We start from the raw sequence: 57,671 nt of genomic DNA on the forward strand, positions 1-57,671 counted from the left end.
CGTGCTGCGGGGCAAACTGGCCGGCGGGCTGTTCGGCACCCAGCGTTTCATCGATCGCGGGCAGATCAGCCTGAGCAACCCGGGCGCCTGGTAAGCCCTGGGCTCTGTACGAAAAGTTTTGAGACGAAGGTCAGGCAAGGCGAAAACGGTCGAGGAAGCGGAGTTTACGGGTTGTAAATGAGCATTCCGAGACCGTTTTCAACGCAGCATCACCGAGTATCAGGCTTTTCGTACAAAGCCTAGAACACCGACCAGCCGATGCGCTGGCTAAGCAGCTCCAGGGCCGCCATGCCCACCAGTGAGTTGCCGGCAACATTGAGCTCCGGCGACCACACGCACACCGTGAATTGCCCCGGCACCACCGCGACAATCCCCCCACCGACACCACTTTTGCCCGGTAGCCCGACCCGATAGGCGAAGTTGCCGGCTTCGTCGTACAAGCCGCTGGTGGCCATGATCGAGTTGACTTGCTGCGTCTGCCGGCGACTGAGGATCTGCTCGCCGCTGTGCTTGCAGAAACCGTCGTTGGCCAGAAAGCAAAAGGCCCGGGCCAGATCGACGCAGCTCATGCGCAGCGCGCAATGGCTGAAATAGCTGCGCAGCACTGCCTCGACATCGTTATGGAAATTACCGAAGGACTGCATCAGGTAGGCCATGGCCGCATTGCGCGCCCGGTGCTGGTATTCCGACTCGGCCACCCGCCCATCCACCAGCACCTGAGGATTGCCCGACAGTCGCCGGACAAAGTCGCGCATGGACAAGGCTGGTGCGGCAAAACGCGACTGGTTGATGTCACAGATCACCAAGGCACCGGCATTGATGAAAGGGTTGCGCGGCCGGCCGCGCTCGAACTCCAATTGCACCAGGGAATTGAAGGGCTGCCCGGAAGGCTCGTGACCCAGGCGCTCCCAGATCGACTCGCCGGAATGGCCGATGGCCTGCACCAGACTGAAGACCTTGGAAATACTCTGCACTGAGAACGGCGTATCGGCATCGCCGGCACTGAACACCTGGCCATCGTTGCCGTAGACGGCAATCCCCAATTGATTGGCCGGCACATCCGCCAGGGCCGGGATGTAGTTGGCGACCTGGCCTTGGCCGATCAGGGGGCGGACTTCATCGAGAATCTGGTTCAACAAGGCTTGCATGGTCTGGCTCATTATCACGGGCACCGATACGGCTGCGGGGCTATGGCTGCTAGACGCGCGCCAGCGCCTGCGCAGCACACCCACATTCAAAACCGCCGCCCACCCGTCGCTGCTGGCCGGCGAGAGCACCGCCCAACGGCGGCTACACGGAATCGAAATGCAAGTGATATTCGATCATTTTCGCCAATCGTAAAACACAGAATCGATGATCACCATCAGCTTGAATTAAGGTTAGAGCGCTAGAATAGCCGTCGATTACAGGCACACAAACCTGTCATATCCAGCTTGACCGCAACATCACACCCCTCCATGCATCGCGACCTTTGGCAGCGCCCCAGTTGCAACGGGGCATTGGCGGCAGTCGATGTTTACGCCATGACGGCATTTCCTGAGCGGAGTCATGCACCTTTGAAAACCTGGCACACGATCGTCGGTGTCCTGCTGATCACCACCCTCACCCTCCTGCTGGAGATTCCTTCCACCACCTGGCTGACCTCCGCCACCCTGAGCATGATCCTCGGTAGCACGGCCTTGGCCTATATGGCCCTGTCTTGCCTGCTGGCCAGCCGTTGGGGCTTCGTCGAGCGCCTGTTCGGCGGCCTCGACCGGGTCTATGAGGCCCACAAGTGGCTGGGCATCTGGGCCCTGGCATTCGCCAGCTATCACCTGGTATTCAAGGCCAACCTGGACGCCTGGGGCAGCGTGCCGATCCTCGAACTCTCGAAATACTGGACACGCCTGGTGCGCCAACTGAGCTACGTGGCCCTGGGCCTGATCGTACTGCTGGCCCTGAACCGCAACATTCCCTACAGCCAATGGCGCTGGTGGCACAAGCTCTCCGGCCCGCTGTTTCTGATCGTCATCCTGCACGGCTTGAGCTTCAAGTCGCCGATCACCCTGGACTCGCCTTCAGGCCTCTGGCTCGGCGCGCTGTGCATCCTTGGGGTGCTCGGGGCCCTGTACAAACTGCTGCTCTACCCCTTCCTGGCCAAGGTTGGCGAGTACCAGGTGAGCGCGGTCAAGGTGGAAAAGAACTCCCTGCACCTGGAACTCCTGCCCCTGGGCCGTGGCTTTCCCTTCAAGGCCGGTCAGTTCGCCTTCCTGTCGATGCAGGAAAAGGGCCTGCGCGAGCCGCATCCCTTCACCATCGCCAGCGCCCAGACCCATGACGGGCGCATTGAGTTCGTGATCCGTGCCCTGGGCGACTACACCCAACAGCTGCGTAAGCAGGTCAAGGTCGGCATGCGCGCGAACATCTATGCACCCTATGGCCGCTTCAAGCGACCGCAGGAAGGCAGCCGCGAGGTGTGGATCGGGGGCGGGGTTGGGATTTCGCCGTTTATCGCTTGGCTGCAGGATGCCGACGCCGGGCAGCTAGACAGAGCGACCCTGGTGTACTGCTACAACCCATCCCGGGCGTTCCCCAGCGTCGATACTCTGCAAGGCATGGCCAAGGCCCGCGGGGTCAACTTCGTGGCCAACAGCGGCGGCACCGCGTCGCTGGCGCAAACCCTGAAACGCACAGCCACGGAAACCGATCCGCAGCAGATCCAGGTCAGCTTCTGCGGCCCCAAAGGCCTACTGGCCCAAGTCCGGAAACTGATGAACGAATGCCAGATCCCCGACGCCAACCTGCACTACGAGTTCTTCGAGTTCCGTTGAACCGTTGACTCCCGCCCTCGCCGGTGGCGCGGCTCATGCAGCGCCACCCGCACCACCAGAGCCGCCAGCAGGGTGATGACCGTCAACACCTGCAACAGTTGGCTAAAGGCCTGGGAATAAAGGCGTAACAGCACTTCCCGGGACCACCCCGGCAAGGACCCGACGCTGGCCGCCAGATCGCCGCCGGCCAGTTGCCGGGCCGCCAGTACCAGGCCCTCCCCAGGCGCCCCGTGGCGCCCAAGCCCGTGTTGCAGCAGCCCTGCCAGCAACGCCACCACCAACGCCAGGGCAATGCCCTCGCCCGCCACCCGGGTGGTACTGAAGATGCCGCTGGCCATGCCGGCCCGCTCCTTGGGCACCACACTCACCGACAAACCATCCATCAAGCCCCAGGGCAGCCCGCTGCCCAGGCCAATCACCAGCAACGGCCAGACCTGCTCGACCGCGGCGGATCCCGGCTCGACCCGACTGAGCCACCACAGCCCGGCGGCGGCCACCGCCAGCCCCAGGCTCGCCAGATTGCCGGCGCTGAACCAGCGATTGAGCCAGCCCGCGGCAAACGGCACCACCAGCATCGGCGCGGACAAGGCCAGCATCAGCAACCCGGCGTCAATCTCGCTGTAGCCTTCGACGCCAATAAAGCGGATCGGCAGCAGAATCAGCAGCACCACGTAGCAATAGCAGGTGGCGATGGGCAACACCTGCACCCCGACAAAGCGCGGGTAGCGAAACAGCGACAGGTCGAGCATCGGTCGCGCCGCCCGCCGCTCCACGGCAATGAACAGCCCCAGGGCCAGCAGCGCCCCCGCCAGCAACAACAGAACCCAGGGACTGCCCCAGCCGCTTTGCGGCGCCTGCAAGATGCCCCAGGTCAGCAGCACCAGGGCCAGGGTGAAACTCAAGGTGCCGGGCCAGTCCACGCCCCGGGCCTCAGGATCCCTGGACTCCTGCATGCGCGGCACGCCAAAGGCCAGGGACAGGCCGCCGATCAGCGCTCCGGAGACGAAGATCGCCCGCCAGCCGCTGTGTTCCACCAAGACCCCGGCGAGGATCGGGCCAAAGGCCAGGCCGACGCCAAAGGTGGTGCCCAGCAAGCTGAAGGCCCGAGTGCGTCCGGGGCCGTCGAAGGCCTGGGCCAGGGCCGCCGAACCACCGGCCAGGGCGGCGGCGCCGGCCAGCCCCTGGACCCCGCGCAGCAGGTTGAGCCACAGCAGCGACGGCACGCACACCAGGGCCAGCGAGCTTAGGCCGAACAGCGCCACCCCCAGGCTGAACAGGCGCTTGCGACCGTACTCGTCGGCCAGGGTCCCGGCGGCCATCAACACGCTGCCAAAGGTCAGCATGAAGGCGTTGGTGGTCCAGCTCAGCGCCAGGGGGCTGCCCCCCAGTTCGCGGGCGATGGCCGGGGTCGCCACCGCCACCCCGACAAAGGTCAGGGGCAGCATCAGTGCCGCCAGGCACACTGCCGCCAATACACCGTAGGCACCCCGCTCGCGGGTGCGGCCCGGCAGCCCCAGGGACAGGTCGAATTGAGGATTCACGCACACCTCTATACCCCGGTAAACAGGGCTGATTGAAGAAAAACCCAGGATAGACAGGCCGCAATCGATAAAAAACAGGGCATTATTCCGCTCTTTACGGACAAAAATGCCGCAATTGAGGTGCACCATGGACAACTTGAACGGCCTGCAAGTGTTTGTCTGCGTGGTCCAGAGCGGCAGCCTGGTGGCCGCCGGCGAGCGCTTGGGGCTGTCTGCCTCGGCGGTGGGCAAGGCCCTGGCACGCCTGGAACAGCGCCTCGGCGTACGCCTGCTCAATCGCAGTACCCGGCGCCTGAGCCTGACCGATGAAGGCGCACTGTTCTATGAACGCGGCCAGCGCATCGTCGACGAGGTGCACGAGGCAGAAGCCGAGCTGGCACGGCTCAGCGATGCGCCTCGAGGGCGGTTGCGGGTCAGCCTGCCGGCCATCGGCTATCGCATGCTGCTGCCGATCCTTCCGGCGTTCTCCGCGCGCTATCCGGACATCGAACTGGACCTGGATTTCAACGACCGGCTGATCGACGTCATCGCCGAAGGGGTGGACGCGGTGATTCGCAGCGGCGAGTTGCCGGACTCCCAGCTCAGGTCCCGCAGCCTCGGGCCTTTTGGCTTCGTGCTGGTCGGCGCCCCCGGCTACTTCGCTCGCCGCGGCATCCCGCACAGTCCAAGGGAGCTGGAGCGGCACGCCTGCCTGCGCTACAAGTTCCCCGGTGGCCCCCAGCTGCAGCCGTGGCGCCTGCACCTGGCCGACAGCCCAACGCCGCTGGTGCTGGGCAGCGCCCTGACCAGCAACAACCTGGAATCGCTGATCCATGCCGCGACCCAGGGCCTGGGCATCGCCTACGTGCCGGATTTCGTGGTAAGCGGCGCCCTGGCCGACGGCAGCCTGGTGTCGGTGCTGGACGACTTCCAGCAAGAACGCGGCAAGTTCTCCATCCTCTGGCCCAGCAGCCGGCACCTGCTGCCCAAGCTGCGGGTGTTCGTCGACTTTCTCGGCGAGCATCTGCTGCTCGGCAAACCTCACAAGGAGTCATGATGATTGGCGACCAGCCCACCCTGCGCACCGAGCGCCTGTTGCTGCGGCCCCTGGAACTGGCGGATGCCGACGCCATCCAGCAACGGTTTCCACACTGGGAAGTGGTGCGCTACCTCAACGCCCTGGTGCCCTGGCCCTACCCGGCCGACGGCGCCTTGAGCTTCGTGCGTGACCTGGCCCTGCCGGCCATGGCCCGGGGCACCGAGTGGCACTGGACCCTGCGCCGGCACAGCGCCCCGCAGCAGCTGATCGGCAGTATCAGCCTGATGGATGAAACCGAAACCACCGCGGCTTCTGGCTGGCCCCGGCGTGGCAGGGCCAGGGCTACATGAGCGAGGCCTGCAAGGCGGTGGACCACTATTGGTTCGAGGTGCTGCAACGGCCGTTGATGCGCGTGCCCAAGGCGGCGCCGAACCAGGGGTCACGGCGGATTTCCGAGCGTGGCGGCATGCGCCTGATCGAGTCACGGGACGGCGAATTCGTCAGCGGGCGGTTCCCCGTGGAGCTGTGGGAAATCACCCGCGAAGAGTGGCGCCGGCTCAGGTAAAGCGCACCCCGGGGCGAGCGCGCTGGTCCACGGTCAGTTCAAATACATCCGGGCGTGCGTAATGGCCGACCACGTCGTAGTCATAACGCGCCCGCGCCAGATCGGCGGTGTCGATCTCAGCGCTGATCAGCCCGGCTCGGCCCACCAGCGGCCCGGCCAGCACATCGCCCATGGGCCCAACGATCACGCTGCCCCCGGCAATCAAGGGGCGCTGCGCCGGCCAGTTGGCAATTTCCAGTCCCAGTTCCTCGGGCGAGGCCTGCACCTGACAGGCGCTGACCACGAAGCAGCGGCCCTCGTGGGCGATATGGCGCATGCTCACCTGCCACATTTCCCGCTCGTCCACCGTCGGCGCGCACCAGACTTCGATGCCCTGGGCATACATCGCGGTGCGCAGCAGCGGCATCATGTTTTCCCAGCAGATCACCGCGCCGAGCCGGCCCACCTGGGTGTCCAGTACCGGCAGGGTCGAACCATCACCCTTACCCCAGATCAGCCGCTCGGTGCCGGTGGGCATCAATTTGCGGTGCTTGCCCAACAGCCCCGCCTGCGGGTCGAAATACAGCGCCGTGCAATACAAGGTACTGCCGCTGCGCTCGATCACCCCCAGGACCAGGTTGGCCCCGGTCCGGGCCGACAGCCCGGCCAGGGCCTCGGTCTCGACCCCGGGGACATCGATGGCATTGGTAAAGTAGCGGGCGAAAGCCTCACGCCCCTCCGGCAGGCGATAGCCCAGTTGGGTGCCGAAGCCTTCACCCTTGGGGTAGCCCCCCAACAGCGCTTCGGGCATCACCACCAGTTGCGCGCCGGCCTCGATGATGGCGGCTTCGTAGGACAGGATCTGCTCCAGGGTGGCCGCCTTGCCTTCAGGCAAGGAACCAATTTGCAAAGCGGCGACGATGGACTTGGGCATGGCATGACTCCTCGAATGATCAGGTGTTGCGCATTGTCCTGCGGCCGCTGATTATCGATAACCCCCAACTCAGTGCTTAATGATATGAGCCATATGAATATCGCCAGCGTCGATCTCAACCTGCTCAAGGCCTTCGAAGCCTTGCATGACGAGTCCAGCGCCAGCCGCGCGGCCCTGCGCCTGGGGGTCACCCAATCGGCCATGAGCGCGGCCTTGCGCCGGCTGCGGGAGCTGTATGGCGATCCGCTGTTCGTGCGCACCGGGCGCGGGTTGGCACCGACCCTCAAGGCCAATCAGTTGAAGCCGGTAGTCAGCGATGCCTTGAACAAATGCCGGCAGAGCCTGGCCATGGTCGCTCCGGACACCGGCGATTATCAGGGGCGCTCGGTGACAGTCGGGCTGTCGGATGATTTCGAGATTGCCTATGGTCGGCAGATGATCGAGGCCGTGGCCCGACGGGCGCCCAAGCTACGGCTGATTTTCCGCCAGACCCACAGCCAGATCGTCGCCGAGGCGCTGTTGCAGCGCAGCGTTGACCTGGCCATCAGTGCCGGCGGTTTTGCCGAACGCCTGCTCAGCCGCCAGGTGCTGGGAGAAGGGGCTTACCTGTGCCTGGCCGACCCGGCCAGCCTGGCTCCCGGACAGCAACGCATCAGTCTTGAAGAGTTCGTCGAACGGGAGCACCTGCTGGTGTCGTCCCAAGGCTTTATCGGCATCACCGATGAAGGGTTGGCAAACCTGGGCCTCAGTCGCCGAGTGTGCGCCTCGACCACGCACTTCGCCGCGCTGCCCTTTCTGCTCAAGGGCAGCCAGGCGGTGGCGACCATTCCCGACCATGCCGCGCGGCGCATCGCCGAGCTCACCGGCCTGCAACCGCTGCCCTGCCCCTTGGCGCTGCCACGTTATCCAATTGAACTGGGCTGGCGCACCAGCGCGCAGGTCGACCCGTTGCTGGTGAAGGTGCGCGAGGCGATCGTCGAGAGTTTTGCGCTTACTTGTTCGCCGCCATCAGACGATTGACTTCACTGCGTACCATGTTGGAGTACTCCGGCGGCGACAGGCCGTCGAGCTCCGCGCGAACCCACTCGGCCCATTTGCCCTTGCGCTTGCCGCGCTCGCCGAACAAGCGGGCAGCCTCGCCTTTGGCCTTGCCCAGGTTGCTTTGCCACAAGTCGAACAGGCGGGACTTTTCGTCCTCGATGGCGGCCCGCTCGGCCATGGACTTGTTAGCCAGATTGAAGCTCATGGGAATTTCCTGCTGCGTAAAATGGGCGACATCTTACACTGTAGGCGCTGCAGGTTTACCCCGCAGCGGCCCGCACACAGCGAAATAGCTGCAACTTTTAGTGCCGCGCCAGACTCCATTGCTTGTCACACCATCAACTCTGTAGCCCTTGCCGCCGGCTGCGATTGGCTCTGACGCAGACCCGCCGTAGCGCCACTGGCCACATTTTCAAGGAACCCGTTCATGGCTCGTAAATCTGCCGCGCAAGCGGAAAACGATCAAATCAAGGATCAGGCATTCAGCGAACTGCAAGCGCTGATCGAGGAGTCGGAGAAACTGCTCAAGGGCAGCGCGACGCTGATGGGCGACGAAGGTGAAAGCCTGCGTCAACAAGTGAGCGTCAAGCTCAAGCAAGCGCTGGACTCGGTGAGCAAGGTGCGCGAGCGCAGCAAGCCGGTGGTGGACGCCACCGAACAGTACATCGGCGGCCATCCGTGGCAGACCGTGGCGATTTCCGCCGGCGTCGGCCTGGTGGTCGGCCTGTTGTTGGGCCGCCGTTCGTAATCGATAGGGTTTTTCAAGGCCAGGCACGCCATGGGCGGCCTGGCCTTTTTATCACTTCAACCTTGCGCCAGGGCTCGCAGTTGCTGCAAGGCCTCAGCGGCAATGGCAATCCCTTGATGCAACGAACGCTCACGCTGCTGATGCCGGCGAGCTCCCGGTAAGCGCTTGAGCCCTGCGGCATGCATCTGCCGCACCAGCTCCTGACTGCGCTCAGCAAAGTTCTGCCCCGCGGCTTTGCTCGGATCGATCACGATCAGCAACTGGCCGGTCCATGGCGTCTTCGCCCCGGGATGGCTGGACCAATCGAACTCGAAGGAGAAATGCCCCCCGGTGAGCGCCGCGGCCAGCAACTCCACCATCATCGACAGCGCCGACCCCTTGTGCCCACCAAACGGCAGCAAAGCGCCGCCTTCGAGAATCGCCTTGGGGTCCTGGGTCGGCTGGCCCAGGCTGTCAACGCCGATGCCCGGGGGCAAGCGTTCACCCTTGCCTGCGGCGATCTGTACATCGCCGTGGGCGATGGCGCTGGTGGCCAAGTCGAAGACGATCGGCTGGCCCTGGGCCTGGGGCGCGGCAAACGCAATCGGGTTGGTGCCGAACAGCGGCCGGTCGGCACCGTGAGGCACCACGCAGGTCATGCTGTTGACCACGCTCAAGGCCACCAGGCCTTCCTCGGCAAAGGGCTCGACATCCGGCCAGAGGGCGGCGAAGTGGTGCGAGTTGCGGATCGCCAGCACTGCAATCCCGGCGGCACGGGCCTTGCTCACTAGCAACTCGCGGGCAGCGGCCAGGGCTGGTTGGGCGAAGCCATTGGCAGCGTCAACCCGAACAAAAGCCGGTGCCACGTCTTCCACCAACGGCACCGCCCGACCGTCAACCCAGCCACTGGCGAGGGTCGAAACATAACCGGGGATGCGGAACACACCATGACTGTGGGCACCGTCGCGTTCGGCGCCAGCGCAGTTCTCGGCCAGGCAGCGGGCCACCTCGGCCCGGCAGCCATGGGCCAGGAAAATCGTTTCCAGCAACTGCACCAAGGCAGGCAGCGTAAGGTATTCGCAGCGAGGTTCAACAACCAGGGACGACTCAGGCATCTGAAGCTCCGATTTCATTATTAGAGGGGGCAACAGCGTGTGACGAGGGAGACGGCCCAGCGATTAAACAACGCCTTGCGACGTCTCTGTCAACCACCTGCGTTCGCGTGCACAGAAGGTGCCAGCCCCCCTCAACCGCGCCCCTTCAGCGATCGAAACAGGCGGGCACCGAGAAAAAACCGATGAAAATCCCCCCACCTTGATAGTTATTCGCCATGACGGTTGTTCTACAAGCCTGGCCGCGAAGGGTAGAATGCGCGAAATCAGGAAGAGTCAATGAGCGAACACACCCTCTCAGAAGCCGAATACGACGCCATTACCGAAGCGGCTGCGCAATGGTGCATGCGCCTGCATGAGCCCGACTGCAGCGATGCCGAACGACTGGCCTTTCAGCAATGGCATGATGCCAACCCAGTGCACGCCTTCGAGTACGAGGCGATGCGCGAGATTTGGCAAGTGGCCGATCAACTGCCCCCTTCCACGCCGCCTCCCACCTCAATCAAAACCGCCCCCAGGTACGCCTGGCGGCGTTACGGCGTGGCTGCGGCCATTGCCCTGTGCGCCCTGCCGCTGGCTGGCTACAGCGGCTGGCAACTGGGTTGGGTGCCCTCCTCCTACGAGCGTTTTGAAGCCAGTGACAGCCTGCGCAGCGTCACGTTGGCCGACGGCAGCCTGGTGCAACTGAACCTGGGCAGCGTCCTGACCTACAGCAACTACAAGGACCAGCGTCGGGTCACCCTGAACAAGGGCGAGGCGTTCTTCAAGGTCAGCCACGACAGCCTCCACCCATTCGTGGTCAAGGCCGCCCAGGGTCAGGTCAAGGTCACCGGCACTCAATTCAACGTGTGGATGTACGAAGACCAGGTACGGGTGACCTTGCTCCAGGGCTCAGTGTTGGTCAGCAGCAACACCGCACTGCCCGGCTCAGGCTTGCGCCTGGAGCCAGGCATGCAGGCGCGCTACAAGGCCGGTGACTTTGAGCCGCAGATCAGCCAGACCTACAGCGATGACGGCACCCTGGCCTGGCGCAACGGCAAGCTGGTGCTGGATAACCTGGCCCTCGGCGAGGCGCTGCCGCTGATCAACCGTTACCTCGATAAACCCGTGCAAGTGGCCGACAACCAGACCGCCAGGATCCGCATCGGCGGCATCTACAACACCCGGGAGGTCAAGCACCTGTTGACCTCGCTGCCCAAGGTCCTGCCGGTCTACCTGACACGCAATCATGACGGCAATCCGGTGATCAATTCACTGCCACAGTCGCCGCCCAAAAGCTGAAGAGTGCCCTCTGTCGGGGCGGTCCGGTGTTGTTCACTCATCACTTGTGTGCCAATGCCGCGGCTCGTGAATCACCAGCCGCTGATACGCCGCATCGGCGCGGATCTGCGCTTCGGTAAAAGGCAACACACTCCACTGCTGGCGGGCAAACGCCTCGGTCTGATCGCGAAAGTGCGCCGACGCCGGGTCACTGGACAAGGAAAACGCCAACAATCCCAAGGCGCGCGGACCTTGCTCATCAAAACTGACCACATTCAGGTAGCTGGTGCCGCTCACCACCTCGCGCTTGCCGGCGACGCCGGGCACGCTCTGGATGGCGTTGTACACCCCGAGGTTTTCCGGGCCGCCGGGCACCGCCGTCGGGCGTCCGCCCTGGCTCACCTGCTGGATCTCGCCCCAGCGCGCATCAGCGGCCAGCCCCGCATCCGCCACTTGCTGTACCGAAGCCAGCATTGCCTTGCGCAGGGCCTGGGCCACCGACGCGCGGCCGATGGCCAAGCCCCGTGGAGTGTGCTGCGGATCCTTGGGGTCAAAGGCCACGCGCCAGATCGCCGTATTATGCAACAGCCTCTGCATGATCCCCTGAAAATGCACAAACCCGAGCCCGGCCTGCAAGCCAGCGCTGCGATCCCAGGACTTGAGGCTGGCACACAGCGGCGCCAGACGCTGTGCATCTGGTCCCAGGTCCTGCTCACAAAATTGCAATAAGTCCGGCATCACCAGGCCCGCCAGGTACACCTGATCATCGGTGACCATGTGTTGCAGATCGCTGACCTGAGCCTTGTGCATCCGGCTCAGTCGATCCAGAGCGAAGCGCGCCCGCATCTTCAACGGTACGTCCTGCTGACTGATCACCGGCGAAAAGCCTTGCAGCGGCGCCGCCGGGTTGGCCATCCAAGCCGAGTCGTTGGCGTGCTGCACGTAGTCGTGACGGGCCAGCTGCGGCAGCGCGCTGGCGGGAAAAATCCCCGGCTGGGCCGCCGTCGGGTCGATATCCCAGGCGCAGGTACTGCGCGAACCGTCGAGGACGATGACCGCGCTGGCGAGCCGTGGATCGCTGCACTGCGCCAGCTTGGCCTGGGTAACGTTGGGCACCACCGACTGGTTCATGTACAGCGCCCGGCCCTGATCATCCACTGCCAGGGTGTTGACCCAGGGAATGCCCTGGATCCGGTGCACGCTGTCCTGCAGCTCGGTGACATTACGGGCCTGATTCATCGCAGACCACTGGGTCAGCACTCGGCTGTTGTCGAGGTTGGCGTCCCGCAGGCTGTAGGCCTGCCGGTGATCCCAGTCCAGTTCGCCGGGCCACTGCACGATCGGTCCAAAGACCGAGCGGTACAGGGTTCGCGTCTGATTCTGCAAGCGGCCGTCCGCGCCCTTGCTCTGCACGGTGATCGTCTGGCGCTGCAAGGGGAGCGAGCGCCCGTCCAGCAGGTAGCGGGTCGGGTCCTTGGGGTCCAGCTGCAGGCGATACAGCGTGAAATGCTTGGAGGTATCTACAGTGTGGCTCCAAGCCAGGTGCTGGTTGAAGCCAATGTTGATCAGCGGCAGACCCGGCAAGGCCGCGCCCATCACATCCAACTGCCCGGGAATGGTCAGGTGCATCTGGTAAAAGCGCATGCCGCCCACCCAGGGAAAGTGCGGATTGGCCAGCAGCAACCCGCGCCCGTTGAACGAGCGCTCACTGCCAATGGCCACCGCGTTGCTGCCTCGATCCAGGGCGAAACGCTCCAGGCGCGTGGCCGCCAAGCGCCAGTCGCGGGCCTTCACCGGGGTCTGCGCCAGCCCCCCCGGCGGCATGGCCCCGGCCAGGGCCTCGACAAACTGACCGGCGCCGCCTTCCACCAGCAGGCGCCGGGTCAGCTTCACCAGGTCGGAGGTGAGCAGCGGCCTTACCCACTCGCCCTGGCACTGCTCGGGCAAGCCTTGGCGGCGGCGCTCGGCCAAGTGCCGGTTGAAGCCCTCAACATAACCCTGCATGCGCTCGCGCATCGCCGGGGTTTGCGCCTGCCAGAAGGCGCTCACCGCCTCCGGCGGGTTCAACCAACTGAAAAACACATCGCTGCTGAGGTTGTCCCGTTGCTCCAGGGTCTGCTCCTGGGCGCCGAAGTACTTCGAGCGCTGGCCGTTCACCGTCAGCACTTCATTGGCCATCAAGCACAGGTTGTCCTGGGCATAGGCGTAGCCAATGCCGTACCCCAGGCCGCGCTCGTCGGCGGCGCGAATATGCGGCACGCCAAAGGCGGTGCGGCGAATCTCGGCTTGGGTTTGCTCGGTCTGGGGCAACGTCGCGGCACCACAACTGAGGCTGAAAAACAGGGCTGCAAGGCCAACATGCGGTAACTGCCTGGACATAATCACGCCGACTCCTGATGTAACAAAACAAACCAGGACTGGTGTGCAGCAACGCAGGGCAATGCCGCCAGTCTGGGGATCGGGCGGCGCGCGGTTCAACCGAGGCCTGCCTGCCCCTACAAACGAAATCCGCGACGAAAAATTAATCCAGGGTGAGAGAAGTGGCGTTATGACAGGTCAGCAACCTGATACCGACAATTTTTCTACATTTAAGCCTTCATGATTCGCGGCGCTCACTCGTCTAGTCACTAGAGCATCTATCATTCTTTCCTGGTCAGGCTCTGCTAAGGAGTTTTTGCATGTACAACCCGCAACTGCCAACGGACGGCACCCCCGCGAACAGCACGCCATCCCTGAATGCCGGCGCCGGTGTTTTCGGCAACAACGCCGAGCGCAACAGCAACGAACGAATCAAGCACCTGCTGAAAAGCTTTGGCCTGCGCACCAGCCTGATTCGCCTGAAAGTCATCGATGCATTGCTCACCGCCGCCCAAAACGAACGCTCCCTGGGCGTACGCGGGATCCACAGTCAACTGCTGGAGCTGGACATTCCCCTGTCGTTTCTCAGTGTGCGGGAAGTCTTGAAGCGCCTGTGCAGTGAGGGAGTGATTACCCTCAATGCCGATAAAAGCTACAGCCTGCATCAGAAGGCGACCGCGGTGCTCGACGGCCAGATCTGACCCAGGGTCGGGTCAGGGCTTGACCTTGCGGCGCATCACGCCATTGATCACCACTACGATCACTGCCACGCCAATGGCGATGTACTGGAAGATTTTTTCGCTGATCACGCCGTTGTTCTGCAGAGAGGACAAGCCGAGCATGATTCCCAGTACCATCAGGGAAATCAGAATCGAGTATTTCAAGCGTTGTTTCTGGGTCATTGCGGGGGTCCTGAAGCTGAAATTGTATCCACTTTGTATCAAGTGCCATGCCAAGCACATACCCGGTTTCGGGGATGGCCGGCACAAATCGGGGTCACATGGTACAGGCGCCAACGAGTTTTTTCCTGCTTGTCGCCTCGCGGTATTCCCTGTGCCTTTGAGGATTGAGAAATGTTCCGTCGAATCACACTGCTGATTCCCCTGCTGGCCCTGTTGACCCTGTCGGGCTGCATTATCATGCCCCACGATGGTGGGCATCATCGTCACTACGATGGCGGCCCGGGTGACTACCGCCGCTGAGCCAGCCTGCCCATCGTCGCTGCTGCACGGTCTGCAGCATCCAACCCGACGCCCGCCCTGCCGCGGGCGTTTTGCCCTCTGGCGACGCGCCCCTCAGGGCCGCGAGGTGTGATGGCCCGGACGGGCGAACAATTGCACCAGCCAATCGACGAACACCCGCACCCGGGTGGACAGATGCCGTTGCGGCGGATAAAGCGCGGTCAGGGGCATCGCCGGCGGGGGGAAATCCTCCAGGACCTCCTGCAAGGCTCCGCTGCGCAATTGCCGGGCGACGTTGTAATACGGCGTCTGCACCAGCCCGTAGCCGGCTTCGCAGGCCGCCAGGTAACCGTCGGCACTGTTGACCGCCACTTGCTTGGGCAGATCCAACTGGCGCAGTCGCCCGCCCAAGTAGAACTCCAGGCCGTAACGCTTGCCGGTCACGCTGGAAAAGTACTCCACCATCTGGTGCCCCTCCAGCGCCTGGGGCGACAGCGGAATGCCCCGCCGACGCAGGTAGTCGGGGCTGGCACAGGTCACTTGCTGCAATTGCACCAGTGGCCGCGCCACCAGGCTGTCATCCAAGACCAGGCCGCCACGCAGGGCGCAATCGACGCCTTCGCGGATCAAGTCCACCGGGCGGTCGTTGAGGCCAATCTCAAGCTCGATCAACGGATAGCGGGCGCTGAACTCCGGCAGCGCGGGAATCACAATCAGCCGGCCGATGCCCGCCGGCATGTCGACGCGCAAGGTGCCCCGCGGATTGTGCCGCGCCTGTGAGAACACCGCCTCGGCTTCCTCCAGGTCCGCCAGCAGCCGCACACAACGCTGGTAATAGGCGCTGCCATCCAGGGTCGGGCTGACTTGGCGGGTGGTGCGATGCAACAGTTGCACCCCCAGGTGGGCCTCCAGTTGTTTGATCAGGATGGTCACCGACGCCCTTGGCAGTTGCAGGCTATCGGCCGCTTTGGCAAAGCCGCCAAGCTCGACGATGCGGGTAAAAACGCGCATGGCGTTGAAACGGTCCATGGAATACCGCCCCGATATTGTTTAGAAAATCAAAATAGTGATAGCGCTTTTAGCCTGTTTATCGGCTTTTTGTCGAGTAGCACAATGCACCTCCTTCCCCATTCGACGGAGTTTTCATCGATGCACACTCGACAACTGGGTCATAACGGACCGCAGGTCAGCGCCATTGGCCTGGGTTGCATGGGCATGAGCGATTTCTACACCACAGGCAGCGATCCCAAGGAGGCCATTGCCACCTTGCACCGAGCCCTGGAGCTGGGGATCACGCTGCTCGACACTGCCGACATGTACGGCCCCCACAGCAACGAAGAGCTGATCGGCCAGGCGATTCGCGGCAAACGCCAACAGGTGTTCGTGGCCAGCAAATTCGGGATTGTCCGCGATCCCGGCAACGCCAAGGCCCGCGGGGTAAACGGCCGACCGGAATATGTGCGCGCCAGCATCGACGGCAGCCTGCGGCGCCTGGGGGTGGAGACCCTGGATCTGTACTACCAGCACCGGGTCGATCCGGACGTGGCCATCGAAGAAACCGTCGGTGCCATGGCCGATCTGGTCAAGGCCGGCAAAGTGCGCTACCTGGGCCTCAGCGAAGCCTCGGCGGCCACCCTGGAACGCGCCCACAAGGTGCATCCCATCAGCGCCCTGCAAAGCGAATATTCATTGTGGAGCCGCGACCAGGAAGACAACGGCTGCCTTGCCACCTGCAAACGCCTGGGAATCGCCTTTGTGCCCTACAGCCCCCTGGGGCGAGGCTTTCTCACCGGTGCCCTGCAAAGCCCGGATGATTTTGCCGCCGACGATTACCGGCGTTTGAGCCCGCGCTTTCAAGGCCAGAACTTCCAGCACAACCTGCAGCTGGTGCAACAGGTACAGCAGTTGGCGGCGGACAAACAGGTCAGCGCCGGGCAACTGGCCCTGGCCTGGGTGCTGGCGCAGGGCGACTACCTGATTCCGATTCCCGGCACCAAGCAACGGCGGTATCTGGAGGAAAACGCGGCAGCACTGCACATCACACTGAGCACGGCGGAGCTGGCTTCATTGGAGGGGATTTTCAGCCCACAGAGCACTGCTGGGCCGCGTTATGACGAAGAGGTGATGGCGCTGCTCAATCGCTGAGGCTTGCAGCCCGGGGTGCGCCGGGATAACCCGCGCACCCCGCGACGGGATCAGGCTTTGGCCGAGACGTTCTTGTCGGTCACCGTCGTGCCGTTGCCCTTGCCGTAGTTCTGCAGGCCCTGGAGCACGTAGATGGCCTTTTTGTATTCAGGGATCAGGTAGTTGGCGTACTTGTTGCCCTTGAGGTTGTTGTTCTGGATGTCATCGAGCTTCATCGCGAAGTATTCGAGGGCATTGAACGGTTGCTCCGGATTCTTCGGAATGCCGAAACGATCGAACTGATCACCGGCATTGAGCAAGGTCAGGGCCGTGACATCGGAAATCAGGCCGTTGTTCTTGAGGAAGGTGCTCATGTTACCCAGGGACTTGGCGGTCACGATGGTCGGATCGAAGCCCTTGATCTGCTTGTGCAGCTTCAGCTGGTCCATCTTGCGGATGTCCAGCACGGTAGGGTTCTGCCCCACCAGGGTCAGCATCTGCCGGACCTTGGCACTTTGCGATACCGGCCTAGAGGAACTGCCACCGCCCTCCTGAACCAATAACCCCGCCTTGCTGGTCCAGCCTCCAACGTATCCGATTGCCATGCTGACACTCCTGTGGTCCGGCCCTCCTTCCTCCCACAAGAACCGTCCCTTCAGGTCAATGAAGCCCCCTACAGTTGGTTCGGAACAGGGTGAAAGCCGTTAATGAAAAATCTGAATGGCAATAAGTATCAACGCCGATACACCGCTCAACAATGGTTTATGTCCTGAGATTACAATTTCCGTACATTCTCGACACAATCAAGGCAACGCCCGTTTTTAAAGGGCCACAGCGTTTTTCAGGGCGCCAGACTGTGATTTTTCAGCCCGCAACCCGCAGTTCGATGAGCACGTCAGGTCGTGACCTGGCCTTTTGCGCTAGATCCGCCCGCGACATCGTCCCCCTTGCCTGCATTTTTTATTGCACGATCGTCCCAAAACACTTGAGAATCGCGCCTTATCCCGCTGAATCCCCGATAAGAATCCCCGCGACAGCACAATAAAAACACTTGGTAAGGACTGGCCCCATGTCTGCTTTACGTACGATCCAAGCCCGCTACACGCTCTTTCTGGTTCTGTTCATTGCCTTGATGCTGATCCTCACGGTGGTGGGCATCCGTCAGTTGGTGGCCCCCAAGTTGCGCAACACCGAAGAACAGGTGGCCCTGAACCGTATCGCTGAAGTCGCCGAACACATCCAGGGCGAGTTGAACAAGGTCCAGGCTCAGCAACGCAGCATCACCCAGACCATCCCCCTGCTCGACAGCGACAGCATCGATAAGGTCCTGCCGGGATTGGTGGACCAGTACGGCGAGCAGAAAGTCTTCGGTGGCGGCATCTGGCCGCTGCCGGGCCAGCGCACCCCGGGACGCAACAAGCACAGCACCTTCTGGCACCGCGACGCCTCCGGCAAGCTGGTGGTCAACACCTTCTGGAACAGCGAGGCAGCGCCCAACTATTACGACCAGTCCTGGTACAAGGGCGGCCTGCAGACCGCGCCCGGCCAGTGCGCCTGGGCCGCCGCCTATAAGGATGACGCCAGCGCCGAACCGCGAACCAACTGCGCCATGGCCATCCGCCGCGACGGACAGCCTTGGGGCGTATCCACCATCGACGTGACCCTGGGCTTCTTCAACGACCTGGTAGCCCGCCAGGAACAAGCCCTCAGCGCCCAGATGCTGATCGTCGAAGGCGACGGCAAAATCATCAGCAACAGTTCGCGAATCAATGGCCCGATCGTGCTCAAGAACATCCGTGACCTGAGCGCCGGCTCGCCCTTCGCCGCCCAGGTCCAGGCCGCCCTGGAACGTCGCGACAATGGCGCCCAACGGGTCGAGTTCGATAACGCCGGGGTGCCGAGCATCTTCTTTATGCGCGCGATCGAAGGCACCCCTTGGTTCCTCGCCAGCGCCCTGCCCCTGAACTTGATCACCGCCCAGCGCGACGACGTGCTGAGCACCCTGAGCCTGTTGCAGATCCCTATGGTGATCTTGCTGGTGCTGTTGCAGGTCTACGCCATCCGCCAACTGGTGCAGCGGATGAAAGTCCTCAAAGGCAACATCGACGCCCTGGCCACTGGCGACGCCGACCTGACCCGACGCATCGTGATTCGCGCCGAGGATGAACTGGGTGCCATCGGCCACTCGGTCAACCACTTCATCCAGTACCTGCAAAGCATGATCGGTGAAGTCACCCAGGCCACCGATGCCATGGCTGGCAGCCTCGCGCAGTTGCAACAAAGCTCGGCCCATAGCCAGCAGATCCTGCTGCGCCACGCTTCGGAGACCGATCAGACGGTGACCGCCATTACCGAAATGAGCAGCACCGCCGAAAGCGTCGCCGCCAACGCTGCGCAAACCGCGGACTTCACCCAGCGTGCCAACCAGCACGCGCAACACTCCCGGGTGGTGGTGGGCGAAGCCTCCAGCAGCGTCATTGCCCTGATCGACGAAGTGGCGGACGCCACCCACAAGGTCGAAGCCATGCAAGCTGATGCCCAGCGCATCACCGAGGTGCTGGGGGTGATTGGTGCCATCGCCGGGCAAACCAACCTGCTGGCCCTGAACGCCGCCATCGAAGCAGCGCGGGCCGGGGAACAGGGGCGCGGTTTCGCCGTGGTCGCCGATGAAGTGCGGGCCCTGGCGGCCCGGACCCAGGACAGCACCTCGCAGATCAACGAAATGCTCGCGCGCCTGACCCAGGGCGTGAGCACGTCGGTCAGCGCCATGGAAAACACCCAGGCCAGCTGCCAGTCAGCGGCGGACGCCACGGCACGGGTCAACAGCGGCCTGGACGAGATGGCCGACTCGGTGAACCAGATCAACAGCCTCAGCACCCAGATCGCCACCGCCGCCGAACAACAGAGCGCGGTGACCGAGGAGATCAACCGCAGCATGGTGAGCATCCGACACATGGTCGAGGAACTGGTGGAAAGTGCCCGGGCCGGTGAAAGCAACACCCAGCGCTTATTGCAGGCCAATGCCCAGGTCAGCCAACTGATGAGCCGCTTCACCGTCCGTTAAACCGCTCCCGCCGCCACTGGTGCCCCCCAGGCGGCGGGACCTTGTTCAGCCCCCCAGGGGTACTCCCCCGATCTGCACCTGACTGAACTGCGCGCGCATGCAGCAACATTCGGCCCAGGCCCTGAGCAATCTCAAACAACGCCTGGACACACTGCGCCACTGATCAGAAGGCACCATTGTGCGGCCTCCATCAGGGGCCCGAGTCCGGGCAATGACCGCGATGATTTCGTATAACCTTGATACACAAGCGCCGTTCCCGAAGCGCAAAAACACGCAAAAATGCACGGCACACCGCAATGGCCCCGCCGCACTTCCTTCGATCAACACGAGACCTTCCATGAAACACACCCTGCGTCTGACTGCCCTGTCCGCCCTGCTGATCGGCTCCCTGGCCCAGGCCGCTGATTTGATTCCCATTGACGTGCACCGCGATGCCAACTGCGGCTGCTGCAAAAAATGGATCGCACACTTGCAGGACAACGGCTTTGCCGTGACCGACCATGTTGAAAGCAACATGAGCGCGGTCAAGCAGCGTCTGGGCGTCGCCCCGCGCCTGGGCTCGTGCCACACCGCCGTGATCGACGGCAAGTTTGTCGAAGGCCACGTCCCCGCCGAACACGTGCTGGCCCTGCGCAAACGCGACGACCTGCTGGGTATCGCCGCCCCGGGCATGCCCATGGGTTCACCCGGCATGGAAATGGACGGCATGGGCGCCGAGGCCTTTCAGGTCATTGGCCTGACCCGTGAAGGCCAAGACGTGGTGATCGCCGACTACCCCGCCCATTGATCCTCGGCACCTACCTCGGACTGTTCCTGGCGGCGTTCGGCGCCGCCACCCTGCTCCCTTTGCAATCAGAAGCCCTGCTGGTGGGCGTGCTGCTCAAAGACCCGCAGGCGGTGCTGGGCTTATGGCTGGTGGCCACATCGGGCAACGTGCTGGGCTCCCAGGTCAACTGGTGGCTGGGGCAACGCCTTGAACGTTATAAGGAACGCCGCTGGTTCCCTGTCAGCCCGCGCCACCTGGAACGGGCCCGGGTGCATTACCAGCGTTATGGTCACTGGTCGCTGCTGCTGAGCTGGATGCCGGTGATCGGCGATCCCCTGACCCTGGTGGCCGGGATCATGGGCGAACCCCTCAAGCGCTTCCTACTGATCGTCACCCTGGCCAAGGGTGCCCGCTACGCCGTGCTGGCGTGGCTCACCCTAGGCTGGATCGGCTGAGGCCTGCAACACGCACCTGTACATTGGCCAGCGGCCCCTGCCCCTGCCCCTGCCCCTGCCCATTGTTTGGGCAAGCTCGAACGAAGGCTGCACCAAGCCCACGCACGCCTTGAGCGAATTCTGGCCCGGCGCTCGTGCACCACGCTTCGACGCGGTGCACGAGCGACCTTTCGTCGGGACACATCCGCCGCACGCCGAGACCTCTCGACAAAACCACCGCCCCGGCCGGCGCCGCTCTAGGATCTGACCTAGACTGGGTTTCGCCGTGTGACCAGACGGTCACTTTTGCATTAAAAAAGTCGAAACTTTTCGCGACGGCCCAAGGTCAGGTTAAAGGTGGGGTCGTTGCCACTGGTGCATTCCTTGCAATGTCCCCCTCACCCTTTGCGCATGCTGCTTCGAGCAGCTCTGGCTGAACGATGTGTGGCGCCTTTGCGTCCGGCCGCAGGATTGGCCGACAGCACCGCTTGAGAAACAGGAACAAATCAATAAGACGGGAGAGACCTATGATCAGCGCCGTATTGGACACTCAGGGAGAGCATCCTCAACAGCAAGCCGGTGACCGCGCCGCCCTTTCGGTTCCAGTGACCGGGGGCAACACCGTACTGCCGCTGACGCGTCAGAACCCCAATCGTAAACGGGTGCTGTTCGTCACCTCGGAAATTGCCGATCTGGTGAAGACCGGTGGCCTGGGCGACGTGTCGGCCGCCCTGCCCCGGGCCATGGCCCACCTGCACGATGTACGGGTGCTGATTCCCGGCTACCCCCAGGTGCTCAACAGCGAAAACCCGATCCATATCATCGGCGAACTGGGCGGCCACGCAGCGTTGCCCGCCTGCAAGATCGGGCGCATGGACATGCCTGATGGCCTGGTGATCTATGTGCTGATCTGCCCGGAACTCTACGAGCGCGAAGGCACGCCCTACGGCGCCAACAACGGCCGCGATTGGCCCGACAACCACATTCGCTTCGCCCGCCTGGGACTGGCCGCCGCCGATATTGCCGCCAATCTGGCGCAAATCCACTGGCGCCCCGATCTGGTGCACGCCCATGACTGGCCCGCCGGCCTGGCTCCGGCCTACATGCACTGGCGCGGGCAACGCACGCCAACCTTGTTCACCATCCACAACCTGGCCTATCAGGGCGTGGTGAGCCTGGCCTCCTGCCCGGAACTGGGCATCCCCGAACACGCCCTGCAACAAGAAGGCATGGAGTTCTACGGCAAGCTGTCGTTTCTCAAGGCGGGCATGGCCTACGCCAGCCACATCACCACGGTCAGCGCCACCTACGCTGAGGAAATCACCACCCCGGCCTTTGGCTGCGGGCTCGACGGCTTTCTGGCCAGCAAGACCCAGCAGGGCCTGCTCAGCGGCATCCCCAACGGCATCGACGAAAGCTGGGACGCCACCAGCGACCCGCACCTGTTCTGCCCGTTCGGCATCGGCGACTGGGACGGCAAAGCGGCCAACGCCGCCCACGTGCGGCAGATGTTCGACCTCGACGCCTCCAGCGGCCCGCTGTTCGCCGTGGTATCACGGCTGGTCTATCAAAAAGGCCTGGACCTCACCGAAGCGGTGGCCGAGTTCATCGTCGAGTCTGGAGGCCAGATCGCCATCATCGGCCGTGGCGAGCCGGAAGAAGAACAGTCCATGCGTGCGCTGGCCAAGCGCTTCCCCGGACGCATCGGGGTCAACATCGGCTTCAATGAAACCGATGCCCGGCGCATGTTCGCCGGCAGCGATTTCTTACTCATGCCCTCGCGCTATGAGCCCTGCGGACTGAGTCAGATGTACGCCCAGCGCTTTGGCTCGCTACCGGTGGCACGCAACACCGGAGGCCTGGCCGACACCATCGAGAACGGCGTCACCGGTTTTCTTTTCGACGAGTCCAGCGTTGCCAGCTACCAAGAAGCCCTGAGCCGCGCGTTCAAGGTGTTCGCCTACCCGGCATTGCTCAACGCCATGCGCTGCCGAGCCATGGCCGCGCCATTCAACTGGTGCAAGGCGGTGGAGCCCTACGCCGAACTCTACGAACAACTGGTGGCCAAGGCGCTGGGGCACGCGGCCCGACCATAAGGGGCCTGAACAGATGCGCGTAAGTACCCCGTACAACGGCCCCCACGGGGCCGTGATGCTGGACCCCGAGCACACCCGGTTCGCCCTGTGGGCGCCGGATGCGCGCGCGGTCAGCCTCGAACTTGGCGACAGCCAAGCACTGGCAATGCAGGCGCACGCCGATGGCTGGTTCGTGGTTCAAACACACTGCCCGGCGGGCACTCGTTACTGTTTCATGATCGACGGCCAGACCCGAGTGCCAGACCCCGCCTCCCGTGCTCAAGAGCATGACGTGCACGGCCCCAGCCTGGTGGTCGACCCCGGCGCCTACCCTTGGCAACACCGGCAATGGCGCGGGCGCCCCTGGCACCAAGCGGTGATCTACGAGCTGCACGTGGGGGTCATGGGAGGCTACCTGGCGGTGCAAGAGGCCCTGCCCGCCCTGGTGGAACTGGGGGTGACGGCCATTGAGCTGATGCCCCTGGCGGACTTTCCCGGGGAGCGCAATTGGGGCTACGACGGGGTCCTGCCCTACGCCCCGGAAGCCTCCTACGGTACTCCCGAGCAACTCAAGGCCCTGATCGACGCCGCTCACGGCCTGGGGCTGGCGGTGATCCTGGACGTGGTCTACAACCACTTCGGCCCCGACGGCAATTACCTGCATTGCTACGCCAAAAGCTTCTTTCGCGACGACTTGCACACCCCCTGGGGCGCAGCGATCGACTTTCGCCGCCGCCCGGTACGCGACTTCTTTATCGACAACGCACTGATGTGGTTGCTGGAGTACCGCTTCGACGGCTTGCGCCTGGACGCGGTGCATGCCATTGACGACCCGGACTTCCTCATCGAGCTGGCCCAGCGGGTGCGCCAGGCGCTACCGGCGGAGCGTCAGGTGTGGCTTAACCTGGAAAACGAACTCAACCAGGCCAGCCTGCTGCAACAAGGCTTCGATGCTCAGTGGAACGACGACGGACACAACGCCCTGCATGTGCTGCTGACCGGCGAGACCGACGCCTACTACGCCGACTTCGCCGAGCAGCCCACCTTGCAACTGGCCCGCTGCCTGAGCCAGGGCTTTGCCTTTCAAGGGCATGCCAATCGCCATGGCGAGGCACGCGGTGAAGCCAGCGGCCACCTGCCTCCCAGCGCTTTCGTGCTGTTTTTGCAGAACCACGACCAGATCGGCAACCGCGCCTTTGGCGAGCGCCTCAATCAACTAGCACCGACCCAGGCCCTGCATGCAGCCACAGTGCTGCTGTTGCTGTCGCCGATGATTCCACTGTTGTTCATGGGCGATGAAGTGGCGGCGCAAGAACCGTTCCTGTTCTTCACCAGTCACCACGACGCACTGGCCGATGCCGTGCGCGAGGGGCGCCGCAATGAATTCGCCGCGTTCCGCGCCTTTGCCGACGCCGACCAACGCCAGCGCATCCCCGACCCCAACGCCCCCTCGACCTTCCAGGCCTCGCGCCCACAACCGCAGTCCAAGCAGGCCGCAGCCACCCGCGCGCTGTACCGCGGCCTGCTGCGCATTCGCCACCGCCAACTGGTCCCCCGTCTGCCGGGGGCCCAGGCCTTGCAAGCCCAGGTCCTGGCCGAGGGCGCCCTCTGTGCCCATTGGCAACTGGGGGACGGCAGCCTGCTGCGCATTGACCTCAACCTCAGCCCGCACCGGGTCGACCTGCTGCCCGAGGCCACCGAGCAACTGTGGTTCGAGTATCCGCCACACACTTTGGAACACTGGCGCGAAGGCTGGCTGCCCGCCTTCAGCGCGCTGGTGCAACTGATCGCCAAGACCACCCCGAGCGCCCCTGATGGAGAACGCCTATGAGCGATGCGCAACTGGAACTACTCGCCAACCGCGCGGGCCTGGCTGTGGACTGGATCGATGCCAACGGCCGCGGGCAAAAGGTCGAGGCACGGGTGTTGCGGGCCGTGCTGGCGGGCCTGGGTCATCCGGCCGACAACGACCTGCAAATCGCCGACAGCTTGAAACAACTGCAGCAGTCGCAACACAGCCGACACCTGCCGCCGCTGCTGACCGTCGACGTTGGCCAGGGCCTGGACCTGGCGCGTTACTTCGCCCCGCACAGCCCCTGCGTACTGCTACTCGAAGACGGCGCTGAGCTGGCGCTCCAGCTCGATGCACAGAGCGTGCTGCCAGGGCAGATCCCGGTGGGCTACCACAAGGTGGCAATCCACCACGAACACTTCACCCTTGCCGTGGCCCCTGAGCATTGCTACAGCGTGGCCGACGCCGTGGATCAGCCAACCCCGCGTGCCTGGGGCCTGAGCGTGCAGCTCTACAGCCTGCGCCGCGCCGGCGATGGTGGCTTCGGTGACACCCAGGCCCTGGAAGATCTGGCCCGCACCGCCGCCGAACGTGGCGCCGACGCCCTGGCCATCAGCCCACTGCACGCCATGTTCAGCTGCGATCCGCAACGCTACAGCCCCTATTCACCCTCCAGCCGGCTGTTTCTCAACAGCCTGTATGCCGCTCCCGGTGCGATCCTCGGCGAACGTGCCTGGCGCAGCGCCATCGAAGCCTGCGGCCTGGGTGAGCATTTACAGGAACTGGAGCAGCACCCGCTGATCGACTGGACCCAGGTAGCCCTGGCCAAGCAACAGGTACTGCGTGCCTTGTATGAAGGCTTTTGCCACGGCGACCATCCCTTGCATCAGGATTTTGCCAGCTACCGCCAGAGTGCCGGCCAAGCCCTGGAAAACCACTGCCGCTTCGAAGCCATCCTGGCCCAGCGCACCACCCGTGGCGAAGACCTCGACTGGCGGCACTGGCCGGAACCCTGGCGCAACCCGCAAAGCCCGGCTCTGGCCCGCTTCGCCGAAGAGCAGGCCCATGAAATCGGCTTTCATGCCTTCTGCCAGTGGCTGATCGCCCGCTGCCTGGAGCGCGCGCAAAGCGCGGCCCACAGTGGTGGCATGGGGATCGGCCTGATCGCCGACCTGGCGGTGGGCGCCGACGGTGCTGGCAGTCAGGCCTGGAGCCGCCAGGACCAGCTGTTGCCGGCCCTGACCGTGGGCGCGCCGCCCGATATCCTCAATCACCAGGGCCAGGGCTGGGGCATTGCCGCGTTCTCCCCCGAGGGCTTGCAGCGTCACGGCTTCAGCGCCTTCATCGAAATGCTGCGGGCCAACTTCGCCCATGCCGGTGGCTTGCGTATCGACCATGTCATGGGCCTGCAGCGGCTGTGGGTGATTCCCCTGGGAGCGCCGCCCTGCGAAGGCGCCTACCTTGAATACCCGGTGGACGATCTGCTGCGCCTGCTGACCCTGGAGTCCCATCGCCACCAAGCCATCGTCCTCGGCGAAGACCTGGGCACGGTGCCCGACGGCCTGCGGGAGAAACTCGCCGCCCGGCGCATCCTCGGCATGCGCGTCTTGTTGTTCGAACAAGACCACGGCTGCCACTTCAAACCCATCCTCGACTGGCCGGACGACGCCCTGGCCACCACCAGCACTCACGATCTGCCCACCCTCAACGGCTGGTGGCAGGGCCGCGACATTGACTGGAACCTGCGCCTGGGCCTGGTCGACGAACACGGCGCGCGGCAGTGGCGCGAGCATCGCCAGCGCGAGCGCAACGGCCTGCGCCACGCCTTGGCCCAAGACCCGCAGAATTTCCGCGAGCCATGCGATGAGGCCGATCAGGTGGTAGACGCCAGCGTGCGTTTTCTCGGTCATACCCGTGCGCCGCTGTGCTGCTGCCCGTGGAAGATGCCCTGGGCATCGACGAGCAGGCCAACCTGCCCGGCACCCTAGACAGCCACCCCAACTGGCGCCGCCGCCTGACTACCGCGAGCCAGCGCTTGCTCGACGACAGCGATGCCGCCCGGCGCCTGGAGCTGCTGGCCTGCGCCCGGCAACAAGCCCTTGAGCGTGACCGATGAGCCTGCACTGCGCTGCACTGCTGCGCGCCACCTTGCGCCTGCAATTTCACCAAGGCTTCACCCTCGATCAGGCGGTGCCCCTGGTGCCTTACTTCGCCCGACTCGGCATCAGCCATGTCTACGCCTCGCCGCTGCTGTGCGCCCGGCCCGGCTCGCTGCACGGTTATGACGTGGTCGATCCGACCCGGGTCAACCCGGAGCTGGGCGGCGAAGCGGCCCTGCGGCGCCTGGTGGCGGCCCTGCGGCAGCATGACATGGGGCTGATCCTCGACATCGTGTCCAACCACATGGCAGTGGGTGGCGCTGACAATCCCTGGTGGCTGGACCTGCTGCGCTGGGGGCGCCTGAGTCCTTATGGGGCGTTTTTCGATATCCAGTGGCACTCGCCAGACCCCTTGATGGAAGGCCAGTTGCTGCTGCCGTTTCTCGGTTGCGACTACGGCGTGGCGCTACAGGAGGGCCGCCTGAAGCTGCAACTGGACAACGACCTCAGCGGCTTTCATGTCAGCCACTACGAGCATTGCTTTCCCATCTGCCCCAGTGACTATGCAGAGTTGCTGCGGCCGGAGACCGCGCTGGACGCCACGGCAACCACCGCACTGAAACACCTGGCCGATGGCTTTGCCGCCCTGCGCTTCAACAGCGAGGCCCATGCCCAGGCCCAGCCGCTGCAGCAAGCCCTGGCGCAACTGCTGCAACAGCCGTCGGTGCGCCAAGCCGTCGAAGCGCACCTGCACGGCTATGATTCGCGCCAGCCCGCCGGCTTTGCCCGCCTGCACGCGTTGCTGGAACAACAGAGCTACCGCCTGGCCAGTTGGCGCACCGCCGCCGATGACATCAACTGGCGGCGCTTCTTCGACGTCAATGAACTGGGCGGGTTGCGGGTCGAGCGACCGGCGGTGTTCGAGGCCACTCACGCCAAGATCTTCCAGTTGATCGAAGAACACCTGGTGGATGGCCTGCGCATCGACCACATCGACGGCCTCGCCGACCCACGAGGCTATTGCCGCAAGCTGCGGCGTCGGGTCGACCGCCTGCGGCCCGGCCAGCACCTGCCAATTTTCGTCGAAAAGATCCTCGGCGACGGTGAGACCCTGCCCCGGGACTGGGGCGTGGACGGCAGCACCGGCTACGAATTCATGAACCAGCTATCGCTGTTGCAACAGGCGCCCGCCGGCCAGCCGCTGCTGGCGGCGCTGTGGAGCCAGCACAGCCAGCGCACCGCCGATTTCAGCGAAGAAGCGCTGCTGGCGCGCCAGCAGATGCTCAACGGCTCCCTGGCCGGCGACTTTGAAAGCGTGGCCCAGGCCCTGTTGCAAGTGGCGCGACTGGACTTGATGAGCCGCGACCTGACCCTGGGCGCCATCCGCCGCGCCCTGCAAGCGCTGATCGTGCACTTTGCGGTGTACCGCACCTACGTCAGCGCCAGCGGCCGTGGCCCGCAAGATCAGCGGTTCTTCCTGCAGGCCCTGGAGGGAGCCCGAGGCCGCTTGAGCGAGGCCGATTGGCCGGTGCTCGATTACCTTGAACGCTGGCTCGGCGGCCAAGGTTGGCGCCAACAGCCACCGGGGCGTGGCCGCAAGCTACTGCGTCATGCCTGCGTGCGCTTTCAGCAACTGACCTCGCCTGCCGCCGCCAAAGCCGTGGAAGACACCGCGTTCTACCGCAGCGCGGTGCTCCTGGCACGCAACGACGTGGGCTTCAACACCGAGTGCTTCAGTGCCCCGGTAGCAGCCTTTCACAGCGCCTGCGAGCAACGTCTGAGGGATTTTCCCGACAACCTGCTGGCCACTGCCACCCACGACCACAAACGGGGCGAAGACAGCCGCGCACGCTTGGCGGTGCTCAGCGAGCGCGCGCCATGGTACGTCGAGCAGGTGCACCACTGGCGAGCGCTGGCAACACCCTTGCGCCAAAGCCCGGAGGCACCTTCGGCAGGCGATGAACTGATCCTCTACCAGACCTTGCTGGGCAGTTGGCCCCTGGCGCTGGAGACCGAGGATCAAGCGGCCCTGGAACGCTACGCGCAACGGATCGGACAATGGCAGCTCAAGGCCCTGCGCGAAGCCAAGTTACAAAGCAGTTGGGCAGCGCCGAATCTTCAATACGAGCAAGCGGTGCAGGCCTTTGTCGAGGCCCTGCTGTGCTCGCCCCAAGGCCTGGCCTTACGCCAGTCGATCGCGGCGGCGGCCAACGCCATCGCCCCGGCCGGCGCCCTCAACGGCCTGGCGCAAACGCTGCTGCGCATGACCGTGCCCGGCGTGCCGGACCTGTACCAGGGCAACGAGTTCTGGGACCTGAGCCTGGTGGACCCGGACAACCGCCGCCCCGTGGACTACCCCGCCCGGCAACGTTCGCTGGACAGCCTGCGCACCCCGCGCGAATGGCTTGCGCAGTGGCGTGACGGCGCGCTCAAGCAGGGCCTGATCACCCGTACCCTGGGGCTGCGCCGCCAGTACCCGGAACTGTTTCGCCGGGGCCGTTACCTGCGTTTGCCGGTGGTCGGCGAGCAAGCCGGCCGGGTGGTGGCGTTCATGCGCGAGCACCTGCAGCAACGGGCCCTGGTGATTGTGCCGATTCACGTTGCGCACTGGCTGAAAGACAGCCCACAGCCGCGGTTCGATGCGCGGTTGTGGGGCGATACCCGGGTGCAATTGCCCTTCGCCGATTCGGGCCGCAACCTGAATGGGCTTTTTTCCACCGGGGCCATCTCCCCCCAAAAGGAGTTGCTGATCAGTGCCGTATTGCAAGACTTTCCACTCAACCTTTTGATCCAACATTGAGTTCAGTCCAGGAGCATTGCGATGAGTACCGACGACAAACGCATTCGTGAATTCGCCTATCAGATCTGGGAATCGGAAGGTAAGCCCGACGGTCAGGAGGCGCGACACTGGGACATGGCGCGCAAGCTCGCCGAAGCCGAGGCCCTGGCGCCCAGCAAAGCGCCCAAGGTCGCCAAGGCCAAGCCCGCCGCCAAGCCCAAGGCCAAATCGAGCGCCGCCGTAGTGGTGCCACCGGGCGAGAAGCCGCAACCCACGAAGAAACCCCGAGCCCCGCGCAAGCCGCCAACCATCTGAGCGCGCTTCGCACTGACCCCGTGGCGCGCCCCTGCGCCACAGAGGCGGCGCACGCCCCGACATGGCCCTCGGCGTGCCCGCAGATTTTCTTGCAGGAGCAACCATGAGCAACCCCAAGCAGCCCCCAGCGCCCACACACCAAAGCGAACCCTCACGGATCCGTGAGGGCCTGCCCTTTCCTCTCGGCGCCACCTGGGACGGCCTGGGCGTCAACTTCGCCCTGTTCTCGGCCAACGCCACCAAGGTCGAACTCTGTGTGTTCGACGACACCGGGGACATTGAAGTCGAACGCATCGAACTGCCGGAATACACCGACGAGATCTTCCACGGCTACCTGCCCGATGCCCACCCGGGGCTGATCTACGGCTACCGGGTGTACGGGCCCTACGACCCGGCCAACGGCCACCGCTTCAACCCCAATAAACTGTTGATCGACCCGTATGCCAAACAGTTGGTGGGGCAATTGAAATGGTCCGAGGCGCTGTTCGGCTACACCATCGGCCACCCCGACGCCGACCTCAGCTTCGACGAGCGCGACAGCGCGCCTTTCGTGCCCAAATGCAAAGTCATCGACCCCGCCCACACCTGGGGCCACGATCAGCGCGTCAGCGTGCCCTGGGACAAAACCATCATCTACGAGACCCACGTGCGCGGTTTCACCATGCGCCACCCCGCGGTGCCGGAAAACCTACGGGGCTCCTTCGCCGGGCTGATGGTGGACGACGTGCTGGAGCACATCCGCAAACTCGGGGTGTCCTCGGTTGAGCTGCTGCCGATCCATGCCTTTGTCAACGACCAGCACCTGCTGCACAAGGGCATGACCAACTACTGGGGCTACAACAGCATCGCCTTCTTCGCCCCGGACCCGCGCTACCTGGCCAGCGGCAAGATCGCCGAATTCAAGGAAATGGTCGCGCACCTGCACGAGGCTGGGCTGGAGGTGCTATTGGACGTGGTCTACAACCACACCGCCGAAGGCAACGAGCAAGGCCCGACCCTGTCCATGCGCGGTATCGACAACGCCTCCTACTACCGCCTGATGCCCGACGACAAGCGCTTCTACATCAACGATTCCGGCACTGGCAACACCCTGGACCTGAGCCATCCCTGCGTGCTGCAGATGGTCACCGACTCCCTGCGCTACTGGGCCACGGAAATGCACGTGGACGGGTTCCGCTTCGACCTGGCGACCATTCTCGGGCGTTACCACGACGGTTTCGACGAGCGCCACAGCTTCCTCGTGGCCTGCCGCCAAGACCCAGTGCTGCGCCAGGTAAAAATGATCGCCGAACCCTGGGATTGTGGCCCCGGCGGCTATCAGGTGGGCAACTTCCCACCGGGCTGGGTGGAGTGGAACGACCGCTTCCGCGACACCGTGCGGGCCTTCTGGAAAGGCGATGACGGCCAACTGGCAGACTTTGCCGGGCGCATGACCGCCTCTGGCGAAATGTTCAACCAGCGCGGCCGGCGACCCTACGCCTCAGTCAACTTTGTCACCGCCCACGACGGTTTCACCCTGCACGATCTGGTGTCCTACAACGACAAGCACAACCAGGCCAACGACGAAGACAACCAGGACGGCAGCAATCACAACCTGTCCTGGAACCACGGTGTCGAAGGCCCCAGCGACGACCCCGAGATCAACGCCCTGCGCCTGCGCCAGATGCGCAATTTCTTCGCTACCCTGCTGCTGGCCCAAGGCACGCCGATGATGGTGGCCGGCGACGAGTTCGCCCGCACCCAGCACGGCAACAACAATGCTTACTGCCAGGACAGCGAGATCGGCTGGGTCAACTGGCACCTGGATGCCGACGGCAAGTCGCTGCTCAAGTTCGTCAAACGCCTGATCAAGCTGCGCCTGAGCTACCCGATCCTGCGCCGCGGACGCTTTCTGGTGGGCAACTACAACGAGGACATCGGGGTCAAGGACGTCACCTGGCTGGCCCCGGACGGCAGCGAGATGACCACCGAACACTGGCAGGACGCCCACGGCCGCTGTTTGGGCATGCTCCTCGATGGCCGAGCCCAGGAGACCGGTATCCGCCGTCCCGGGGCCGACGCCACCGTGTTGCTGGTGGTCAACGCGCACCACGACATCGTCAATTTCTGCCTGCCGCAGGTCCCCGCCGGGGAGTTCTGGACCTGCATGCTCGACACCAATCAGCCGGCGGTGCGGGGCCAGGAACGCTTTGCCTTCGGCCACCCCTACTCGGTGACCGGCCGCTCGCTACTGTTCTTCGAGCTGCAGCATGAGGAAGACGACTGAAGACGTTGCGCCACCGCCGTTCGGTAACTAGGCGTTCGTCAGAAGGGCCGGCCGCGCAGGAATTTGCGTCTAACCTTAAGCAAGGATCGCAATCGACAGATTGACCTGTGTCTCTGTGTAGGAGGCGTCGGGCTGGTTATGATTGCGCTGCATGACGGCGTTCCAGGGTTCTGGAGCACCGGTACTACGCGCTGAGGCAGGAGCCATGGAGTCAGCGTGCGTGCGAACACAGGGCTGCGTTGACTTGCCTTCGCCCGCAGCCCGGGAACAGGGATGTGACACCTCATGAAAGCCATATCTGTAACAGACAACCGCTGGCCCAGTCAGATCTGGAACAGCGCCCACCGGCTGGCCGACGTTCCGGCCATCGGCCTCGCCAACCTGGTTCCGCCCGGTGCCCGAGCCGTGATCGTTTCCCCCCACCCCGGTGACGAAGTGATCGCCAACGGCGGCCTGCTGCAAGTGCTTGCGCATCACGGCCACCCCTTGCAATTGATTTCCATCAGCGACGGCAGCGCCAGCCACCCTGGTTCGCAGGTATGGCCCAAGCGCCGCCTGAGTGTCTTTCGGCCCCAGGAAAGCGCCGAGGCCCTGCGCCGCCTGGGGTTGCCGCTGCACAGCCTGAAATGGATCCGCGGCGGCTTTACCGACAGTGCCCTGGCCGAGCGCGAACAGCAATTGTTGCCCTTCATCACCCGCTACCTGCGCCCCGACGATGTGGTGTTCAGCACCTGGCGCCACGACGGCAACCCCGATCACGAAGCCGTGGGCCGCGCCACCGCCAAGGCCGCCGCCGCCGCCGGCGCGCAGTTTCATGAAGTGCCGATCTGGGCCTGGCACTGGGCGCCCCGCGAAGAGCACCAGATCCCCTGGGAGCGGGCGCGCAAGCTGCGCCTGGACACCTGGACCGTGGCCCGCAAGCGCCATGCCGCCCACGCCTATGCCAGCCAATTGCAGGGCGAACCGGAAATCGGCCTCGAACCTTCGTTGTCCCCGGTGTTGCTTGAGCGGCTGCGCATGCCTTACGAAATCATCCTGATGTAGGCCGCTCGGGACGCAGGATCAGCACCGCCAGCGGCGGCAGGTTGAGCACCAGAGACTGCAACTGGCCATGGCTGATCTGCTCTTCGCTGAAAGCCTCGCCGCCGTTGCCGTAGTTGGAGCCGGCGTACAACTGTGAATCACTGTTGAGCAGTTCGCTCCAGCGTCCCGCCACCGGCACGCCGACGCGATACGCCGGCCGCGGCACCGGGGTGAAGTTGGCCACCACCAGCAACGGCTCGCCGCACTGGCTCCAGCGCAACCAGGCATACACGCTGTTGATCGCATCATCACCAATCAACCACTGAAAGCCCTGGGGCACGTCGTCCTGGTCATGCAGCGCGGGAAACTCGCGGTACAGCCGGTTGAGGTCCGCCACCAGTTGCTGCACGCCCCGGTGCTCGGGGTATTGCAGCAGGTACCAGTCCAGTTGCTGGTCGTGGTTCCACTCGCGCCACTGGCCGAACTCACACCCCATGAACAGCAGCTTCTTGCCCGGATGGGTCCACATGAAACTCAGGTAGGCCCGCAGGTTGGCGAATTTCTGCCAGCGGTCGCCGGGCATCTTGTCGATCAGCGAATGCTTGCCGTGCACCACTTCGTCGTGGGAGATCGGCAAGATGAAACGCTCGGACCAGGCGTACATCAGGCCGAAGCTCAGTTCGTTGTGATGATGGGCGCGGTACATCGGGTCCTGCTGAATGTAATGCAGGGAGTCGTGCATCCAGCCCATGTTCCATTTATAGGCGAAGCCCAGGCCGCCCTGGTCAGTGGGCTGGCTGACGCCGGGCCAGGCAGTGGATTCTTCGGCGATCACCAGCGCGCCAGGGACCTCCAGGGACACTACGTCGTTGAGGTGACGCAAAAAATCGATGGCTTCCAGGTTTTCGCGACCGCCATGGCGGTTCGGCACCCACTCGCCGGCCTTGCGCGAATAGTCGCGGTAGAGCATCGAGGCCACCGCATCCACCCGCAGACCGTCGACATGGAAATGCTTGAGCCAGTGCAACGCCGAAGCCAACATGAAACCGTGGACCTCGGTGCGCCCGAGGTTGTAAATCAAGGTGTCCCAATCCTGATGAAAGCCCTCCAACGGATTGCCGTATTCATACAGCGCGGTGCCATCGAAGTGCGCCAGGCCGTGGGCGTCGGTAGGGAAATGCGCCGGCACCCAGTCGAGGATCACGCCGATCTCGGCCTGGTGACAGGCGTCGACAAAGGCGGCAAAGTCCCGCGGCGTGCCGTAGCGGGCGCTGGGGGCGAACTGCGAGAGCGGCTGGTAGCCCCAAGAACCGCCGAACGGGTGCTCCATGATCGGCATCAGCTCGATATGGGTGAAGCCCAGATCCTTGACGTAAGGAATCACCCGCTGCGTCAGCTCGGCCCAGCTGTACTGCCGGGCCACCTCACCCAGGTCATCCACTTCGCACTGCCAGGAGCCGACATGCAGCTCATAGATGGCTAACGGTGCATCCACCCGCTGGCGTTCGCCACGGGCCTGCATCCACGACGCGTCCTGCCAGGTAAACCGCAGTGGCTCGGCGACCTTGGACGCAGTGTCCGGCGGCAATTGCGTGGCCAGGGCCATGGGGTCGGCCTTGAGCGGCAGAATGCCCTGGGGCCCGAGAATTTCGTATTTGTAGGCTTCGCCGGCTTGCAAACGCGGAATGAACAACTCCCAGACCCCGGACGGATGACGCAGACGCATGGGGTGGCGACGCCCGTCCCAGACGTTGAAATCCCCGACCACCGACACCCGCCGGGCGTTCGGCGCCCAAACCGCGAAGCGCACGCCCTCGATGGCGTCCACCGTGGTCAACTGGGCGCCCAGGCAAGCGCTGAGGTCGCGGTGGTTGCCTTCGGCGAACAGGTACAGGTCCATCTCGCCCAGCAGCGGCCCGAAGCTGTAGGGGTCTTCACTGATCTGCTCGTCCCCGGCCCATTGAATACGCAATACGTAGGGCTGGGTCGTAGGGAAATGCCCGACGAACAAACCCGGCGCCGCGCTGGCCTGAAGGCTGCCGAACGGCTGTTGCTGGCTTCGATCGAGCACTTGCACGCTCAGGGCGCCAGGTAAAAAGGCACGAATGAATTGCCCGCCAGCACCATCTGCATGGGGCCCGAGGACGGCAAAAGGGTCACGATGTTCGGCCCGTACCAAGGCCTCGATGGCCTGTGCCGAAGGGAGCAATGCCGGTTGGTTCTTTCCCTGTTCCTTGTTCGAGACACTCATCACTGCTCTCCACCACGCTCGCGATCGGAAAAGGGTTCCAGTTCACTCAACAGCCCGACCAGGCCGTGCAACGGCACGTGCAACCAGGCCGGCCGGTTTTCCGCTTCATAGGCCAACTCATAGGCGGCCTTCTCCAGACTGAACAGGGCCACAGCGGCCTGCGCCGCCGTCGGGTGCCGCCAGCCATGGGCAAGGTTAGCTGTCGCCAGCTGATACGCCTGGACAAATGTCTGTCGCGCTTCTTCGAGGTAGCGCCTGACCACTCGCCGGCGAGCCACCTCGGCGCTGTGCGAGCCATCCACCACCGACGTTTCAAGGGCCATGGCCGCGGCGTAATCGAAAGAACGCAGCACCCCGCAGACATCTTTGTAAGGGCTATGCTTGCCCCGCCGTTCGGCCAGCGGCCGCGCCGGCTCGCCCTCGAAGTCGATCAAGTAGGCATCGCCCTTGATCACCAGCACCTGGCCCAGGTGCAAGTCGCCATGCACGCGGATACGCAAACCGCCCACCAGCTGTTCGGCCAGCTGCTGGATGTAACCGAGGATCTGCACCTTGTGCTGCAACAATCGCTTGACCTGCTGTTGATCGCCGGGGCTGAGCTCGCTCTGGCGTTGCTTGAGCCGTTGCAACCCGCGTTCCAGTTGCTCGGCCACCTGACGATTCCAGGCCTGGGTGTCCTTGACACTGCTGACCTGGGGGGCGAAATCCGGGTTGTCGCTGGGGGCCGCCAGCAGCATGTGCATGTCGCCCAGGCGCCGTCCCAGCAGCGCGGCAAAATCCTTGAGCTCGCCGAGGGCGTTGTAGTGTTGATCCTGTTCGGACATGGCATCGGCCTGTTCATCGCGGATCGCCCGTTCCAGGTTGTTCTGAGTCCATTCCCAGGCATTGCCCTGATTGCTCAGGTAGCCCTGGGCGATCATCAGCAGATGATCCTCGCCGTGCTCATCGCGGCGCGTCACCGAGCCCAGCAGCGGAGCGATGTGGGCAAAGCCGGCAGCGGTCAGGAAAGCCCCCATTTCCAGTTCTGGGTGAATGCCCCCCGCCACTTTGCGAATCAGCTTGAGCACCAGGCTGGCGCCGACCACCACGGAGCTGTTGGATTGCTCCGCCGACAGGTAGCGCACCTCCGACTCGCCGTGCAGGCCCAGTTCAGCCAAACGCTCGCTGCCCGCAAAACGGAGCTGGCCTTCGCTGCTGTCCACGCAGGTCTGTGCCTGCAAGGCCAGCAGTACGTTGCGCACGAAGCTGTCGAGGGCGAAGGCGTCGGTGATCAGCCCCACCTGACGTCCGCGGCGCACCCGGGCCATGGCCAGTTGCTGGGGCAAGGCGGCGCTGATCTGATCTTCAGCGAGCAGGCCGAACGGCAATTGATAACAGTGCTTTTGCCCCTCGCTGGAGACTTCGATTTCGCTCAGCAGTACCGGATGCTGCGGATCACCGAAGCGCACCCCGTAGACGATACGAGCGTGCTCGATGGCGCAGTCCTTGCCGGCAAACCAGCGCCGCTTGGGCAGCCAGTTGGGCAGGACGTTGTGCTCCAAGGTGGTGCGCGACGGCGCTTCGAGCAATTCTTCGAGGCGCTTTTTCAGCACCAGGGTGGTGAAGTCCGGCAGGGCCTGGGCCGGCTCGACATGCCAACTGGGCATCTGGTTTTCCGCCGCCAGAACAAACCAGTAGAAGCCGTAAGGCGCCAGGGTCAGGAGAAAATGCAACTGGCCAATAGGCGGAAAGGCGTTACCGCCGAGCATCTCTACCGGCACCATGCCGGCGAACGCCGACAGGTCCAGCTCCGCCGCCTGGGCGCTGCGTGACACATTAGCCACACAGAGAATGATTTCCTGCTTGCCATCGGGCGCGGTGTATTCCCGGGTATAGGCCAGAATCCGCCGATTGCTCGGCGACAGCATCTTCAAACTGCCCCGGCCAAAGGCCTTGGACTGCTTGCGCACCGCCAGCATGCGCCGGGTCCAGTTGAGCAACGAATGAGGATCGCCGGCCTGGGTCTCGACGTTGACCGACTGATAACCGTAGAGCGGGTCCATGATCGGCGGTAGCACCAGGCTCGCCGGGTCGGCCCGGGAAAAGCCGCCGTTACGGTCGATGGACCACTGCATTGGCGTGCGCACGCCATCGCGGTCCCCCAGGTAGATGTTGTCACCCATGCCGATTTCGTCGCCGTAGTACAGCGTCGGCGTGCCCGGCATCGACAGCAGCAGGCTGTTGAGCAGTTCGATGCGGCGGCGGTCACGCTCCATCAACGGCGCCAGGCGGCGGCGAATCCCCAGGTTGATCCGCGCGCGCCGGTCGGCGGCGTAGTAGTTCCACAGGTAGTCACGTTCCTTGTCGGTGACCATCTCCAGGGTCAGCTCATCGTGGTTACGCAAGAAGATCGCCCACTGGCAGTTGGCGGGAATTTCCGGGGTCTGGCGGAGAATGTCGGTGATCGGGAAGCGGTCCTCCTGGGCCAGGGCCATGTACATGCGCGGCATCAGCGGAAAGTGAAAGGCCATGTGGCATTCGTCGCCGCTGTCGCCCTTGTGGCTCTGTCCAAAGTACAACTGAGTGTCTTCCGGCCATTGGTTGGCCTCGGCCAGGAGCATGCGATCGGGGTAGTGAGCGTCGATCTCGGCGCGGATCCGCTTGAGGACATCGTGGGTTTCGGGAAGGTTCTCGTTATTGGTGCCATCGCGCTCGATCAGGTAGGGAATGGCGTCCAGGCGCAGGCCATCGATGCCCATGTCGAGCCAATAGCGCATCACCGAAAGCACCGCTTTCATCACCTGGGGATTGTCGAAGTTGAGGTCCGGCTGATGGGAGTAGAAGCGGTGCCAGAAGTACTGGCCGGCCACCGGGTCCCAGGTCCAGTTGGACTTTTCAGTGTCGAGAAAGATGATCCGCGTGCCGGCGTATTTCTGCTCGTCGTCGGACCACACGTAAAAGTTGCGCGCCGCCGAACCCGGCTTGGCCTTGCGGGCCCGCTGAAACCAGGGGTGTTGATCGGAGGTGTGATTGATCACCAGTTCGGTGATCACCCGCAGCTCACGCTTGTGGGCCTCGGCGATGAAGCGCCGGGCATCGGCCAGGGTGCCGTAGTCCGGGCTGACCCCGCGGTACTCGGCAATGTCGTAGCCGTCATCGCGGCGCGGCGAGGGGTAGAACGGCAACAGCCAGATGGTGTTGACCCCCAGGTCCTTGATGTAGTCGAGCTTGGCGATCAGCCCGGGAAAATCGCCGATTCCGTCGTTGTTGGAATCGAAATAGGACTTCACATGCACCTGGTAAATCACCGCGTCCTTGTACCACAGCGGGTCCTTGATAAAGGTCGCTGAGCGGGGTTTCTTGGCCATGTCGACTCCTAAAAGAAAATGAATGATGCGGGGCCCGCTTGCCGGAACCCGCGACGACTATCGCCACCGCGTCTCGCCTAGAAGCGAGCGTGGCAGCGCAGGCGTCGGCCGGCGCCGCGCGGGGCCCGTCGTCGCCCAGTCGCCACCTACCCCGGGGTGATGCGCCAGATACCGAAGGGCTGGGCCGGTTCCAGGCGCATGAATTGGGTCTTGCCGTACCAGGTCCAGCGGTGGCCGTTCATCAGGTCTTCGCCCTGGGTCTGGGCCTCGTCAGGCAGGCCCATTTCCCACAGCGGCAACTCGAAGTGCGCCTCCTGGACGTTAAATGGGTCGAGGTTGACGGCCACCAGTACGAAGTTGTCGCCCTCGGCGCTGCGCTTGCCGAAGTACAGGATCTGGTCGTTCCAGGCGTTGTACAGCTTGAGCCCTAGGTGGCTGTGCAGCGCCGGGTTCTGCCGACGGATGCGGTTGAGTTGGGCGATCTCGGCAATGATGTTGCCCGGCGCGCTGAAATCCCGCTGGCGGATCTCGTACTTCTCCGAATCCAGGTACTCCTCCTTACCCGGCACCGGCGCCGCCTCGCACAGCTCGAACCCCGAATACATGCCCCACAGCCCCGAGCCCATGGTGGCCAGCGCTGCGCGGATCAGAAACCCGGGACGCCCCGAGTGATGCAGAAACCCTGGGTTGATGTCCGGGGTGTTAACGAAGAAGTTCGGCCGGAAGCACTCGCGCCAGGGCGACTGATTGAGTTCGCTGAAATAGCTGGCCAGCTCGCTCTTGGTGTTGCGCCAGGTGAAATAGGTGTAGCTCTGGGAGTACCCGACCTTGCCCAGGCGCGCCATCATCGCCGGGGTGGTGAAGGCTTCGGCGAGGAAGATCACCTGCGGGTACTGGGCGCGCACGTCGGCAATCAGCCATTGCCAGAACGGCAGCGGCTTGGTGTGCGGGTTGTCGACGCGAAACAGCGTCACCCCCTCCTTAACCCAGCCGACCACGATGTCTCGCAGTTCCAGCCACAGGCTGGGAATGGCCTCGGCGGCATAGAAGTCGACATTGACGATGTCCTGGTACTTCTTCGGCGGGTTCTCGGCGTATTTGATGGTGCCGTCCGGGCGCCAGTTGAACCAGCCCGGATGCTGCTTGAGCCAGGGATGGTCCTGAGAACACTGAATGGCAAAATCCAGGGCGATCTCCAGGCCGTGGTCGGCGGCGGCGGCCACCAGCCGGCGAAAGTCTTCGCGACTGCCCAACTGCGGATGGATGGTCTCGTGACCGCCCTCCTCGCTGCCAATGGCATAAGGGCTGCCGGGGTCGTCCGGTCCGGCGCTGAGTGCGTTGTTGCGGCCCTTGCGGTAACGGCGGCCGATGGGGTGGATGGGCGGGAAGTACAGCACATCAAACCCCATGTCACGGATCATCGACAGCCGAGAGTGCACATCATCGAAAGTGCCGTGGCGACCGGGATGATCGGTGACCGAGCGCGGAAACAGCTCGTACCAACTGGCAAACTGCGCCCGTTCACGCTCCACGTCCACGGGGTATTCGGGGCTCAGGCTCAGGTAGGGACGCTGGTCGGCCTCGGCCATCAGTCGCGCGCTGCTGTCACTGAGCAACAACGCCACCTGTTCGGTTTCCAGCAAACCGGCCAACTGCCGCTGCAACGCCAGCAGTTGCTCGCGCAAGGCACCTTCGCTGCGTTCGGCGGCCTGCTCGACCTGCAGCCGCCCTTCCTGCAGTTCCAGGCTTACCGGCACCCCGGCCAGGTGTTTTTTCTCCAGCTCATGGCAGAAGCTGGCGAACTGATCGATCCAGGCTTCGATACAGAACCGGTAGCGGCCCACGGACGGCACCGCAAACCGCCCCAGCCAGCCATCATTGCCCTGTTCCTCAAGTGCCTGGTTGTACCAATGCGTTTGCTGTTCGGTACGCCAGCGCACTCTCACCGCCAACTTGTCGTGGCCGTCGCTGAAGACCTTGCAGCCCACCTCGATCGTCTGCCCGGCCACCGCCTTGACCGCGAACTGCCCATCATCGAGCACCGGGCGGGTGCTTTCGATGGCGATGCGCGGCAGCAGCAAGGCCTGGACCAAGGGCAAACGCGTTGAGTATTGCTGTTGAGTTGATTTCTCTGCAGTCATCGAGCATCACCCCTTTCACACGTCTTCGACGCTCTGGTTGTGGGGCTTGCAGGGCCCCGGTGAATCAATGCACTTAGTTTCCGAACCACAGCCCTTGGCGAAAGTTCAGCGCAATTGGTCGCTCAAGTACTGGGAATCTAGTTCACGCCGGCCCGCCCCACCGCAAGAGCCCGTGCAACTGCAAGCACAAAAGAGGCCATCCTCGATGAACATCCCGATCCCGGCAGCCCCCCCAATCCGCGTATCGCCCGCCCCAAGCTGCGCCCCAGCGAACCACCACCGCTGCCCGAGCAAGAGCCGCCCGGATCCACCCCGCCAGCCAAAGGCGATCCGCCCGGCACCAAACCGCCCGTGGTGATCACTGCACCGCCTGCGCGCCCCTCTGATCGGCAAGCCCCGACAAACCTGAGCAAGACCAAGGAGGCACCCACCATGAGCCTGCGCATCGACAACCAGACCTGTTACTTCGACACCGACACCCTCCATGAACGCCTGCCCGCCAACACCGTCACGGTGATCACCGACAGTGACAAACCGATGTCCGCGGTGGAGGTTGCCGGCCAACGGATCCACATCACCGAAGCACAAGCCGGCGCATTGACCGTAGCAGGCGCTACCGCCGGTCGACGCTATCTGCGCGCCACCGATGGTGATTCGGTGATTTGACTGATCTGGATCAGGGTCCCCCGCAAGCGCCTGTGCGGCAGGCGCTTGCGGCCATCCCTGATGGTGCTTGAGGGGTGCAGCAAGTTGTCGCAGGGGGCTTGGAAAAGCTCATCTGATACGGTTTTTTATCAAATACCTGAGTCTGTTATGCAAACAGATCCATGGTCATAGTTGCCCGGCCTGATGGAGGCTGATGAGCGAACGACCATGAGCGAAAGAATCCCCGTCCGATTAGTAGAAACCTTCGAACCTTCACGCCCTACACAGATGAAGACGAAGACCACCGACAAACACGTTTACACCCGCAGTTTCACCGGCCTGTTCCGCACCCTGCGCATGAGCGGCGCGGGTTTCCTGTTCCTGCTGTTCTTCGGCACGGTCTGGTTGAACTGGGGCGGCCGCCAGGCGGTGCTCTGGGACCTGGCCGACAGCAAGTTCCACATCTTCGGCGCGACCTTCTGGCCTCAGGATTTCATCCTGCTCTCGGCGCTGCTGATCATCTGCGCCTTCGGCCTGTTCGCCATCACGGTGTTCGCTGGTCGCGTGTGGTGCGGCTACACCTGTCCGCAAAGCTCATGGACTTGGCTGTTCATGTGGTGCGAAAAAGTCACCGAAGGCGAGCGTAACCAGCGGATCAAGCTGCAAGCCGCGCCCTGGAGCCTGAACAAACTGGCGCGCCGGGCGATGAAACACACCTTGTGGCTGGGCATCAGCCTGCTCACCGGTCTGACCTTCGTCGGCTACTTCACCCCGATCCGTCCCTTGGCCCAAGAGCTGCTGACCTTGCAGATCGGCGGCCTGAGCCTGTTCTGGGTGCTGTTCTTCGCCGCTGCCACCTACATCAACGCCGGCTGGCTGCGCGAAGCGGTGTGCATGCACATGTGCCCTTACGCACGCTTCCAGAGCGTGATGTTCGACAAGGACACCCTGACCATTTCCTACAACCCGGCGCGCGGCGAAAGTCGCGGCCCGCGCAAGCGTGACGTGAAACCCGCCGACGTCGGCCTGGGCGACTGCATTGACTGCCACTTGTGCGTGCAGGTCTGCCCTACCGGCATCGACATCCGCGACGGCCTGCAGATGGAGTGCATCGGTTGTGCGGCCTGTATCGACGCCTGTGATTCGATCATGGACAAAATGGGTTATGCCCGGGGCCTGATCGCCTACACCTCGGAACATGAGCTGCAAGGGGGCAAGACCCACCTGCTGCGGCCACGGCTGGTGGGCTACAGCGCGGTGCTGCTGGTAATGATCGGCGCCCTGGCCATGGCCCTGGTGCAGCGGCCGATGGTGTCGCTGGACGTAAGCAAGGACCGTGGCCTGTTCCGCGAGAACGCCCTGGGACAGATCGAGAACATCTACAGCCTGAAGATCATCAACAAGACCCAGGAACGCCAGCAGTACCGCCTGGCCCTGGTGAATGGCGATGGCTTCGAGCTGCAGGGCAAGACCGAACTGAGCCTGGCCCCGGGGGAAATCACCGACCTGCCGGTCTCGGTGGCGATGACCAGCGAGAAAGCGCAAAGCAGTTCCCAGGCCATCAGCTTCAAAGTCGCCGACAGCGATGACCCGAGCGTCTATGCGGTCGCTAAAAGCCGTTTTGTCGCACCGATGAACCGCTGAGCCTCTAGAATGCCGTGGCGAGGGAGCCTGCTTGCGTCCCTGGGCCACGGGAATCCTGTACTCGACGTCGCCATGGGCAACTCCATGGCCGTCGAGCCCCCGACCCACTCGCCCCCCTGAACCCCCAGACCCGATGACCAGACTGGATCTTGCCCCGCAGATGAAACGCTACGAAAAATTCGCCGACGACATCGCCGAACTGATCCGTTCCGGAGTCCTCGGCCCTGGCCAGCGCGTGCCGTCGGTGCGCTACGCCAGCCAGACCTACGGGGTCAGCCCGTCAACGGTGTTTCAAGCCTATTACCTGCTGGAGCGTCGCGGTCTGATCCGTGCCCGCCCGCGCTCCGGTTACTTCGTCAATGCTCACGCACCGAGCCCATTCTCCGAGCCGGTGATCAGTAGCGAAGTCAACGAATCCACCGAAGTCGATGTCAGCGAACTGGTGTTCTCGGTGCTCGACTCGATCAAGGACCCGAGCACCGTGCCCTTCGGCTCAGCCTTCCCCAGCCCGACCCTGTTCCCCCTGCAACGCCTGTCCCGTTCCCTGGCCAGCGCCAGCCGCGAGATGGACCCGCGGGTGGTGGTCACCGACATGTCCCCGGGCAACCCGCAACTGCGCCGCCAGATCGCCCTGCGCTACATGGTCGCCGGGCTGATGCTGCCCATGGAGGAGCTGCTGATCACCAACGGCGCCCTGGAGGCGCTGAACCTGTGCCTGCAGGCCGTGACCGAGCCCGGCGACCTGGTGGCCATCGAGGCCCCGGCCTTCTATGCCAGCCTGCAAGTGCTGGAACGGCTCAAGCTCAAGGCGGTGGAAATTCCCGTGCATCCGCGCGACGGCATCGACCTCGGCGTGCTGGCGCAAACCCTGGAACGGCACCCGATCAAGGCCTGCTGGTGCATGACCAGCTTCCAGAACCCCATGGGCGCGAGCATGCCCGAGGCCAAGAAGCAGGAACTGGTGGAACTGCTGCGCCAGCATCAAGTGCCACTGATCGAAGACGACGTCTACGCCGAGCTGTACTACGGCCAGCAAGCGCCGAAACCGGCCAAGGCCTTCGACACCGAAGGCCTGGTGATGCACTGCGGCTCGTTCGCCAAGAGCCTGGCCCCCGGCTACCGCGTCGGCTGGGTCGCGGCTGGGCGTTATGCGCAGAAAATCGAACGGCTGAAACTGATGACCTCGCTGTGCGCCTCGATGCCGGCCCAGGCGGCGATTGCCGACTACTTGCAGCACGGCGGCTACGATCGTCACCTGCGCAAACTGCGCTACGCCCTGGAAGAACAGCAGAGCGCCATGCTGGCGGCGATCGCCCGCTACTTCCCGGCCCAGACCCGGGTCAGCCAGCCGGCCGGCGGCTACTTCCTATGGCTGGAACTGCCGCCGCAGATGGACTCGCTGAAACTGTTCCAGATGGCCTTGGCCCAAGGCATCAGCATTGCCCCCGGGCCGATCTTTTCCCCGACCCAGCGCTTTCGCAACTGCATCCGCCTGAACTACGGCAGCCCGTGGAACGAAGCGGCGGAACAGGCCATGGAAACCCTAGGGCGGATCATCCGCTCTTTTTGAGTGGAGCAGGCGCGGGGGAGTCGGGCGCTGGGGTGTATCAGGTGTTTAGCGTCTCCTGCGTCGGAATGCCGCCCAAGCCGTTCGCAGCCTGCGGCAGCGGCTACAGAGTATGTGCGTTCTGTAGCCGCTGCTGAGCCTGCGAAGCTGCGAAAAGGTCCGCAGGACCTTCGGCCCTGCCAAGAGCAACGTCGCCCTGTAAAGGACAAATGCAACCAGGCCGGCCGGTAGGCCGCCGTCTTGCTTTGGCTTTTGATCTGCCTGCCCCGTTAACCACAATGGCCGAACGCAGGCATTGAGCCGTGGGTAACCCGGCCAGGGATGGCCGGTGGCGGCCCACGGATCAAGGCCGGAGTTCGGGCATGCCTCGCTATGCGAGGCACCGAGTGGAGGGGCAAAGCCCTTTGGTTACTTTGGGGCCCCAAAGTGACTCGCCTTAAGGGCGGAGACTGTCAGCCGCCCCACCCGCAGCAACGGATATCCCGCCCTCACTCCCCACACAAAACCAAACGCCCCCATAACCACAACAATGAACACCTGCCAACATAAAAAAACCGCCAAAGCACCTTGCCCCACCCCCTCAATTCATTCAGCATCCGCGCTCCAATTTTCCAGGGAAAGGAACACGTCATGGTCGAAGACCTGTATTACGACGACTACCCAGAGGCCAAGGCTGAACTGATCAAGGCCATCGAACGCGGCCGCCTCCCCCTGCTGACCCAGGAGCTCAACGCCTACGACTGCATCCAGGCGATCTTCGAACTGGACGCCATCAACAACCCCAAGGACGAGGAAGACGCCTTCTTCGACCTGGCCCTGGCCCTGATCGGCTGGATTCCCGGCCCCGGCCACGGCCTGAAGATCCTCCTGCGCCTGATCAACCGCGCGCCCCAGCGCCACGCCGAGAAGCTCTTCGACCTGATCCGCCACACCCTGCGGGCCTGCCGCCTGAAAACCAGCCCCGAACAGCTGCTGGAAAAGTGCCTGGACCCACAGCGCCTGGCCGAGGAGTTGCCCGAGATCATCAGCGCCGTGCGCGCCTCCTCTACCTTCAACAGCCTCGCGCACCAACAACGGCGCCTGGTGTTGCACAACCTCAACGAAGCCTGCGAACACACCGAGTTCCTCATGGTGACGGTGCAAGAGCGCATCGCCCCGTGGATCGCCGAACAGCGCAACAACTCGGCCGCCGCCCACAGCCGCGGCCCGGCCCTGCAGCCCAAGCCACAGTCCTCCCTGGAAGCCGGCACGCCACCCATCAACCGCGCTGCGCAGCCTGAAACCCGCGATGCCGCGCGCATCACCCGGGACGTCAACCAGGGTATGGAACAGCTCACCGGCGAAGACCACTGGCTGGAGCTGAACCTGCACTACCCCAACCTGGAACCGGTGTCCGGCGCCGCCTACCGAGTGATCTTCAGCGACGGCTCGCAAGCCGAAGGCAACCTTGACGAAGAAGGCTTCGCCCGCCTGGAGGGCATTCCTCCCGGTCCGGCCAAGGTCTATTACGGCGAAGACCCGCGCCCCTACCTGCGCCAGCCGATCTCGGCCCTGCCCGCCAATGCGCAGCAGCTGGAAGAGGAACTGGAGCAGCTCGACCTGGATCCCGCCGAAGTGGACCTGGCGACCCTGCTGCTGGAAACCTCGCAGCGCAAGGCGCCCTTCACCCTGATTCCCGTCTACTGAGAGAAGGCGCCAAGATGAACCGCAGACAAGTGTTTCTCAGCCATGCCCATTACCACCGCTACCTGGAAAGCCTGGCGGGTACCGAAGCCCGCTGGCAGATGCACTCGATGACGGCCGACAGCCCCGAGCAAGAAGCCGCCCTCAAGGCCGCGGAAGTCAAGGACGCGCGCCTGCATCATCTGATCCTGAACTACACCGGCGGTGCGTCCATGGAGGCGTTGGCCCAGGAGCTGGACGGGGTGATCGAGGGCTACGAGGACTACCAGCGCAAGCTGGGGCTTTGTGAAGAACTGCCGAATATCGCGCCGCTGAACATCGACGACTACCCCCACGATTACGAAGAATATGTACAGGTCATCAGCCTGTGCATCCTGCTGCAACGCAGCGACCTGCTGCCCCGGGTGGCGCTGTTGCAGGACCGTGCCGGCTACCATGCCGAGGACACCCTGATCGAGGATCTGCTCAAGCCCTACCTGCCGGATCGCGCCGACCTCGATGAGTGGTACCACACCCTCTACTCGCCCCTGATCTGGGCGATCTACAGCGAAGACCCGGACGAACCTCGGGACCTGCTGGTGGAGTACTGCAACCAGTGGTACCAGTCCTTCGAGCACGCCTCGTGGTACGACAGCCACCTGGACATGGACGAGGGTGGTTACTACTTCGGCTACTGGGCCTTCGAGGCCGCGGCAGTGGCCTACCTGTATGGCCTGGACGACAGTGCGGTCAAGCACATGGTCTTCCCCCGGGACCTGCTCGACTACGCCCGGCGCTTTACCCCGCCGCCGATTCCCCAGCAGGCGGCGCAGGACTGAAACACGCCTCCTGCCGGCGATGAGTGCCCCATTCCATCCTCGATCCAGCCCTGCGGGCCAGCCCACTCGCGGGCGCCCTTATCCCTGATTCGCGTCTACCGAGCCAAGGCACCGACATGAACCGCAGACAAGTGTTTCTCAGCCACAAGCAGTACCACGACTTCCTCGAAAGCCTGGCCGGCGAAGAGGCCCATTGGCAGACCCATTCGATGATGGCCGACAGCCCCGAGCAGGAAGCCTCCCTCAAGGCCTCCAATGTGTGCCGCGCGCGCCTGCACCACCTGATCCTGGGCTACACCGGCGGTGCCCCCATGGAGCAACTGGCCCGGGAGCTGGATGGGGTGATCGAAGGCTACGAGGACTACCAGCGCAAGATGGGGGTTTATGAAGAACGGCCGGATATCGCGCCGCTGAACATCCAAGACTACCCCGACGAGTACGAGGAATATGTCCAGGTCATCAGCCTGTGCATCCTGCTGCAACGCAGCGACCTGCTACCGCGTCTGGTGCTGCTGCAGGACCGTGCCGGCTTTGGCGGCCAGGACACCCTGATCGAGGACCTGCTCAAGGCCTACCTGCCGGATCGTGAAGACGTTGATCAGTGGTTCCACGACGTCTCCACGCCCCTGATCCGGGCCATCTACACCGAAGATCCGGATGAACCTCGGGAGCTGCTAGTGGAGTACTGCAACCAGTGGTACGAGGCGTTCGAACAGGCCCCATGGCACGACAGCCACCTGGACGGCGACGAGGGTTCCTATTTCGGCTACTGGGCCTTTGAAGCGGCTGCCGTGGCCTACCTGTATGGCCTGGACGACAGCGCGGTCAAGCACATGATCTTCCCCCGGGAGATGCTCGAATACGCCCGGCGCTTTACCCCGCCGCCGATGCCCATCCACTGAGACCAGGTACTGACATGCAACGCAGGCAAGTGTTTCTCGACCCGAAGCAGTACCACATCCTCCTGGAGTTCCTGGCGGGCACCGAAGCCCATTGGCAGACACATTCTATGGAAGAGGACTACCCCGGGCAGGAAGCCTCGCTCAAGGCCTGGGAGGTCAAGCGAGCACGCCTGGACCATCTGATCCTGGGCTACACCGGCGGCAAGGCCATGCCGGAGCTGGCCCAGGAGCTGGACGCACTGATCGCCAGCTACGAGGAGCATCAGCGCACCTTGGCCCTGTGCAACGAGGTGCCCGATATCGCGCCGCTGAACATCGAGGACTACCTCGACCAGTACGAGGAATACGTGCAGGTCATCAGCCTGTGCATCCTGCTGCAACGCCGCGACCTGCTGCCGCGCATGGTGGCGCTGCAGGACCGCGCCGGCTTCCACGCCGAGGACACCCTGATCGAGGACCTGCTCAAGCCCTGCCTGCCGGGCCGCGCAGACATCGATGAGTGGTACCACCCGGTCTATACGCCGCTGATCAGGGCCATCTACGCCGATCAAGCGGACGAGGCCCGGGAGCTGCTAGTGGAGTACTGCGACCAGTGGTACGAGGCGTTCGAACAGGCCCCATGGCACGACAGCCACCTGGACGGCGACGAGGGTTCCTACTTCGGCTATTGGGCCTTTGAAGCCGCGGCAGTGGCCTACCTGTACGGCCTGGACGACAGCGCGGTGAAACACATGGTCTTCCCCCGGGAGATGCTCGACTACGCCCGGCGCTTTACCCCGCCGCCGATTCCCCAACCGCTGGCGCAGCACTGATAGACCCCGGTTACCGCCCCTCCTTAAAGGTTATGCATTGCCCATGAAATCCTGGATCAAGACCCTGCTGATCACCCTGCTCGCGGCCGCCCTGTGCCTGCTGTTCGCCCGCGTTGTGCTGCCCCCGCTGCTGGTGCAGCTGATACCACCGAGCTGGGAAAGCGGCCCGTGGTTCTGGGTCAATCTGCTGCTGGCGGGTTTCCTGGCCGGGCTGGTGGTGGCACCCCTGCTGCGGACCCGGCGTTACTACCCGGTGCCGCTGCTGCTTGTGCTGTCCGTCCTGGTGGTGGTCGGCAATTGGGCCCAGAACCGCTGCAACGACGCTCAGCTGCAGGCCATCGAACAGCTGGAAAGGCGAAGCGCGAGCCATTCGAACCTGGGGTTCTCCAATGAGCAACCCGCACCTTCGGCGCCTGTGGACGTGAGCGCCACACCCGGCGTCTGGGCCCATGAACAAGGCTACGGCTATGGCTACAGCTGCACCCGCCCGGGGGAAACCCAGGGCTACCTGATGCCACAGTTGATGAGCTTTGGCATCAGCGTGCTGGGGCTGCTGCTGGCCCTGCTGATCGGCCCCGGCCGGCGCCGCGCCCGCTGAGGAAACCGTAGGCGCTGGCTTGCCGGCGAAGGCGTCCGCAAGCGCGGCGCAAGACTCAAGGGCCGCTTCGCCGGCAAGCCGGCTCCTACACGGCAGATCACAAACTCGGAGGGGGCTGTAGGCGCTGGCTTGCTAGCGAAGGCGTCTGCGAGGTCGGCGCAAGGCTTGAGGGCCCCTTCGCCGGCACGCCGGCCCCTACGGGATAGGCCGCAGACTTGCGGGGGCTCAGCGGCCGCCGCCCAGGTCGACGAAGGTGCCGGTGGCGTAGGAAGCCTTGTCCGACAGCAGCCAGAGAATGGCTTCGGCGACTTCGTCGGGACGTCCGCCACGCCCCATGGGAATCGCCGATTCCAGTTTGCTGACCCGGTCGGCATCGCCGCTCAGGGCATGAAAATCGGTGTAGATGTAGCCCGGACGCACGGCATTGACCCGAATGCCCTCGCCCGCCACTTCCTTGGACAGGCCGATGGTGAAGGTGTCCAGGGCACCTTTGGAAGCGGCGTAATCGATGTACTCGCCAGGAGACCCGAGGCGCGCCGCTACCGATGACACATTGACGATGCTGCCGCCCTGGCCGCCATGGCGCGGCGACATGCGCAGCACCGCATGCTTGGCGCAGAGAATCGGCCCCAGGACATTGGTCTTCATGACTTTCTGGATACGGAACTCGGACATTTCGTCCAGACGTGACTTGTGCCCCACGGTCCCGGCGTTGTTGACCAGGGCCGTGACCCGCCCCAGTTCCGCGTCGACCCGGTGAAACAGGCCGATGACCTCATCCTCGATACTCACGTCGGCACGCACCGCCATCGCCTTAACGCCCTGCGCCCGAACCTGTTCCAGGACTTGCTGGGCGGCCTGTTCGTCAGCCTCGTAATTGATGCACACCTTAAATCCCTGCTGCGCGGCCAGCAACGCCGTCGCGGCGCCGATCCCTCGCCCGCCACCGGTGATAACGATGACTTTGTCCATGCTGCCGACCTCACTGATCATTTCAACGCGAGCCATTAAACACTGCACCGCCGGGGATGAAAACCGCCGCCATGCAGATCGCCCTTATACCAAGGTAGCCCCCCTCAAACCTCGACTACCGGCGGCGGGCACCATCAGTCATTGTGCTCCGACCGATGGATGCCTTGCATGAAGCGTTCAGGCGGCAACGGGTGCCCCAGGTAGTAGCCCTGCAACGAGTCGCAGCCCAGTTGCGTGAGAAAACTCTGCTGCTTGCCGGTTTCCACACCCTCGGCGACGATGCGCAAGCCCAGGGCCTGACCCAGGGCGACGATCGCCGAAACAATCGCCGCGTCGTCGCTGTCGTGTTCGAGGTCGCGAACAAACCCCCGGTCGATCTTCAGCTCATTGGCTGGCAGGCGCTTGAGGTACATCAGGCTCGAATAACCGGTACCGAAATCGTCAATGGACAGGTCCACCCCCATGCCCGCCAATTGCTGCAGCACGATCATGCTGACATCAGCATCGCTCATGGCGGTGGTTTCGGTGATTTCCAGGGTCAGGTTGTTGGCCGGCAACTGGTGACGAGCCAACGCACGGGACACGCTGTCGACCAGACCGGCATGACAAAACTGCAAGGCCGAGAGGTTCACCGCGATGCGCCAATCGGTGTAGCCCACAAGGAACCATTCGCGCATCTGCCGGCAGGCCTCGTTCAATACCCAATCACCGATGGCAATGATCAACCCGGACTTTTCCGCCAGTTCGATGAACTTGTCCGGTAACAACAAGCCCTGCTGCGGATGCTCCCAGCGCAGCAGCGCCTCGGCCCCTATCGGACGGCCATTGGCGGCATCGAACTTGGCCTGGTAGTGGAGGCGGAACTGACGATGCTCCAGGGCATTGCGCAAGTCCTGAAGCAGTTGCAGTTGACGCCGGGCGTTGCTGTTCATCGAGCCTTCGAAAAAGCTGTAGCCGTTTTTGCCGCTGCCTTTGGCATGGTACATCGCCGCGTCGGCATTCATCAGCAACTCCTGGGCGCTCAGGCCATTGCCGGGGTACAGCGCGATGCCGAGACTGGCGGAGATCTGCAACTCATGCTCGGCCACCCGGAACGAGCGCGACAACAGGCTGACCTGCCGCGCCGCCAGACGCAGGGCATCGTCCGGTCCGCCCAGTTGCACCAGCAGGACGAATTCATCGCCGCCGATGCGCGCCAGGGTGTCTTCACTGCGCAGGCCTTCACGCAGGCGCAGGGCCACTTCACGCAGCAGTTGATCACCCATGTGGTGACCGAAGGCATCGTTGACCGGCTTGAAACCGTCCAGGTCGATGAACATCAGCGCAAAACAGCCGCCATACGCGGTGACCCGATGCATGGCCTGATCAATGCGGTCCGCCAACAGAATGCGGTTGGGCAACCCGGTCAGGGTGTCGTGCAGGGCCAGCTGGGTCAGTTCCTTGTTGGCCTCGGTCAGCGACTGCGCCAGCACTGCGGTACGGGTCTCCAGACGGGCATCCAGCACCGAGGTGAGCAAGGCGATGATCAACACCGCCAGGGTGGTGATCAGCACCAGGTTGTCCAGGCCCTTGCCGCTCAGACCGCTGCCCAGGGCGCCACAAAAACTGCCATCGGCAAAGCGCGCCGCAGCCATCCCGGTGTAGTGCATGCCGACAATGGCAAAGCCCATGACCACCGCCGCGCCGCTGCGGGCCAGCCGCACATGAGGGGTGTTCTGGCGCAGGCGAAAGGCGATCCACAACGCCGCCGCCGAGGCCCCCAAGGCAATCAGCAGCGAAGCGCCGAACAGGCTCGGGTCGTAGTCGATGCCCGGCTGCATGCGCATGGCCGCCATGCCGGTGTAATGCATGCCACTGATGCCCGAGCCCATGATCAGCGCACCAAACATCAATTGCCACAAGGGCAGGCGCGGCTGGCTCACCAGCCACAGGGCAAAACCGCAGGAGAGGATCGAGATCAGCAACGACAAGGCAGTGAGCGTGATGTCATAGCCCAGGGCAATCGGCAACTCGAACGCCAACATGCCGATAAAGTGCATGGACCACACGCCAATGCCCATGGCCAGGGCCCCGCCAGACATCCACAGGTAGGCTGCACGGCCTTGGGTGGTGGCAATGCGGCCCGTCAGATCGAGAGCGGTATAGGACGAGAGGATCGCCACAAACAGGGAGATGACGACCAGTGCAGGGGAATAACTACCGATGAGCATGGGGCATCTCTTGGTCGTTGGCGCCAACAGTGAGGCTCGGCGGAAAAGTCGCAGATTGTACTGATTGCGCAGCAGAACGCATCTACAAAGTAAGCAAAAAACCATTAGTCAGACAGAACATCTAGCCCGGGTCTTTGATGCCCCTACAGGCCTTGTGGGCAAAGGCTTTGCACGCTTTGAGCAGTACCTCTGCTCAGAGTCTGGAACAGACCCTAGCTCCAGCTTCGCTTTTTACTACAGGAACCAGAGCACTTTCGCCTGGACCTCAAGAATCATCCCATAGTCAGCGGCCTCCCCTCTCTCTAGCATCTGCGGGTGGTGTTCTCCCAAACATTTTTTTGCCCCTTCCAGCTTAAGGACAAGCTTATGTTCGCGCCGGCCGACTCCGCGCAGTTCGAACTGTTGATTCCCTCCGTCCGCAATGATTTCAAAGTGCTGGCCTTTGCGGGCGTCGAGGCGATCAGCGCTTTGTATGCAATCCACGTCGAATTGCTCAGCGAACACCCCGATTTCGATTTGCAAAGCCTGCTCTGTCAGCCCGCGTTTCTGCGCTTCGGCCTTGAGGGCGAGGGCCTGCATGGCCGCATCGAAGAGGTCAAGGTGGGGGAATCCGGCAAGCGCCTGACCCATTACCACCTGACCCTGGTGCCAGCGCTGCATTACCTGCAGTTTCGTCACAACCAGCGGATTTTCCAGCACCTGACGGTGCCGCAGATCGTGGCTCAAGTGCTCCAGGAACACGGCATTTTGCCGGATGTGTTCACCTTTCATGTCGGCAATGCCCCGCAGCGCGAGTACTGCACCCAATACGCTGAAAGCGATTTTGAGTTCATCCAGCGCCTGTGCGCCGAGGAAGGCATCGCCTGGCATCACCAGCACTCGGTTGAAGATCACCTGCTGGTGTTCAGCGAGGATCAAACCTGGTTCCCCAAGCTCGGCGTCACGCCCTATCAACCCGGCAGTGGCAACGTCGCCGATCACCCGGTGATCAGGCGTTTTTCTCAGCGTTTCAGCACCCGCACCAACCAGGTCACACGCCGCGATTACGACCTGGAACGGCCCAACCGCCTGCTGGAAAGCCGCTACCGGGTCGAGTCGGGCCCGCCGCTTGAGGACTATCGCTACCCCGCGCCTTTGCCCACCGAGGCCCGTGGTAAAAAACTCGCCCAGCGTGCCCTGGAAAGTCATCGCGTCGACTACCAGTTGGTCGAGGGTGAGAGTGATCAGCCGACCCTGCGCAGCGGCCACTTCTTCACCTTGGCCGAGCACCCGCGCCAAGCCTGCAATGATTTGTGGCTGTTGCTCAGTGTTCATCACACAGGCAAGCAGCCTCAGGTACTCGAAGAAGTGATGAGCCCCGACACCTCTGAAGCGGGGTTCACCCAGGGCTACCGCAACCACTTCAGCGCGATTCCCTGGGACAGGCTTTATCGCCCGCCTTTGCCGGCTCGCAAACCCGTGCTGGTCAGCCAGACCGCGCGGGTCACGGGGCCCGTGGGCGAGGATATTTTCTGTGATGCTCACGGTAGGGTCCGCGTCGAACTGCCCTGGGACCGAGCGGAGCTCAACAGCGAAAAAAGCAGCTGCTGGTTGCGGGTTTCATCCAGCTGGGCCGGGGACCGTTTTGGTGCGGTGAGCATTCCCCGGATCGGCATGGAAGTGGTGGTGACCTACCTAGAAGGCGATCCCGATCAGCCCTTGATCACCGGTTGTGTGGTCAACAAGGCGACCCCGGCGCCTTACCCATTACCGGCGAACAACAGCAAGACCGTGCTGCGTAGCCACAGCACGCCTCACAGTGGCGGCTACAACGAACTGATGATCGAAGACCGCACTGGGCAGGAGAAAATCTTCCTGCGGGCGCAGCGTGATCTCGAACAACTGATCCTCAACGACAGCGATACCCGCATCGGCCACTCGCGCCGTGAGCAGATCACCCAGGACAGCCACAGCCTGATCGGCAACGACCGTTCCGAGCAGGTCGATGGCAACAGCTCAAGCCTGATCCAGGGCGATGAAACCCACACCACCCAAGGCATCCGCAACACCGTGATTGTCGGTGACGAGCGGCTCTCCCTCAGCGGCAACGCCAGCACCACCGTGGCGGGAACTTGGGTGATCCAGGCCGGCAGCCAGGCTCGGGTCAACGCCGCTAACGTGGTGATCGATGCCGGCATGAGCCTGACCCTCCAGGCGGGTGAGCAGCATATTGTCATCAACTCGGGGGGGATTTTCAGCAGCGTGCCGATTGTCGTCGGGGGCGCGCCGTTGGCGGGTGTTCAACCGCTGCAAGCGCTGCAGGCCTTGGCAGAAACACCGCTGGCAATCATCGATAACCCGCTGTCCATCGTGCGCGCGAGCAAGCAACAAGCCGTGGATTTTTGCCCATTGTGCGAAGCCTGTGGCGACGGGCTCTGCGTCAGAGGAGAGCTGGCATGAATACGCCCGAACAATGGTTGCAAGATCAGGCCCGGCTGGGCCGTTGCCTCTATCTGGTGCTGGACTCCGATGGTCAGATGCCAGAGCGCAATGCCCTGATAGCAGAGTGGGGCGACGCCCGCTGCCGTGCGGTTTATCTCGGTACCCCAGCGCATTCACTGGCAAGCGCCGGGCCTTACCTGTTTCACATTCAGCGGATTGACCATCCCATACTGATGGCCCTGATCAAGGCGCCTGAAACTGATTGGGGCTGGCTGGCCAGCGGTTCGGGCACGGACCTGGAGACCCTGATCCAGCATTGGCGCGAGCGACTGGTCACGGGCGAACCGCCGAATCAAGTTCTTTACCGTTTTCATGACAATCGCGTGCTGGGGCGAGCTCTGACATGTTTACCACCCGAACACTCTCCCGGTTACCTGGGGCCTATCGCCAGCGTGTGCTACTGGCAGGTCGAGCAATGGCAGGTCAGGAATAACCCCGATCCCGGGATTCACCCACTGCCATCCAAGCCTGCGTGGCTCAACTTGGCCACTCCACCGGCCATCTACAGCGCCGTGCAGTTCGACAACATCCGGCGCTATCTCATGCGTGAGTACACGGAGCCTTTGGCGGCGCTGGCCGAGCAGCAGAACATCGACGTCTGGCTGCGTACTCAGCTTGAGTTGACCCGTACCTGGGATTGGCGCGAGCCCGAAGCGATCTATTTTCTACTGACTCAGAGCTTGCACACGGCGGATTATGCGCCGCCTGAATCCTGGCGCCCCAAGCCCAGTGAAACTCCGGCGCAGCATTTCGCACGCCTCTACCAGGAAGCGTTGTATTGGCAGGGAGAACAGCCTTTATGAAAACGACCCTCCAACACCTGTTTCTCGGAGCTTGCCTGGCTTTAGCCAGCGGTTGCTCGGCAATGGGCTCCTCAGACAGTTTTACCTTGAGTGCCAACCTACCAGCGGACTTCACTTACGAAGCCACGGCTGCTTACGTTCCGGCTCCAGGCGAAACATGCAGTGTGCCGGGTGGTAAAAACACCCGGATCGGTATCAACAGAAAGTGGCAGGAAAGCTACACCCGCGACTCCAAAATAGCGCTGCACAGAACCGTCAGCGGCTGCCCACTGGTGTTGCAGTACGTTGAGTTTTATATCAACGGGACTTATGGCAAGGATTGGGGGGACTTTGCCCGCGACTTTGGAAAGATTCTGGTGCGTGAATACTTGAGCAGTGCTGATAAAGGCACCTTCAACGCTGCCGGTGAAAGTGAAATCCTGGGTCAGTGCCAGTGGTTGTTTCGGACGGTGGGTGGTTTGCGTCGCATTGTAAAAATCCTCGCCTGCAAAAGTACCGACATCCAAGGCAACGTGACCCGAGGGCAGCCCTTCGCGGCTTACACCCTGAACCAATTGCCGGGTAAAACCGTGCGTTTGAAGATCAAGTTGGCGGCTGAGGAAAGACCCGGTTGGGGAGATACGTGGGTCAAGGTACCCGGCGGCTGGAAGCGCTGCATGGGCAAAAGCTATGAAGATCAGCGTGCTTACTGCAATGGCAATTACACCGATTTCAGCACCTTCAGAATGCCCGATGGCCGTATTTGCAGCATTTACCCTGGCTGCAGTGAAAACAAGGAAGTGAGCCCATGAGCTTCAAGTCTTTACCGCCCGGTGACGGCCCCTCCATGGAGGGACGTATGTACACCTGCCCATTGCGCGGCCAGGCGACCAGTTTTCAGTTGGTGGATGAGTTCGGTGACGGTCAGCCTTATGCGGGGCTGATCTATGAAGCGACTGATTACGAAGACGTCACCTATACCGGCAGATTGGATGCCAACGGCGTGGGTCGCGTAGAGGATCATTACTGTGGCCCGGTGCTGTTAAAACTAAGCCAGCCCTATAAAGGTGGAGGTGAGTTATATAAGGATCTAAGAAATAGGCCGCACTACCCCCTCCCCATCACCGAGCTACAAGTCCGTGCCGAGAGCACCCGTTTTTTCAACAAAGATGGAACACGTACTCGCAGCAACCCGGCACAAGCCAAGGCTGGCAGCTTTTATCAGGTCGAAGTGCGTGAGCTGGTGGAGCATGACGCCCACTTGCCGGCCATGGTCGAGCGGCACTTCCCCCCCAATCGGCATGTGTATTCGTTGTTTCGACAGCCGCCCCAGGCCACGGGCTTCCTCGATGGCGGGGCTGCGCAGGGCAACAGGTCGACCGACAGTGCAATGGCTGAGCTGGGGTTTGCCCCGCCGTCGCCCAAGGTGCAGGGCATTGCCTTGCTGCCCAATCGTCACCATGTGCTGGAGGTCCGACCGCTGCGGGCCTTGCGGCCGATGCTGTCGACCAGCGCGCAGTTTTGCGCGCTCAACCTCTACCAACTGGCCTTGCTG

At 63.3% G+C, this 57,671-nt stretch carries 44 protein-coding genes and 4 pseudogenes (2 of these 48 cut by a window edge); 34 read left to right on the top strand and 14 right to left on the bottom strand.

The window, feature by feature from the left end; genetic code table 11:
• Positions 1–94 carry the final stretch of an LEA type 2 family protein gene (locus PLD_RS05340; protein ID WP_159890529.1) on the top strand. 368 nt of this gene lie to the left of the window's left edge, so 94 of the gene's 462 nt are visible here — the last part of the coding sequence; the start codon falls outside the window, past its left edge; it ends in the stop codon at positions 92–94.
• Positions 95–239: 145 nt separating this feature from the next.
• On the opposite strand, the gene glsB is transcribed toward PLD_RS05340, so the two are convergent.
• Complete coding sequence (gene glsB / locus PLD_RS05345; protein WP_159890531.1) at positions 240–1,148, bottom strand: glutaminase B; 909 nt, start codon at positions 1,146–1,148, stop codon at positions 240–242.
• Between glsB and PLD_RS30510 the strand changes: the two genes are divergently transcribed.
• Complete coding sequence (locus PLD_RS30510; protein ID WP_218575854.1) at positions 1,147–1,341, top strand: hypothetical protein; 195 nt, start codon at positions 1,147–1,149, stop codon at positions 1,339–1,341. The genes glsB and PLD_RS30510 overlap by 2 nt on opposite strands.
• Before the next feature lie 215 nt (positions 1,342–1,556).
• Complete coding sequence (locus PLD_RS05350; RefSeq protein ID WP_159890533.1) at positions 1,557–2,810, top strand: ferric reductase-like transmembrane domain-containing protein; 1,254 nt, start codon at positions 1,557–1,559, stop codon at positions 2,808–2,810.
• Here PLD_RS05350 and PLD_RS05355 read toward each other — a convergent pair.
• The gene (locus PLD_RS05355; RefSeq protein ID WP_159890535.1) at positions 2,786–4,351 is read right to left on the bottom strand and encodes an MFS transporter; all 1,566 of its coding nucleotides are present in this window, start codon (positions 4,349–4,351) and stop codon (positions 2,786–2,788) included. The genes PLD_RS05350 and PLD_RS05355 overlap by 25 nt on opposite strands.
• A 127-nt stretch (positions 4,352–4,478) precedes the next feature.
• Here PLD_RS05355 and PLD_RS05360 point away from each other — a divergent pair, with 127 nt between their 5' ends.
• Positions 4,479–5,387, top strand: a complete 909-nt coding sequence (locus PLD_RS05360) for a LysR family transcriptional regulator (protein ID WP_159890537.1) — start codon at positions 4,479–4,481, stop codon at positions 5,385–5,387.
• Positions 5,387–5,934 (top strand): annotated as a pseudogene (locus PLD_RS05365) (GNAT family N-acetyltransferase). Before PLD_RS05360 ends, PLD_RS05365 begins: the two are co-directional and overlap by 1 nt.
• Here the strand turns inward: PLD_RS05365 and PLD_RS05370 are convergent.
• Entirely contained in the window at positions 5,927–6,847 is a 921-nt protein-coding gene (locus PLD_RS05370; protein WP_159890539.1) for a carbon-nitrogen hydrolase family protein, read from the bottom strand. The pseudogene PLD_RS05365 and the gene PLD_RS05370 sit on opposite strands and share 8 nt — an antisense overlap.
• A gap of 84 nt (positions 6,848–6,931) precedes the next feature.
• Here PLD_RS05370 and PLD_RS05375 point away from each other — a divergent pair, with 84 nt between their 5' ends.
• Positions 6,932–7,867, top strand: coding sequence for a LysR family transcriptional regulator (locus PLD_RS05375; protein ID WP_159890541.1), 936 nt, complete (start codon positions 6,932–6,934; stop codon positions 7,865–7,867).
• Here PLD_RS05375 and PLD_RS05380 read toward each other — a convergent pair.
• Positions 7,839–8,093, bottom strand: coding sequence for a hypothetical protein (locus PLD_RS05380; protein ID WP_159890543.1), 255 nt, complete (start codon positions 8,091–8,093; stop codon positions 7,839–7,841). The genes PLD_RS05375 and PLD_RS05380 overlap by 29 nt on opposite strands.
• A 222-nt stretch (positions 8,094–8,315) precedes the next feature.
• On the opposite strand from PLD_RS05380, the gene PLD_RS05385 reads away from it, so the two are divergent.
• Complete coding sequence (locus PLD_RS05385; protein WP_159890545.1) at positions 8,316–8,636, top strand: YqjD family protein; 321 nt, start codon at positions 8,316–8,318, stop codon at positions 8,634–8,636.
• Positions 8,637–8,692: 56 nt separating this feature from the next.
• On the opposite strand, the gene PLD_RS05390 is transcribed toward PLD_RS05385, so the two are convergent.
• Positions 8,693–9,730, bottom strand: a complete 1,038-nt coding sequence (locus PLD_RS05390) for an Ldh family oxidoreductase (protein ID WP_159890547.1) — start codon at positions 9,728–9,730, stop codon at positions 8,693–8,695.
• Positions 9,731–10,006: 276 nt separating this feature from the next.
• On the opposite strand from PLD_RS05390, the gene PLD_RS05395 reads away from it, so the two are divergent.
• Positions 10,007–11,008 (top strand): FecR family protein, encoded by a 1,002-nt coding sequence (locus tag PLD_RS05395; protein WP_159890549.1) that lies wholly within the window; start codon positions 10,007–10,009, stop codon positions 11,006–11,008.
• A gap of 33 nt (positions 11,009–11,041) precedes the next feature.
• Here the strand turns inward: PLD_RS05395 and PLD_RS05400 are convergent, their stop codons facing one another.
• Entirely contained in the window at positions 11,042–13,372 is a 2,331-nt protein-coding gene (locus PLD_RS05400) for an acylase (protein WP_159890551.1), read from the bottom strand.
• A 293-nt stretch (positions 13,373–13,665) separates the two neighbouring features.
• Between PLD_RS05400 and PLD_RS05405 the strand changes: the two genes are divergently transcribed.
• Positions 13,666–14,046 carry a fe2+ zn2+ uptake regulation protein gene (locus PLD_RS05405; protein WP_159890553.1) on the top strand — a complete coding sequence of 127 codons (381 nt, stop codon included), beginning with the start codon at positions 13,666–13,668 and terminating at the stop codon, positions 14,044–14,046.
• A gap of 12 nt (positions 14,047–14,058) precedes the next feature.
• On the opposite strand, the gene PLD_RS05410 is transcribed toward PLD_RS05405, so the two are convergent.
• Positions 14,059–14,247: a hypothetical protein gene (locus PLD_RS05410; protein ID WP_159890555.1), complete on the bottom strand. Its 189-nt coding sequence runs from the start codon at positions 14,245–14,247 to the stop codon at positions 14,059–14,061.
• A gap of 171 nt (positions 14,248–14,418) precedes the next feature.
• Here PLD_RS05410 and PLD_RS30595 point away from each other — a divergent pair, with 171 nt between their 5' ends.
• Positions 14,419–14,547 carry a hypothetical protein gene (locus tag PLD_RS30595; protein ID WP_256674551.1) on the top strand — a complete coding sequence of 43 codons (129 nt, stop codon included), beginning with the start codon at positions 14,419–14,421 and terminating at the stop codon, positions 14,545–14,547.
• Between the two features lie 93 nt (positions 14,548–14,640).
• Here PLD_RS30595 and PLD_RS05415 read toward each other — a convergent pair whose 3' ends face one another.
• Positions 14,641–15,555, bottom strand: coding sequence for a LysR family transcriptional regulator (locus tag PLD_RS05415; RefSeq protein WP_159890557.1), 915 nt, complete (start codon positions 15,553–15,555; stop codon positions 14,641–14,643).
• A gap of 120 nt (positions 15,556–15,675) precedes the next feature.
• Here PLD_RS05415 and PLD_RS05420 point away from each other — a divergent pair, with 120 nt between their 5' ends.
• Positions 15,676–16,671 carry an aldo/keto reductase gene (locus PLD_RS05420; RefSeq protein WP_159890559.1) on the top strand — a complete coding sequence of 332 codons (996 nt, stop codon included), beginning with the start codon at positions 15,676–15,678 and terminating at the stop codon, positions 16,669–16,671.
• 50 nt (positions 16,672–16,721) lie between these two features.
• Here the strand turns inward: PLD_RS05420 and PLD_RS05425 are convergent, their stop codons facing one another.
• Positions 16,722–17,255: a hypothetical protein gene (locus tag PLD_RS05425; RefSeq protein WP_159890561.1), complete on the bottom strand. Its 534-nt coding sequence runs from the start codon at positions 17,253–17,255 to the stop codon at positions 16,722–16,724.
• A 527-nt stretch (positions 17,256–17,782) separates the two neighbouring features.
• Here PLD_RS05425 and PLD_RS31020 point away from each other — a divergent pair.
• From PLD_RS31020 to PLD_RS05475, 11 genes and pseudogenes are all read left to right on the top strand, one after another.
• Positions 17,783–18,853 (top strand): annotated as a pseudogene (locus tag PLD_RS31020) (cache domain-containing protein); the annotation flags it as partial.
• Between the two features lie 330 nt (positions 18,854–19,183).
• Positions 19,184–19,714: pseudogene (locus tag PLD_RS31025) on the top strand (methyl-accepting chemotaxis protein); the annotation flags it as partial.
• Positions 19,715–20,051: 337 nt separating this feature from the next.
• Entirely contained in the window at positions 20,052–20,501 is a 450-nt protein-coding gene (locus PLD_RS05435; protein ID WP_159890565.1) for a DUF411 domain-containing protein, read from the top strand.
• Positions 20,498–20,935 carry a YqaA family protein gene (locus PLD_RS05440; RefSeq protein ID WP_159890567.1) on the top strand — a complete coding sequence of 146 codons (438 nt, stop codon included), beginning with the start codon at positions 20,498–20,500 and terminating at the stop codon, positions 20,933–20,935. The genes PLD_RS05435 and PLD_RS05440 overlap by 4 nt, the downstream gene beginning before the upstream one ends.
• Before the next feature lie 506 nt (positions 20,936–21,441).
• Positions 21,442–23,010 carry a glycogen synthase GlgA gene (glgA, locus tag PLD_RS05445; protein WP_159890569.1) on the top strand — a complete coding sequence of 523 codons (1,569 nt, stop codon included), beginning with the start codon at positions 21,442–21,444 and terminating at the stop codon, positions 23,008–23,010.
• A 13-nt stretch (positions 23,011–23,023) separates the two neighbouring features.
• Positions 23,024–24,820: a malto-oligosyltrehalose trehalohydrolase gene (gene treZ, locus PLD_RS05450; protein ID WP_159890571.1), complete on the top strand. Its 1,797-nt coding sequence runs from the start codon at positions 23,024–23,026 to the stop codon at positions 24,818–24,820.
• Positions 24,817–26,897, top strand: a pseudogene (gene malQ / locus PLD_RS05455) (4-alpha-glucanotransferase). Before treZ ends, malQ begins: the two are co-directional and overlap by 4 nt.
• A complete protein-coding gene (locus PLD_RS05460; protein WP_159890573.1) occupies positions 26,894–29,680 on the top strand; it encodes a malto-oligosyltrehalose synthase in 2,787 nt (928 codons plus the stop codon). The pseudogene malQ and the gene PLD_RS05460 overlap by 4 nt, the downstream one beginning before the upstream one ends.
• A 21-nt stretch (positions 29,681–29,701) precedes the next feature.
• On the top strand, positions 29,702–29,974 hold the full coding sequence (locus PLD_RS05465; protein WP_159890575.1) for a DUF2934 domain-containing protein: 273 nt from the start codon (positions 29,702–29,704) through the stop codon (positions 29,972–29,974).
• A gap of 103 nt (positions 29,975–30,077) precedes the next feature.
• Complete coding sequence (gene glgX / locus PLD_RS05470) at positions 30,078–32,240, top strand: glycogen debranching protein GlgX (RefSeq protein ID WP_159890577.1); 2,163 nt, start codon at positions 30,078–30,080, stop codon at positions 32,238–32,240.
• 285 nt (positions 32,241–32,525) lie between these two features.
• On the top strand, positions 32,526–33,284 hold the full coding sequence (locus PLD_RS05475) for a PIG-L deacetylase family protein (RefSeq protein ID WP_159890579.1): 759 nt from the start codon (positions 32,526–32,528) through the stop codon (positions 33,282–33,284).
• Here the strand turns inward: PLD_RS05475 and glgB are convergent.
• The 3 genes from glgB to PLD_RS05490 form a co-directional block, all read right to left on the bottom strand.
• Complete coding sequence (gene glgB, locus PLD_RS05480) at positions 33,271–35,514, bottom strand: 1,4-alpha-glucan branching protein GlgB (RefSeq protein WP_159890581.1); 2,244 nt, start codon at positions 35,512–35,514, stop codon at positions 33,271–33,273. The two genes, PLD_RS05475 and glgB, sit on opposite strands and share 14 nt — an antisense overlap.
• On the bottom strand, positions 35,514–38,861 hold the full coding sequence (treS, locus tag PLD_RS05485; RefSeq protein WP_159890583.1) for a maltose alpha-D-glucosyltransferase: 3,348 nt from the start codon (positions 38,859–38,861) through the stop codon (positions 35,514–35,516). The genes glgB and treS overlap by 1 nt, the downstream gene beginning before the upstream one ends.
• Before the next feature lie 146 nt (positions 38,862–39,007).
• Positions 39,008–41,002 carry an alpha-1,4-glucan--maltose-1-phosphate maltosyltransferase gene (locus PLD_RS05490; RefSeq protein ID WP_159890585.1) on the bottom strand — a complete coding sequence of 665 codons (1,995 nt, stop codon included), beginning with the start codon at positions 41,000–41,002 and terminating at the stop codon, positions 39,008–39,010.
• A gap of 432 nt (positions 41,003–41,434) precedes the next feature.
• Here PLD_RS05490 and PLD_RS05495 point away from each other — a divergent pair, with 432 nt between their 5' ends.
• From PLD_RS05495 to PLD_RS05530, 8 genes are all read left to right on the top strand, one after another.
• The gene (locus tag PLD_RS05495) at positions 41,435–41,668 is read left to right on the top strand and encodes a DUF3203 family protein (protein WP_159890587.1); all 234 of its coding nucleotides are present in this window, start codon (positions 41,435–41,437) and stop codon (positions 41,666–41,668) included.
• A 207-nt stretch (positions 41,669–41,875) separates the two neighbouring features.
• Complete coding sequence (ccoG, locus tag PLD_RS05500) at positions 41,876–43,291, top strand: cytochrome c oxidase accessory protein CcoG (protein WP_159890589.1); 1,416 nt, start codon at positions 41,876–41,878, stop codon at positions 43,289–43,291.
• 160 nt (positions 43,292–43,451) lie between these two features.
• Entirely contained in the window at positions 43,452–44,861 is a 1,410-nt protein-coding gene (gene mapR / locus PLD_RS05505) for a GntR family transcriptional regulator MpaR (RefSeq protein ID WP_025127500.1), read from the top strand.
• 627 nt (positions 44,862–45,488) lie between these two features.
• Positions 45,489–46,544: a hypothetical protein gene (locus PLD_RS05510; protein WP_159890591.1), complete on the top strand. Its 1,056-nt coding sequence runs from the start codon at positions 45,489–45,491 to the stop codon at positions 46,542–46,544.
• Positions 46,545–46,558: 14 nt separating this feature from the next.
• A complete protein-coding gene (locus PLD_RS05515) occupies positions 46,559–47,359 on the top strand; it encodes a PoNe immunity protein domain-containing protein (RefSeq protein ID WP_159890593.1) in 801 nt (266 codons plus the stop codon).
• 116 nt (positions 47,360–47,475) lie between these two features.
• Positions 47,476–48,261 (top strand): PoNe immunity protein domain-containing protein, encoded by a 786-nt coding sequence (locus PLD_RS05520; protein ID WP_159890595.1) that lies wholly within the window; start codon positions 47,476–47,478, stop codon positions 48,259–48,261.
• A gap of 14 nt (positions 48,262–48,275) precedes the next feature.
• Positions 48,276–49,073, top strand: a complete 798-nt coding sequence (locus PLD_RS05525) for a PoNe immunity protein domain-containing protein (RefSeq protein WP_159890597.1) — start codon at positions 48,276–48,278, stop codon at positions 49,071–49,073.
• Positions 49,074–49,116: 43 nt separating this feature from the next.
• Positions 49,117–49,671 carry a hypothetical protein gene (locus PLD_RS05530; RefSeq protein WP_159890599.1) on the top strand — a complete coding sequence of 185 codons (555 nt, stop codon included), beginning with the start codon at positions 49,117–49,119 and terminating at the stop codon, positions 49,669–49,671.
• Between the two features lie 225 nt (positions 49,672–49,896).
• Here PLD_RS05530 and PLD_RS05535 read toward each other — a convergent pair whose 3' ends face one another.
• Together PLD_RS05535 and PLD_RS05540 are read right to left on the bottom strand one after the other, a co-directional pair.
• On the bottom strand, positions 49,897–50,643 hold the full coding sequence (locus tag PLD_RS05535) for an SDR family oxidoreductase (RefSeq protein WP_159890858.1): 747 nt from the start codon (positions 50,641–50,643) through the stop codon (positions 49,897–49,899).
• Between the two features lie 134 nt (positions 50,644–50,777).
• A complete protein-coding gene (locus PLD_RS05540) occupies positions 50,778–52,853 on the bottom strand; it encodes a bifunctional diguanylate cyclase/phosphodiesterase (RefSeq protein ID WP_159890601.1) in 2,076 nt (691 codons plus the stop codon).
• A 366-nt stretch (positions 52,854–53,219) separates the two neighbouring features.
• Here PLD_RS05540 and tssI point away from each other — a divergent pair, with 366 nt between their 5' ends.
• The 4 genes in view from tssI to PLD_RS05560 are tightly spaced (each overlapping or abutting the next) and all read left to right on the top strand, a layout consistent with a single transcriptional unit that may run on beyond the window.
• On the top strand, positions 53,220–55,292 hold the full coding sequence (tssI, locus tag PLD_RS05545; protein ID WP_159890603.1) for a type VI secretion system tip protein VgrG: 2,073 nt from the start codon (positions 53,220–53,222) through the stop codon (positions 55,290–55,292).
• A complete protein-coding gene (locus tag PLD_RS05550; protein ID WP_159890605.1) occupies positions 55,289–56,137 on the top strand; it encodes a DUF4123 domain-containing protein in 849 nt (282 codons plus the stop codon). The genes tssI and PLD_RS05550 overlap by 4 nt, the downstream gene beginning before the upstream one ends.
• Positions 56,134–56,928: a hypothetical protein gene (locus tag PLD_RS05555; RefSeq protein WP_159890607.1), complete on the top strand. Its 795-nt coding sequence runs from the start codon at positions 56,134–56,136 to the stop codon at positions 56,926–56,928. Before PLD_RS05550 ends, PLD_RS05555 begins: the two co-directional genes overlap by 4 nt.
• A protein-coding gene (locus PLD_RS05560) for a lipase family protein (RefSeq protein WP_159890609.1) crosses the window boundary here: on the top strand, positions 56,925–57,671 show its 5' end (the start). The gene runs 1,560 nt beyond the window's last position; the window shows 747 of its 2,307 coding nt (coding positions 1–747); it begins with the start codon at positions 56,925–56,927; the stop codon falls past the right edge of the window. The genes PLD_RS05555 and PLD_RS05560 overlap by 4 nt, the downstream gene beginning before the upstream one ends.

The organism is Pseudomonas sp. LD120, from assembly GCF_009861525.1.
Taxonomy (GTDB): domain Bacteria; phylum Pseudomonadota; class Gammaproteobacteria; order Pseudomonadales; family Pseudomonadaceae; genus Aquipseudomonas.

Excerpts from the sequence above, each read along its gene's own strand:
- PLD_RS05550 (WP_159890605.1), top strand. The coding sequence starts at position 55,289 with ATGAATACGCCCGAACAATGGTTGCAAGATCAGGCCCGGCTGGGCCGT.
- PLD_RS05520 (WP_159890595.1), top strand. The coding sequence starts at position 47,476 with ATGAACCGCAGACAAGTGTTTCTCAGCCACAAGCAGTACCACGACTTC.
- PLD_RS05385 (WP_159890545.1), top strand. The coding sequence starts at position 8,316 with ATGGCTCGTAAATCTGCCGCGCAAGCGGAAAACGATCAAATCAAGGAT.
- PLD_RS05395 (WP_159890549.1), top strand. The coding sequence starts at position 10,007 with ATGAGCGAACACACCCTCTCAGAAGCCGAATACGACGCCATTACCGAA.
- PLD_RS05360 (WP_159890537.1), top strand. The coding sequence starts at position 4,479 with ATGGACAACTTGAACGGCCTGCAAGTGTTTGTCTGCGTGGTCCAGAGC.
- PLD_RS05475 (WP_159890579.1), top strand. The coding sequence starts at position 32,526 with ATGAAAGCCATATCTGTAACAGACAACCGCTGGCCCAGTCAGATCTGG.
- PLD_RS05490 (WP_159890585.1), bottom strand. The coding sequence starts at position 41,002 with ATGACTGCAGAGAAATCAACTCAACAGCAATACTCAACGCGTTTGCCC.
- PLD_RS05390 (WP_159890547.1), bottom strand. The coding sequence starts at position 9,730 with ATGCCTGAGTCGTCCCTGGTTGTTGAACCTCGCTGCGAATACCTTACG.
- PLD_RS05535 (WP_159890858.1), bottom strand. The coding sequence starts at position 50,643 with ATGGACAAAGTCATCGTTATCACCGGTGGCGGGCGAGGGATCGGCGCC.
- treZ (WP_159890571.1), top strand. The coding sequence starts at position 23,024 with ATGCGCGTAAGTACCCCGTACAACGGCCCCCACGGGGCCGTGATGCTG.
- PLD_RS05555 (WP_159890607.1), top strand. The coding sequence starts at position 56,134 with ATGAAAACGACCCTCCAACACCTGTTTCTCGGAGCTTGCCTGGCTTTA.
- PLD_RS05495 (WP_159890587.1), top strand. The coding sequence starts at position 41,435 with ATGAGCCTGCGCATCGACAACCAGACCTGTTACTTCGACACCGACACC.
- glsB (WP_159890531.1), bottom strand. The coding sequence starts at position 1,148 with ATGCAAGCCTTGTTGAACCAGATTCTCGATGAAGTCCGCCCCCTGATC.
- PLD_RS05530 (WP_159890599.1), top strand. The coding sequence starts at position 49,117 with ATGAAATCCTGGATCAAGACCCTGCTGATCACCCTGCTCGCGGCCGCC.
- glgB (WP_159890581.1), bottom strand. The coding sequence starts at position 35,514 with ATGAGTGTCTCGAACAAGGAACAGGGAAAGAACCAACCGGCATTGCTC.
- PLD_RS05375 (WP_159890541.1), top strand. The coding sequence starts at position 6,932 with ATGAGCCATATGAATATCGCCAGCGTCGATCTCAACCTGCTCAAGGCC.
- glgA (WP_159890569.1), top strand. The coding sequence starts at position 21,442 with ATGATCAGCGCCGTATTGGACACTCAGGGAGAGCATCCTCAACAGCAA.
- PLD_RS05420 (WP_159890559.1), top strand. The coding sequence starts at position 15,676 with ATGCACACTCGACAACTGGGTCATAACGGACCGCAGGTCAGCGCCATT.
- glgX (WP_159890577.1), top strand. The coding sequence starts at position 30,078 with ATGAGCAACCCCAAGCAGCCCCCAGCGCCCACACACCAAAGCGAACCC.
- PLD_RS30595 (WP_256674551.1), top strand. The coding sequence starts at position 14,419 with ATGTTCCGTCGAATCACACTGCTGATTCCCCTGCTGGCCCTGTTGACC.
- PLD_RS05380 (WP_159890543.1), bottom strand. The coding sequence starts at position 8,093 with ATGAGCTTCAATCTGGCTAACAAGTCCATGGCCGAGCGGGCCGCCATC.
- tssI (WP_159890603.1), top strand. The coding sequence starts at position 53,220 with ATGTTCGCGCCGGCCGACTCCGCGCAGTTCGAACTGTTGATTCCCTCC.
- treS (WP_159890583.1), bottom strand. The coding sequence starts at position 38,861 with ATGGCCAAGAAACCCCGCTCAGCGACCTTTATCAAGGACCCGCTGTGG.
- PLD_RS05370 (WP_159890539.1), bottom strand. The coding sequence starts at position 6,847 with ATGCCCAAGTCCATCGTCGCCGCTTTGCAAATTGGTTCCTTGCCTGAA.
- PLD_RS05515 (WP_159890593.1), top strand. The coding sequence starts at position 46,559 with ATGAACCGCAGACAAGTGTTTCTCAGCCATGCCCATTACCACCGCTAC.
- PLD_RS05510 (WP_159890591.1), top strand. The coding sequence starts at position 45,489 with ATGGTCGAAGACCTGTATTACGACGACTACCCAGAGGCCAAGGCTGAA.
- PLD_RS05460 (WP_159890573.1), top strand. The coding sequence starts at position 26,894 with ATGAGCCTGCACTGCGCTGCACTGCTGCGCGCCACCTTGCGCCTGCAA.
- PLD_RS30510 (WP_218575854.1), top strand. The coding sequence starts at position 1,147 with ATGGTCTGGCTCATTATCACGGGCACCGATACGGCTGCGGGGCTATGG.
- PLD_RS05435 (WP_159890565.1), top strand. The coding sequence starts at position 20,052 with ATGAAACACACCCTGCGTCTGACTGCCCTGTCCGCCCTGCTGATCGGC.
- PLD_RS05405 (WP_159890553.1), top strand. The coding sequence starts at position 13,666 with ATGTACAACCCGCAACTGCCAACGGACGGCACCCCCGCGAACAGCACG.
- mapR (WP_025127500.1), top strand. The coding sequence starts at position 43,452 with ATGAAACGCTACGAAAAATTCGCCGACGACATCGCCGAACTGATCCGT.
- PLD_RS05415 (WP_159890557.1), bottom strand. The coding sequence starts at position 15,555 with ATGGACCGTTTCAACGCCATGCGCGTTTTTACCCGCATCGTCGAGCTT.
- PLD_RS05540 (WP_159890601.1), bottom strand. The coding sequence starts at position 52,853 with ATGCTCATCGGTAGTTATTCCCCTGCACTGGTCGTCATCTCCCTGTTT.
- PLD_RS05465 (WP_159890575.1), top strand. The coding sequence starts at position 29,702 with ATGAGTACCGACGACAAACGCATTCGTGAATTCGCCTATCAGATCTGG.
- ccoG (WP_159890589.1), top strand. The coding sequence starts at position 41,876 with ATGAGCGAAAGAATCCCCGTCCGATTAGTAGAAACCTTCGAACCTTCA.
- PLD_RS05525 (WP_159890597.1), top strand. The coding sequence starts at position 48,276 with ATGCAACGCAGGCAAGTGTTTCTCGACCCGAAGCAGTACCACATCCTC.
- PLD_RS05425 (WP_159890561.1), bottom strand. The coding sequence starts at position 17,255 with ATGGCAATCGGATACGTTGGAGGCTGGACCAGCAAGGCGGGGTTATTG.
- PLD_RS05410 (WP_159890555.1), bottom strand. The coding sequence starts at position 14,247 with ATGACCCAGAAACAACGCTTGAAATACTCGATTCTGATTTCCCTGATG.